Here is a 57053-nt window from a genome sequence, read left to right as displayed (position 1 = left end):
GTAGACGCCCTCCGGCATCGGGCACCAGACGTAGTGGGCGTCGAGCGCCGCCTTCACACGCGTACGGTCTGCGGCCGAACGGGATGAGTACAGGACCTCGAGTTCGGTGATGTCGCAGATCGCGACGAGGCCGGCGCCGATCCTGTCATCCCAGTCGGCCGTGTTCTGGCGGAGCAGGACGCGGGCGAGCGCGGAGGTGTCGATGAGGTAATCGGCGACGGTCACTCATGCGCTCCGGCGTCGGAGGCGGCGTCGGCTGTGCTCGCGGGCCGGTACCTGCTCTTGTCCAGGAGAAGGTCCATGTCCAGCGCTCCGTCGGTCACCAGCTCGCGGGCTTCGTCGAGCGCGCGCAGACGCCTGTAACGGGCCGTGACTTCCCGCAGCGCGGTGTTGATGGTCTCGCGCTTGGTGGTGGTGCCGAGTTCCTTGGCCGCTTCTTCCAAGGCCTCGTCATCGAGGTCGATCACGGTACGGCTCATGGGTACCTCCTGGGTATATCAACTGGAGTATACCAAGATACAAGATCTTTTATGTATGGCCCTTTGGTGGAAGGCGGCAGAGGGGCTGGCCTGTCAAAAGCGGCCGAGGAAACCAGGACGAGGCTCATTCCAAGGACCTCGTCTCGGCGATCTACCGGAACGTCGAGGTGGAGGTGGGATCGGCGTCCGACTTCCTTGCGGTTGCCGGCTGATCGATGCCTGCGGGGCGCATCCAGACCGTCTCCTCGGCGGGGAGAGGGTCCGCCCAGCCGTCGTCGGTCAGCGCTTGCTGCCCCTAGGGGCACGTGCTGGGGGAGTCGTCACAGGGGCAATGCTTCCCGTGTCGCCGGGAAGAAGAGCTCGTAACCGAGGAGGCTGATGTGCTGCGTGATCGGATGGGTCTGGCGGATGTGCTGGCTGCTGCGGAGGATGCCGCACCGGTGGACTCGCTCGACGTCGTGGCGCGCAATCTGCGCGACCGGTTCGATGCGCGATACGTGTCCTTCCTCTTCGTCGACGTCGTCGGACGGCGCCTGCTGCGGGTCCACGACACGGCGGCCAAGCAGCAGGAGGGCCGTGCCGAGCGCGTGCCCCTGGCCGGAAGCGGCGTCTACGACGAGGTCCTGCGCACCCAGAAGGTGGCCCAGACGCCGCAGGGGGAGGACCAGGGGCAGCGGGTGCTCGCCCCGGTCACCAACCGCGGTGACACCATCGGTGTCCTGGAACTCTTCCTGGACCATGTCACCGATGACGTGCTGGAGCAGGTTCAGGAAGTCGCGCACGCGCTGGCGTACATCATCGTCACCGACCGCCGCTTCACCGACCTCTACCACTGGGGCAACCGCACCACCGCGGTCAGCCTGGCCGCCGAGGTCCAACGCCAGCTCCTGCCCTCGGCCCCCTCCTGCGAAGCTCCCGAGTTCACTCTCGCGGGCGCGCTGATCCCCGCCTCCGACATCGCCGGCGACACGTACGACTACAGCCTCGACCAAGAGGTGCTGCACCTGTCCGTCACCGACGCCATGGGCCACGACGTGAACGCCTCACTCATGGCCACTCTCCTGGTCAACGCCTCCCGCGGCGCCCGCCGCGCCGGCGTCGACCTCGCCGAGCAGGCCCGCCAGACCCACCAGGCCCTTCTCGAACACGGCCGGCGCACCTTCGCCACCGGCCAACTGCTGCGCATCGCCCTGGACGGAACCGGCGCGCAGCTCGTCAACGCCGGTCACCCCTGGCCGTTGCTGCTGCGCAGGAACACGGTCGAGGAAGTGCAGCTGGCCGTGAACCTGCCCTTCGGCGTCGTCGGGCAGGGCCCCTACCGGGTCCAGAACCTCGACCTGCGTCCCGGTGACCGTCTGGTCCTGTACACCGACGGCATGCAGGAACGTGAAGCCTCGGCAGTGGACCTGCCCGGCCTTCTCCGTGCCACCGCCGCCGAGCATCCGCGGGAGGTCGTGCGCACGCTGGTCGGCGCGGTCGCCGACGCCTACCACGGCTTGCCCCCGAAGGACGACGCCACCGTCCTGTGCCTGGACTGGTACGGCCCGCGGGGTGCGGACCCGCTCGATCCCCCGGCCAGGGGGAACCGGTACGAAGGCAACGGCGCACAGACGGCGACAGTCAGGTGTGCAGAGCCTGCTCCACGCTGGGGTGGCAGGAGATCACCTGGCCGATGCCGGTGATGTTCAGCAGACGTGCGACGGTCCGTTGGGCTCCGGCGATGCGCAGCCAGCCCTGGGCGTCGCTCGCCCGCTGATGGGCGGCGAGAAGGGCGTTGATCCCGCTGGAGTCCATGAACGTCACGTCACTGAGGTCCACCACGACCCGTGCGGGCGCCAACGCACCGTCTTCAGGAAACAGGGCTTCGTGGAGGGCGCCGTTGGTCGCGTGGTCGATCTCGCCGCGCACCGTGACGACATGGACGCCGTCCACGGAGCGCTGCTCGACGGACAGCCGCTCCGGGCCCTCCGCTTGCTCGATGTCGGTCACCGTCTCCTCGGCTGTCTGACTCCGTCCCCGGTTCAGGGGCCTGTGCGAATGCTTCTGCCCCACCGGACCGGCTGGATGCACCGGCGGCCGCGCCGAACAAGTTGTGTTTGCCATGTATCTCTCCGACGTTCCCGGTGCGCACCGGCTCCCTCACTCAGACAACCCCGAAGAGCGCTGACCCCTCCTACCAGTCGAACCGCCGGGGTACTCGGAGAGGAGCGTTCGTTGGCCCGTCAGTGGTCCCGCAGGAAGTTCGTGGTCTACTCGCTCGCGGCGTCCACCCTGACCGTCGCCGCGCCGCTCGGCTGCGACGCGGCGCCGGCGGAAGGCGCCGAGCCCGGTGCGGCCGCGCCGCGCCGGCCCTCCGACGTCCTGGTGACCGGGGCCGACGAGGAGATGCTGGTCCTCGAAGTCACCGAGGCCAACAAGGTCGTCGTACGGCTGCCGCGGGTCGAGGTCGGTCAGGGCGTCACCACCGCGGTCGCCATGATGATCGCCGAGGAGCTGGACGCGCGGCTCGACGATGTCGACATCCCGCTCGCCGGCGCCCGCGCCAAGGGCAACCAGTTCACGGGCGGTTCCAGCTCGGTGAGTTCGCTGTACGGTCCGGCCCGTGAACTGGCCGCCCTGGCGCGCGCCAAGCTGGTGACCGCGGCGGCCAGGCGCTGGCGCCTTCCCGCGCGGTTCCTGTACACCCGGAACACGAGGGTGATCGCACCGGACGGCCGTTCGGCCACCTTCGGCTCACTGACCGCGAGCGCCGCCCGGATCACCCGGCCGGCCGTGTCCGCCAAACCCAAGCCCGCGTCCCGGCACCGGGTGATCGGGCGACCGACGACCCGGATCGACGCCCGCGACATCGTCACCGGCAAGGCCGAGTACGCCGGGGACCTGGCGGTGGCCGGAGCGAAGCCCACCGTCGTGGCCCGGTCGCCGACACTCGGCGGGAAGCTCGTCTCGGTCGACTCCCGGGCCGCCCGCGCGATGCCGGGCGTACACGCCGTCGTCCAGGTCGCCGGTGTCGTCGCCGTGGTGGCGGAGTCCTTCCACCACGCTTTCCAGGCGCGGGACGCCCTGCGGATCACCTGGGCGCCGGGTCCGCTCGCGTCGCTCTCCGATGCCGCGATCCGCTCGCGGCTGCGGGCCGCCGTCCCCCGGCTCGGCACTCCGCCGCAGGGATCGGCGCAGACGGAGGGCGAGTTCGAGTTCGCCTTCGTCAGTCACGCCCCCATGGAGGTGCTGACAGCGGTGGCGGACGTTCGTGCGGGCCACGCCGAGATCTGGTTCTCCTCCCAGACACCGATGGACGCACGGGAGAGCATCGCCTCGGCGGTCGGACTGCCCGCTTCGAAGGTGCAGGTTCACGTCGTACGAGGCGGCGGTTCCTTCGGCCGGCGACTGAACCACGACGCCGCGATCGAGGCGGCCCTCATCTCGAAGGCGGCCCGTCGGCCGGTCAAGCTGATGTGGAGCCGCGCCGACGACATCCGGCACGGGCGGATGCGCCCTGCCAGCCACCACCGGATCCGGGCCAGCCACAAGGGGGGCAGGGTGGTGGCGTTCACCCACGCGATGGCCTCGGTGAGCGAGTCGTACGAAGGACAGGGCCTGTCCGCTCAGGGGCGCGCCGGCAACGGGGTGAGGCCGGCTGCGGCAGCTGGTTCCGGCCCGCTGCCCAGCGACAGCGGCCTGTACAACTTCGGCCGCGTGTCCGGGAACACGGGATCCGTCGAACTGGCGATGCCCCTCGGCGCCTGGCGGTCCGTGGACTCGGGGACGATGCGGACCGCGGAGGAGATCGTCGTCGACGAAGTCGCGCGAAGCCTGGGAAAGGACCCGGTCGCCTTCCGGCGCGCCACTCTCCGGAACAAGGCCGTCAAGGCCGTGCTCGACAAGGTCGCGGACGCCGGTGACTGGGGGCGGACCCTGCCGGCGGGTCAGGCACAGGGTGTCGCCGTCCACGAGGAGTACGGCTCCTGCGTGGCCTGCCTGGTCGAGATCGACGCCACCGACCCGAAGGACCCTCGGGTGACCAAGGTCGTGATGGCGGCCGACGTCGGAACGGCCGTCAACCCGCGCGGCCTCGAGGCCCAGCTCATGGGCACCGCGATCGACGGCATCTCCACCGTCCTGCGGGCCGGTCTGCACATCGACCGGGGTGCCGTCCGCGAGAGCAGCTACGCCGACTTCCACTACGCCCGCCAGCGGCACGCCCCGTTGCGCTTCGAGGCGCACATCATGCCCTCCCGGCGGGAACCGGGCGGGGCGGGCGAACTCGGCGTCCCCGCGGCGGCCGGTGCCGTCGCCAACGCCTATGCCCGGGCGACCGGTTCAAGGCCCCGCCGCTTCCCGCTCAACTTCTGACCCGATCTCCGAGAAGGTGCCGATGCCGTCCTACTCCTTCGTCCTCAACGGGAAGCCGGTCACCGTCGAGGCCCCGTCCGACATGCCGGTGCTGTGGGTCCTGCGGGACATGCTGAACGTCACGGGACCCAAGTACGGCTGCGGAGTGGGCGTCTGCCGTGCCTGTACGAGTCATCTCGACGGCGAGGAGATCCAGCCGTGTGTCGTGCGGGTCGCGGACTGTGCGGACCGCGAACTCACCACGATCGAGGGCCTGGCCGACGGCGACAGGCTGCACCCCGTGCAGCAGGCATGGCTCGAACGTGATGTCGCGCAGTGCGGCTTCTGCCAGCCGGGCCAGATCATGGCGGCGGCGGCCCTGCTGAAGAGGACGCCCCACCCGACGGACGCCGACATCGACGCCATCGAGAACGTCTGCCGTTGCGGTACGTACTCCCGGATCCGCGAAGCGATCAAGAAGGCGGCGGCCGACGGCTGACCGCCGGCCAGGGAGGCCAGGGCGTCGGCATGCTCAGCGCAGGGGGCGGCGGTGGCGGCCCAGTTGCATGCCCAGGAACACCAGGGCCGCGACGAACACCACGACGCCGATGATCAGCAGGTAGAACAGCCCCTTGACGGCGACGCCGATGATGCCGAGCACGATCGCCGCGAGGACGAGGAGCAGGAAGAGTGTCATGACGTGAAGCACCTCCTCGGCGGGACGGGTCAGCGGCGGGCGAGCTGACGCTCACCGTTCGCACCGGGTTGGTAGGGCAGGCCGTAGTGCGCGAAGATCGCCGCCTCGTCCTCGGCGGGCAGTACGTCGTCCGTGCCGATCGACGGGCCCTTCTTCACCAGCGACCGGTCGTAGTTCACCTTGACGTAGCCCGGCCCCACGACCGCGCCGTCCAACGGGACGAAGACCAGCTGGCGGCGGGTGGGCAGCCCGACCTGGACCGTGCCCATGGCGGGCTCGTCGGTGCTGGTGCGCACATAGACGGACTCCAACGTGCCGATCTTGTGACCGCCCGCGTCGACGACGTCGTGAGTGCGCCACTCACGGATATCCGCACTCTGGATCATCCCTGGGTCCCTTCACGGCTCGGAGTACCGGGGGAAGGCACTACTTCGCGTTCCCGAATCGGCCCTGACGACACCTCTGCGCACGCGAGAGGGCTCCCGCGTCGTGGTCGGGAAAGTTCGGCCCGCGGGGCAGTCGAACCTCCTTCCGCACCCGTCTTTACAGGGGAACGAGGGAGGGCGCATTGAACGCCGACGAGGAACGCCAGTTCCGCGAGTTCGTGGCGGCGCGGTCGAGATCGCTGCTGCACACGGCCTACCTGCTGACCGGGGACTGGGAGCAGGGCCGGGACCTGCTCCAGACCGCGCTTGCCGCCACCGCCCGGCGCTGGTCGAGGCTGCGTGACCGCGAGCAACCGGAGATCTATGTCCGCCGGGCCCTCTACCACGCCCAGGTGGACCGCTTCCGGCTGCTGAGCTGGGGACGGGAGACGGTCACCGACACCCTGCCCGACCAGCCGTCCGCGCAGGCCGCCGACTGGGCCGACACCGTCGTGCAGCGGCAGGACATCATGGCCGCGCTGCGGCGGCTGCCCAAGCGCCAGCGCGCGGTGATCGTGCTGCGCTACTTCGAGGACCGGCCGGACGCGGAGATCGCGGCGATCCTCGGCGTCGCCCAGGGAACGGTCCGCAGCCAGACCCACAAGGCCCTCGCCTCCCTCCGCACGACCTTGGCCGAGGCGGGGCCGCCCACCGCCTCCTCCACCGCCTCCTCCACTGCCTCCGGAAGGGGCGCCGTCGCATGACCGACTCGACCGAACACCCGCTGCACGAGGCCCTGCACGCCCATGTCCGGGACAGCGGCGCAGACGCCGGTGCCCAGCTGGCGGGTCTGGCCGACGGAGCGCTGCGGATCGCCCGGCGGCGGCAGCGGCTGACCCGGGCCGGGGTCGGCGTCGTCGCCGCCGTCGCGGTCGCCACCACCTGGGCGGCCGTCGCGGACGGGGCGACCCCGCGCGCGCACGTGGTCCAGCCCGGGACGGGCGACGGCACCGGGAAAGCGGCGCTGATCTCCCTCCTGCCGGTCACGTCGTCCGACGAGGAGGCGTGCGCTCCCGGCAGCGGTGGCTACTCCGTGCCCGCGAGCGCGAGCCACCCGCAGTACTGCGTCCGGGCCGACCGGGCCGCGGGCATGACCGACGTGCGGGTCACCTCCGCCAAGGCCGCGATGAGCAACGGCACCTGGCACGTCGAGGTGAGCCTCGGCTCCACCGACCGGGAGCGGTTCGCCGCCCTCACCGGCTCCCTGGCATCGAAACCGCTGCCGCGCAACGAGGTGGCCGTCGTCATCGACGGCAAGCTCTGGGGCACCCCCTACGTGACCACCTCGATCACCGGCGGCCGTCTCCAGATCGCCGGGCCCTTCGACGGAGACCTCACCAGTGCCACCGCGCACGAACTGGCCCAGCGGCTGGATCCCGGATCCTGGTCGTAGCGGACCCGCCGGTTCACTCCGCCGTGTCGGCCGCCGCCCTGCGGGTCGGCGTGCCCAGGGCCCAGAACAGGACGCCGAGGAGCATGAAGCCGAGCAGGGGGAGTGCCTCGGTCAGGAGGTACTTCACCCGTTCGTCGTGATGCCAGCCGTCCGGCGCGTAGTCCTGGCCGAACCAGTGGTCGCCCAGGCCCGGGGCGACCAGCTGCACGCTCGCGAAGAGGACGAGCGCGGTGAGGACCACGCTGATGGCGAGGGGCGCGGGTGCCCTGTACGGGCGGGGCACGTCCGGGGCCTTGCGGCGCAGGACCGCGAGCGCCGGGAAGATGCCCAGATAGCTGACCAGGGTGGTCGAGACGGCGAGGCCCAGAACCGCGCCGAAGAGCTTCGCCGCGCTGCCGTCGGTGAGTTCGTGGGCCAGGACCAGCACGGCGGTGGAGACCAGGCCGCTGAGGACGTTGACGCGGACCGGGGTGCCGAAGCGGCTGGAGATGACGCCGAGGAAGCGGGGAGCCGCCCCGTCGTACCCGGAGACGGCGAGGGCCCGGTCGGAGCCCATCACCCAGGTCACGCCCGAGGACAGCACGGTGAGGATGAACAGGATCGCGGCCAGGTCCCCGAGCGCGCTCCCGGCGCCGCTGAGGGTGGCGGTGCCGTCGCCGGCCACATGGCCGCCGTAGACCGTGAAGACCTGGCGGATCGCGTCGAGGAAGCCGCCGAGGCCGGTGACGGCCTGCACGGGCAGGACGAGCAGGATGCCGAGGATCGGCAGGGCGTAGAGGAGTACGGCGAGGGCGGCGCTGCGGAAGACGGCGTACGGCACGTCCTTCTGGGCGTCGGTCATCTCGTCGCCCGCCGTGCTGGGCAGTTCGAAGCCGACGTAGTTGAACATCAGGACGGGCACGAGGCCCACGAAGCCCGCGTAGGTGGGGGAGAAGTCACCGAGGCCGAAACCGTGCAGGCCGTGCCGGGCGGCGTAGACCACGACGGTGACGGTGAACAGGCCGAGGAGGAGGAAGCGGCTCCACGCGCCGATGGTCGGGATCCACTTGCCGACGTCGAAGGAGAGGATCGCGGCGAGGACCCCGATCCAGACGAAGGCGAGGGTGAAGACGTAGAAGGCGGGGGTGCTCAGGTCCTTGCCGTCGTGGAAGAAGGTCGTGAAGGCGGTGACGGCGGAGACGGAGAGGGTGCCGCCGAGCCAGACCGGATTGGTGATCCAGTACAGGAAGTTGTTGACCGCGCCGGCCAGGCGGCCGAAGGCGCGGCTGGTCCATATGTAGGGGCCGCCCTCGTCGGGGAACGCGGCGCCGAGCTCGGCGGTCAGCAGGGCCGAGGGGACGAAGAACACGACGGCCAGCACGATGAGCCAGGTGAACGCCTCCGCGCCGGAGGAGGCCACCGTGCCGATGGTGTCCACGCCGACGATCGTGCACAGCAGGAAGAACAGGATGTCGAAGCGGCCAAAGTGCTTGCGCAGCTTCTGGCGCTCCGACCGGGCTGCCGGCGGCGCGTCGGCCGGCTCTGAGACGAGGGGGCCAGCGGTCACCGGGGGCTCCTGCGGATGAGCGGGGACAGGCGGAATTCGGCCAATGATCGGCGCCGCCGGACTGGCCCACAAGCGTTCATTGGGAACTTTTGACCGGGTGTTGCCGAAAGGGACAGACGGGAGAGGACAGACGGGAGAGGACAGACGGGAGCGGGACAGACGGGAGCGGGACGGCGGCCTCGCTCCGGAGCGCTACGCCCCGGAGAGCTCCGCGCGCAGGGTGTCGCGCAGTCGGCGCAGGTCGTCCGCGGGGCGGCCCAGGCCGTTGAGGCGCAGCCGGGCCGCCTCGGTGCGGTCGACGGGGTGGGTGGTGCAGGCCAGGTTCATCGAGGCGCGCAGCATCCACAGGTCGTAGGCGAGCAGCCGGGCCGCGCGTGCCTGTGCCGCCACCAGGTCCGGGTCCGTGGTCCACAGGTCCTGGAGCCGGGCGCGCAGCCGGTGCAGGGTGATGCTCTGGAGCCCGCAGTCCCGGGCCGCCCCGCGGGCCGGCGGGCCGGGTTCGCCGCACGCGGCCACCGCCTCGTCGGCCGGCCTCTGCGCGGCCACCGCCTCGTCCAGCACCGCGACGAGCGCCCGCAACTGGTGAGCCCGCGACGGGCAGGCGGGGGTGGGGGTGGGGCCGGGGCGCCGGCGGGGGCGCAGGAGGGGGCGCAGAAGCGGCCGCACGGCCGCGAGCCACCGCGACCCGCCAAGCCGTCGCAAGCCGCCGAGCCACCGCGACCCGCCGAGCCGTCGTGAGTCGCCGAGCCACCGCAAGCCGCCGAGCCACCGCGCGTCACCGAGCCGTCGTGAGCCGCCGAACTGCCGTGCGCCCCGGGGTGCGGGCGCGTCCGGGGCTGTGCCTGTGCGCATGGACCCTCCTGGCGTGCGTGTCGTCCGCGGCCTCCGGGCGCGGCGGGCCGCTGGGCCCCGCGACCGCCGCGGTTCCGGCGCCGACGGGTGCCGCGGGCGCAGGCCCGGCCGGATGCTCCGGGTCGGCCCCACGGGAGCGCGGAGGCCCCGGTTCCGGCTGCCGCGCTCCTCCAGTGTGCGCCTCGCGCGCCGGCGGGTGTTCCCTCGCGTCCTCTCGGACAAGGCTTGATCGGGCGTTCTCGGGGGTAGTTGTCCTCCCCCGGGAGTAGCGGGAGGCGGTGCGGTCGTCCGGGGGAGGCAGGGCAGGTGCCTTCGTGGGCACGATGTGCGGGCGGGACTCGGGGACGAGGCTGGTCCGTGTCGGGAACAGCAGCCAAGGCCCGAGGAGGGCGCCATGAACCGCCAGATCCGCGTTCGCGTCACCCGTCGGCCCTCGTCCTCCCGTGACACCCGGCAGCCCGAGATCGACCGCAGGACCCCCTCGGGACGACTGCTGCCGTACTGACGCCGGTCAGTTCAGACAGCGGTCGATCGCCGTCCGCAGCGCCCGGCGCAGCTCGGGCGACGGGGCCGGACCCTCGCTCCCGGCGCCGGCCGCGACCACCGCGGCGACCTCGCGCAGCTTGGTGTTGGACAGCTGGGAGGCCTCCCGCAGGACGTCCCACGCCTGGTCCGAGGAGCAGGCGTGGGCGGCCATCAGGACCCCGCGCGCCTGGTCGATGACCGGGCGGGTCAGGATCGCCTGCCGCAGCTGCTCGACCTCCGTGCGCAGCCGGTCCAGCTGCTGGGTGCGCTCCAGGACCAGCAGGGACGGCACGGCCTCCCGGCGCGTCCCGGGGCCGTGCAACGGGTCGTCGGGATCCAGACCGGCGGTCGCGAGGACCCGGCGCGGCTGCTCGCCCCAGCCGGTCGCCGACACCTGTACGCGACGGCCGCGGGCGTAGGTGTCGAGTACTTCCAGGAACTGCAGCCCCGTCGTGTCCATGAAGCCGACACCGGCCATGTCCAGGTGCACCCGACCGGTGCCCTCCGGCAGCCGGGCCAGGGTCCTGGCCAGGATCTCCGCACAGCCGTGGACCAGATCGCCGCGGGCGGCGAGCACGGCCCTGCCCCTCTCCACGTCGCTGTCGATGGTCAGGGTGTCGAGCCGCCCTGCGAGCGAAGAGTGTGTCGCTGAGCTCATGTCCGCCTCGCTGCTCCCCACAGTCGTCACGACGTTGAGTCACCGATCCCCGCCGGATCCGGCCCCGGCCCGGGGTGTGGTGGAGCGGCATCCGTCGGTGCTGGGATGCGCCTGCCCGGCCCTTCGGGGAGTACACCCGGACGGCCGGGGCGTGACGGGCGCACTCCGCGGGTAAACGCGGTCTCGTGCAGGTCTTGACAGGAGACGTTTCGGGAGGGGAGACGTATCGGAAGGGACAGGGTCGAGTCAGCAATGGGGAGTCGGTGTGAGGATCCGGTACCGGGCGCCACGGCGGCGCCGACCCGCGGTGTGCGGGGCCGCGGTGACCCCGCTGTGAACGCCGTGACGGAAGCCGCGGATCCGTTCGTGCATCCCGCGCTCTTCTACCGCGACGAACAGGAGTACCTGGCCGCGGTGGTGCCGTTCGTCAACGAGGCGCTCACCGCCGGGGAACCGGTGGCCGTGGCCGTGCCCACCGAGAACCTGCGGCTGCTGAAGGCGGAGGTCGGCGCCGAGAAGGCCGTACGGTTCCTCGACATGCGGGAGGCCGGGCGCAACCCCGGCCGGATCATCCCGGGAGTGCTGCGCGCCTTCGCCGACGCCCAGCCGGCCGGCACCCGGGTGCGGATCGTCGGCGAACCGGTCTGGGCCGGCCGCTCGGCCGCCGAGTACCCCGCGTGCGTCCAGCACGAGGCGCTGATCAACGCCGCCTTCCGGGGCCGCACGGTCACCATCCTGTGCCCCTACGACACCCGCCGCCTCGACCCGCAGGCCGTCGCCGACGCGTACGCCACCCACCCCGTGGTCGTCGACGCCGGCTCAGGGCGGCAGGAGACGAGCGGACATTACGACTTCGAGGGCGTGCACGCCCGCTACAACGCCCCGCTGCCCCCGGCCCCGGACGTGGCCGCGCACGCCTTCGTCGCCGACGTGCTCGGCGAGATCCGGCACTTCGCGTCCGACGCGGCCGAGCGGTTCGGGCTCGTACGGCCCCGGCTCGACGACCTGGCGCTGGCCGTCGCCGAACTGACCACCAACAGCGTGGTGCACGGCGGCGGTTCGGGCCTGCTGCGGGTGTGGGCCGAGGACGGGCACGTGGTGTGCGAGGTCCGCGACCAGGGGCGCCTCACCGACCTGCTGGCCGGCCGCCGGCCGCCCTCCCGGGACCGTCAGGGCGGCCGGGGCCTGCTCATGGTCAACCTCGTCGCCGACCTGGTGCGGACGCACACCGGGCCGGACGGCACGGCCGTCCGCTGCTGGTTCGCCCTCTGACCGGCCGCGTCCCGCACGCGTCCGACTGATGGCCGGCCGGCGGTGACGGCAGTCGGCCGTGATGGCCGAACTGCGCCGGTCCTCGCGGCCGTGGTCCCCCTTTGACCTGCGAGTTCGTTTCGCCGTACGCCCCTGTGGGCAAGGTTCGGGCAGCGTGGCCCGGTCAAGGCCTCGGGTGGGGGGAGCGCGGCGGTGCCCGACCATGTGCGCACGGCGGACGGACGACGGTTACGGGTGGAGGTCTCCGGGGATCCGCACGGACGCCCCGTGTTCCTCCTGCACGGCATGCCGGGCAGCCGCGTGGGGCCCAAACCCCGCTCGATGTTCCTCCACCAGCGCGGTGCCCGTCTCATCAGCTACGACCGTCCCGGATACGGCGGTTCGGACCGGATGCCGCGCCGCCGGGTGGCGGACGTGGCCCAGGACGTCGCCGATGTCGCCGACGCCCTGGAACTGGACCGGTTCGCGGTGGCCGGCCGGTCCGCCGGCGCCCCGCACGCCCTGGCCTGCGCCGCGCTGCTGCCCGACCGGGTCACCCGGGCGGCGGCGATGGTGGGCTGGGCACCGCGCGACGCCGAGGGCCTGGACTGGTACGCGGGGATGGCGCCGTCCAACGTCGCCGCCCTGAGCACGGCCGCCAGCGACCCCGAGCGGTTCGCCGCCGGGATCATCCCGCGCTCCGCCGCCATCCGCAGCAACCCGGCGCGGCTGCTGGAGGAACTGCGCGAGGACCTCACCGCCGACGACCGGCTCATCGTCTCGGACAACACCATCCGCTCGATGCTGCTGCGCAACTACCGTGAGGCACTGCGCACTTCGCCGTACGGCTGGATCGACGACGCCCTCGCCCTCACCGCCTCCTGGGGCTTCGACCCGGCGCGGATCAAGGTGCCGGTGCTGCTGTGGCACGGCAAGGACGACGTCTTCTCCCCGGCCTCGCACGCCTCCTGGCTCGCCGACCGCATCCCGCGCGCCACGGCCGTCCTGGAACCCACCTCGGCCCACTTCGCCGCCCTGCGCGCCCTGCCCGCCGTACTGGACTGGCTCCTCACCGACGCCCGGACGGGTTGACGGGCGGGTTGCCCCCGCGGGCGCGTGTCCGCGGCGGAGTGCTGCCGGGCGGCCGGGTCGACCGTGCGCGCTGGGATCACACGGAGAGGGGCTCCAGGTCCCGGTAGATCCGCCGTTCGCGGCCGGCCAGCAGGGTGATGCCGTTGTCCTCGCCGAGGAGCAGGCGCAGTTCCGCCATCGCCTCCTCCCGCAGGGCGCGGGCCTCGCCGTCCCGGCCCAGGGCCCGCAGGGTGAGCCCCAGGTTGGTGACGACGGCGAGCGTTTCGGGGTGGTGGCCGCCGAGGGCCTCGCGCAGGACCGGCAGCGCCGCCTCGTCGCGTTCCCGTGCCTCCTCGTAACGGCCCTGGTCGTAGAGGACGTTGGCGTAGTTCACGCTGCAGAACACCGCGTGCGGATGGTGCTCGCCCAGCACCTCCGCCATACGGGGCAGCACCTTCAGGAACACCGCCTCCGCCTCGTCCAGGTCCCGGCAGCCCCAGTGGAAGATCCCCAGGTTGTTCAGGGCGGCCTGGGTGTACGGGTGCGCCTCGCCCGGCACCTTCATGTACTCGGCGAGCACCTCCCTGGCCACCTCGCGGGCCCGGTCCCGTTCGTCGGCCGCGAACAGGTCGGCCGCCAGGTTCAGGTCGCAGGCCAGCGAGTCCGGCGTGGGGGCCGAGTACTGGTCCTTGTACTGCTTGCGGGTCGCCTCGGTCAGCCGGCGGGCGTCCTCCAGCTGGCCGTTGCGGCGCAGCGACACCGCCAGGGACTTGGCGCAGCGCAGGGTGCCGGGGAACTCCCTGGTCAGGATCCGTTTGTGAGCCGCGTAGGTGCGGGAGAGGATCGACACCGACTCCGCGTACCGCCCTACCTCCCGCAGGTCCCGGCCGAGGCGTTCGGCCGAGGCCAGCGTGTACGGGTGGTCGGGGCCGAGGACGGCCATGCGGCGGTCGAGCGTGTCCTGGTCGATGCCGCGGGCCTCGCCGTAGTTGCCCACCATCCGCAGGGCCAGGGCGAGGTTGTTGGCCGCGCTCAGGGTGCGCCGGTGCGACTCGTGGAAGATCTCGCTGAAGCCGGTGTGCGCCTCCTTGGCCAGCTCGACCGCCTTCGTGTACTCGCCGAGCGCCGCCAGGTCGCTGGAGAGCCCGGACATGGTGGCGTAGGTGTGCGGATGCTGCTCGCCCAGTTCCCGGCGCTGGCGCTCCAGCAGGTCCTCGCCGATCTCCCGGGCCTCCACGTAACGCCCCTGGGAACGCAGCACGTTGGCCAGGTGGAAGCGCAGGTAGAGGTAGTACACGTCGTCCTCCCCCAGCACCGGCTTCCAGTGCTGGAGCAGGTCCTCCGCGAGGCGCCGCGCGGCCAGGAAGTCACCGCGCTTCCACTGGTAGCGGACGCGGTCGATGAGCAGTCGGCGGGTGTCGGCCTCACGGCAGTTGCGGGCGTCGGAGGCGGCCAGGTGGGGCCAGATGACGGCGAAGCGGGGCCAGGTGCTCGGATCGTCTATGGGCTCGTCGCCGTCGGGCCGGGTGCCCGCCAGGACGGTGTGCACGACGTGCCGCGCCTCCTGCTGCTTCTCCTCGGGCATCTGGGAGCGGATCACCGCCTGCACCAGCCGGTGCACCTGGAGGCTGTTGGTCTTCTGGTCGACCTTGGCGAGCGCGAACCGGCCGATCTCGCGGATGATCCGGCCGAGCAGCAGACTCTCCTGGAGCGAGGGGTCGTACGGCTTGAGTGCCGCGATCATCTCCTTGCTGTACAGCAGTTGCTGGGAGATCGGCTCGGGCGCGAGGAAGGCGCACAGCTGGAGCAGCCGTACCGCCGCCGGTGAGCGTTTCTCCAGCTGCTCGATCGAGACGTTCCAGGTCGCCGCGACCGTACGCGGGTAGTCGGGCGGCTGGTTGAGGTCCAGGACCTCGGTGGTCTGCCGGGCCAGCTGGCGCAGATAGTCCTCGATCGGGGTGGCGGTCTCGGCCAGCCAGGCCGCCGCCTGTTCGACGGCCAGCGGCAGGTCGCCGACGGCCTCCGCCACCCGGTCGGCGTCCTCGGCCGACAGGCCGCCCTCGCGGCGCCGGGTCAGGTGCTCGATGCTCTCCTGGCGTTCGAACACGTCGATCTGCTGGGACGCCCCGTGCTGGGACCAGGCCTGGTTGCGGGAGGTGACGAGGATGTGGCCGCCGTCCCCGGTGGGGAAGTAGCGGGCCAGCTCCGCGGGGTCGCCCGCGTTGTCGAAGACCAGGATCCAGCGCTTGGTCGGTAACCCCCTGGACAGCCGCTGCACGGCCTCCTGGCTGGCCTTCGTCATGTCCTCCTCGGTGCCCGTCGCGCCTATCAGCGGGGCTAGTTCGGCGAGCGAGGCCACCACGTCGTCGATGTGCTCGGCGGACATCCACCAGACCAGGTCGTAGTCGGCCATGAACCGGTGCACGTACTCGATGGCGAGCTGCGTCTTGCCCACGCCGCCCAGGCCGAACAGTGCCTGCGGCTGCGGCGGCCCGGACAGCTCGCCGAGCTGGGTGCGGATGCGGTCCATGATCGGGGCCCGGCCGGTGAAGGTCGTGTTGCGCTGGGGCGCGTTCCAGATGCCGGGGGTGATGCCGGGGAAGCGGGGCGCCGACGGGCTGTTCTCCGCCTGCTGCAAGGGGAGTTCCAGTGCCCGCTGGAGCGCGGCCACGCACTCCGCCTCGTCGAGCCGGTGCAGGTCGGTGCACGGTTCCGGGAGCGGGACCTCCTCGACCCGCAGCGGCACCACCGAGCCGCGGGCGCCGTCCGGGGTCCGCTCGCCGAGGGCACGCCAGACGGAGTCGGCGTACCGGGACTCCTGGAAGGTCTTCGACAGCAGGACCACGGTGTGGGCGGTGGTCTCGGCCGGCTCGACCGGACCGGTGGAGATCTCGTGCAGCGTGACCTCGCAGCCCGCCCGCTTGAGCAGGTACTCGACCCAGTCGGCCCACATCCGCTTCTCCGCCGCGTACGCGACGACGACGTCGGCCACGCTGGTCAGCGGCCGGCGCCTGAGGTAGGCGTCCCGGCAGCGCAGCCGGACCGGCTCGGGGATCTGCGGCAGCGAGGTGACCTCGCGGTCGGAGATGACGGCGGTGAGCCGCTCGAAGGCGGACAGCAGCGAGTTGGCGATGCCGCTCTCGTCGCCGACGGTGGCGAGAGTCTCCTCGTAGGCGTAGTAGGGCCGGTACGGGATCTCGACGTTGCCCCAGTAGGCGCTGAGCTCCTCCTGGCTCAGCGGCCGGCCGTCCGCCCCCTTGGGCAGCCCCTCGAACCGCATCCGGGCCAGCGCGCGGCCCGCGTCGACCTTCTCCTTCTCGCCCTCGTCGATGCGCATCGGCACCGGCAGGACCCGTATCCGGCGCGGCCGGTAGCCCTCCTCCACACTGCGGGCGACGACCGCGGCGCCCTCCAGCGCCTGGTCGCTCAGGGTGAAGCAGTCCACCAGGACGTCGGGCATCTCCATGGTGCAGATGTCCGCGTTGTCCGACAGGCCGGTGCGGCTGTCGATCAGGACGTAGTCGTACGTCGCCTTCATGCTGGCCCGCAGGGCCCTGAGGAAGGTGCCGCCGCCCAGGCGTTCGTAGAAGTTGTCCCACTCGAACGAGGTGACCGCCGCCGAGTAGGCCCGGTCCTGGCGGCCCGCGGACAGGAAGTCAAGCGAGCCGCCCTCGGGGAAGTGCAGGTCGAAGCGTTCGGGGCGGATGGACACCGCGTGCTGCTCGACCTGGGCGTAGGACAGGTGCCAGTCGTCGGGGCGCTGGGTTCCGGTGGTCGCGGCCCAGGCGTAGTCCTGGATGATGTTGATGACGCCCGGGGTCGCGGACAGCGCCTTGGGGTCGAGGAACGGGTGGAAGAAGCGGTGCAGGCCCGGCGCCTCCAGGTCCCAGTCGACGGCCAGGACCCGTTTGCCGTTGGCGGCCAGGATCCAGGCGGTGTTGGCCAGTGCCATGGTGCGGCCCGTACCGCCCTTGTAGCTGTAGAAAGTGATGACACGTCCGTCGCGCGGGCCCGTCATGCTTCTCCTCCGTGGTCGGGTCCGCCTTCCGGGTACGGCGGCTGGATGGGGCCCAGCAGACGGGGCCTGGGCACGTGCGGACCCGGCGGCGGATGGGCCTCCGCGTGTTTCAGGTACTGCCGGGTGGTGTGCGCCACGACGGCGGGCAGCACGTCGGTGAACGCCTTGAGCGTGGGGACGCCGTTGACCGCGGTACGGCAGTCGGTGCGCCTGCCGCGTTCCAGCAGCAGGGGCAGGGTGCGCTCGAACTCCATGGTCAGGCGCTGGCCCTCGTCGCCGTGGCACTGGAGGTCGGCGCGGTTCCAGGGGACGACCGCGCTCACCCACGGCTGGGCCTGCGCGTCGAACGCCTTCAGCCTGCGCCGCCGTTCCTCGTCCGTCAGCGTCCACCGGTCCACGAGCAGGATGCGCGGGCGGCCCGTCTTGCCGCCCTCCTCGTCGGCGCCGGCGGAGTGCGGGCCCTCGGTGTCCTCGTCGTCGAAGGAGGAGACCGTGGGCCGGTAGTCCAGCGAGCGGATCAGTTCCTCCGCCAGCGCGGGCAGCGGGCGCGTCGACTCGGAGTGGTACGGGTTCCAGTCCAGCGGGTCCTCGCCGTACGGGCGCGGGTCCCGGTCCTCGGGCACGCTGTCGAGGGTGGGCGCGGCCACCGTCAGATGGATGTGCCGGGGTTCCTCGCCGCGCGGCCGGAACGCGCTCGGCGTGGACTCGTAGTCGCGCAGCCGGCCGGGCGGCAGCGGTGACTCCTCGGCCACCTGGACGATGCGCTGGGCGAGGGTGAGGACGGTCTCCTCGTACTCGTCGCGCAGTCGGCTGAGTTTGATGAGCCCGTAGAAGCCGTTGGTGGCGTAACGGTCGCCGAAGGTCGTGCGGTCCAGGTGGATGTGGCGTATGGAGTCCGGCAGTTGCTGGAAGTCGACGCGCGTCCACAGGGCCGGGACGATGGCGGACACCTCGCGTCCGCCGGCAGCCTTGGCGTGCAGGAGGCGTTCGTTGAACGCGTACAGTTCCCGGCCGCACATCTCGCTGGTGAAGTAGCGCGGTGACAGCAGCGGTACGAAGACGCGGCAGCGGGCGAGGTTCTCGCTGAGCTTGCGCGGCCAGCCGTCGCCGGAGCCCATCTCCCGGTCAATGAAGCCGACTTCGGCACCGGCGGGCAGGTCGGTCAGCGCCATGATGTGGTTGCACAGGTCCCGGTAGAGCTGGTGCACCCAGTGGTCGGGGTCGCCGCCGCCCGATCCCCACGGCGGGGTGTGGGCGTAGCTGAGGAAGAAATAGGGCTGCCCCTCGGCCGAGGCCTGCCCCCACTCCCCGTCAGGTGTGTCCAACACGCCCCCCTGCGCGTCGATGACCCCGTAGCCGGAGCCACCTGGAACCGGAAGAACAATGTGCCTGACCAGGAGGCCCGGCGGATCGCTTATTTCACGTCATTCCGGAGACGAGATCTGGACAGTTGATCGCGTACGTCGTCGACGGCGGCCCGCATTCCGAACAGCGTGACCGGTCTTCCGGACCATTCCCGCCGCACGAGGAGTTCATCCGGAAGCCGTGCGCCGGCCTCCGCGAAGTCACCGTCGTCCAAGGTCAGGTCCTGGTAGGTGACCCAGTTCCCCTTGTCGCCCAGCACGCAGCGGTACTCCCGCAGGGGTGGTCGCGGGGTCATGCGGTACTCGGCGAGGTGGAAGGCGCTGCACACCTCGAACCCCACCCGGAGCAACAGCACTTGGGCATCGGCGTCGTACAGCTTGGCGAGGGGCGAGCGCTCGCCGAGGTGGCATTGCGGGTCGTGCCCGGCGAGCAACTCGCCCGCCCGGGGGCCGATCGCGGCCAGCGAGGTCTGCGGGTGGGCGCTGCGCACGGCTCCCGGAGTGCTCCGCACACATTCGGCCAGCGCGCCCATCGAGGGGCAGGGAGTGGCGTCCGGCTCGAAGGGGAGCATCGACGCACGGAACTCCTCGGCCTCCTCGGCGCTCAGGTGCGCGACGAGGGCCCGGTGGGCGCGGGAGCTGTCCGAGTTCTCGGGCGTGAAGGCGGGCACGACGAGCGTGCCACGGGGACCGAGCGCGTCGAGCAGCGCGTCGCGGACCTGGGTGGGGGAGAGGCGGGTGCCGCTCAGGGAGGCGTGGACCATGAGGGGGGCTTCGGGGCGCAGGGGTAACCCGGCCAGGAGAGCGCCCAGTTGCTCGTCGCCCGGGGGGTCGGGCGGGAAGGGGTCGCGGCGCCCGGGGTGTGGGCCGGATGGCCGGGTGTCGGGGTGCATGGTGGGTGGTGGGGAGGGGCGTGTGTCGGGGTGGCCGGTGTGCGGTGCCGAGGGGCGGGTGTCGGGGCGCAGGGGTAACTCGGCCGGTTCGGCGGTAAGTTGCTCGCCGCCCGGCGGGTCGGGCGGGAAGGGGCCGCGGCGCCCGGGGTGTGGGTCAGGTGGCCGGGTGTCGGGGTGCATGGTGGGTGGTGGGGAGGGGCGTGTGTCGGGGTGGCCGGTGTGCGGTGCCGAGGGGCGGGTGTCGGGGCGCAGGGGTAACTCGGCCGGTTCGGCGGTCAGTTGCTCGCCGCCCGGCGGGTCGGGCGGGAAGGGGTCGCGGCGCCCGGGGTGTGGGCCGGATGGCCGGGTGTCGGGGTGCCTGGTGGGTGGTGGGGAGGGGCGGTTGTCGGGGCGCAGGGGTAACTCGGGCTGTTCGGCGGTCAGTTGCTGGCCGCTCGGCCGGGCGGTCGGGAGGGAGCCGAGGCGCCTGGGGTGTGGGCCGGACAGCTGGGTGTCTGGGCGGCCTGGGGGCAGTGCGGAGGGGCGCGCGTCGGGGCGGCAGGTGTCCGGTGCCGAGGGAGGGGCGTCGGCGCGGCCGGTGGCCGGGTGGTCGGTGTCTGACCAGGTCGGGGGCCCGGGGTGGCCGTCGGGGAGTCGGTGGCGCGGCGGGTCGGTCGAGGTGGTCGTGGCCGCCGGCTTCGTCACGGCCGCTCCGCGATCGTCGCCCACTCCGCACGCAGCTCCCCGGCCAGTACCTCGCCGCTCTCGGTGAGGTCGCGGCCGGGGAGTTCGGACAGTGAGGTCAGGGCGTGGCCGGCCCGGGCCAGGGCCTGGAGGCCCTGCGGAGTCTCACGGCCCCAGTACGCCACGTCGCCCAGTCCCTCGACGGCCTCCGTGAGCAGCCGGCCGGCCTGGTTGCCCGGCACATGCAGATCGGTCGTCGCGCGCAGGGCGGCCAGCCGGGCCCGGCGCCCCAGACGGGGCAACTCCCTGACGAAGGCGGCGGGTTCGAAGTCGACGGCCACGCCCAGCCCGCCCAGGCCGTCGCCGGCGAGCCGCACCCCGGCCCCGGCGACGAGCGGGGTGACGGCGTCGACCCGCAGGGCGTTGCGGTCGTCGTCCGTCCCCGCCCCCTGCTCCGCCCGCAGCTCGTAGGCGGTCCGCAGCCGCTCGCGGAACGCGCTGAGCCCGGCAGGGTCCAGCGGGTCGGTGACGGGGGCCGGATAGACGGCACGGCGGGGGTCCGCGTCGTCGATGAGAAGCGGCTCGGCTGCCGCCACCTTCAGCACTGTCAACGGCCGCCAGGTGGCGCTGGGTTGGTCGCCCGCGGACAGGCACGTCCCGTCGGCGGTGCGGACGTCGAGACCCCGCGCGCTCACGACCGCCTCCACCCGCCCCGGCGCGGGCAGGGTCAGGGTGCCGAGGGTCGGCAGGTGCAGCTCCCGGTCCGGTTGCTCCCAGGCCAGCCGCAGCGGGGCGTGCGCGTGGACGGCCGCCGCCACGGCGACCCGGGCGAAGCGGGCGGAGGTGATGTGGGCCGCCTCGGCATGACGCAGGGCGGCCCGCAGGTAGGGGTGGGACAGCACCCGGTTGAGGTGCTCCGCGGTGCTCCGGTCCGCGTCCAGCCGGAGCAGGGCCGGCCAGGTCGCGTCCCAGTCGGGGTGCCCGGCCAGCCGCTTGTTGGCGTAGGCGAGGAGCGCCCGGTCCAGCTCCTGGCGGGCGAACCGCAGGGCTTCCGGGTCGAGGACCGCCGGTGAGAGGGCGCGGTCGGTGATCCGTTCGGCGATCCCGTCGACGAGGGCGCGCAGATCGGCGCAGAACACCGAGGGGTTGTCGAACTCGCGTTCGCTGCTGTAGCGGTGGGCGTAGAGGCCGCCACCGCAGGACTCGACCACCGGGCACGCCCGACAGGTCTCCGAGAGCCCGAGCAGGCCGCGCTGCCGCGCCTGGACGCCGGGATGCCGGGCCACCTGCTCGAAGGTGTGCTCGTCGACGTGGTATCCCGTGGCGGGTGCACCGTCGTAGGCCGTCTTGAGCGAGTCCACCTGCTCGAAGGAGCCGTCCGTCTCCACGACCGCCAGGTCGGAGGGGGCCAGCCCCATCGCCTCGGTCAGGCTGGGGCCGCCCCGCAGGGTGCTGAGCACCGAGTCGAAGGTCCGCACCCGCACCTTGCGGCCCTGTTCCGTCCAGCGGTCGAACACGGCGAGCAGCCAGTCGGCGTACGGCGTCGCCGAACCGGAGGAGCCGCGCGGCGGCGGGGTGTCCCAGGTGGAGTGGGGCAGCAGGTAGTCGATCCGGGGCGGTTCGAGGGCCGACAGGCTGTCGTGCACGGCGACGGGGTCGTTCGCCACGTCCACCGTGCAGAGCAGTCCGCCGAACAGGTGCCGGTACTCCTCGGTGCGCAGCAGGTCGATCGCGCGCAGGACGCGGTGATAGCTGCTCCGGTACCTGCGGTCGAGGCGGTGCCGGTCGTTGGCGGCCTGGTCGCCGTCGAGCGAGACGCTCACGAGGACGCCGTACTCCCGGAAGACGTCCAGGTGACGGCGGCTCAGCTGCACGCCGTTGGTGTGGATCTTCAGCTCCAGCTCGGCGATCCCGGCCAGCGCGGAGCTGAACTCGGCGCAGATGGCGCGCAGTCGGGCGGGACCGGCCAGCAGGGGCTCCCCACCGTGCAGGATGACGGTGACGGAGGCCAGGTCGTGCTCGCGCGCGTACGTGGCGAACCGGGCCGCGGTCCGGCGGACCGTGTCCTGGCCGATCACGACCGGGCGGGTCTTCCAGCTCTTGTCCGCGTGCTCGTACACATAGCAGTGGTCGCACGCCAGATCACAGCGACTGTGGATCTTCAGGACGAGTTGCTGGAGTGGGTGGTCCCCCGAGGAAACGGTCACTTAGCACACGCTACCGCGCGCCGTCACCCCCGCACGGCCTGTATCGGCCAATTGGGATACCGCACACCTGTGTTGTGGTATCGGACCGTACTCCGGCGGATCGACCGCGCACGCCGTGGTGAACGGCGGGCGCGGTCGCGGCCGGATGTGCGCCCTACAGCGCCGAGTCGAAGGTCGTGGGACGCCGTCCCGGACCACCCGTGACCCGGTCAGCGGCCTTCGTCGTGGCAGTGGAGTCGATCGCACCCAGCGGGGTGTGCTGCCCCTGGGGGGCGGAACCGGCGGCCGTCGCGCGTTCCGTGACCGTCTGAGCCTTCATCTGTCTGATGTCTCCTTCCGTGGGGACCGGCGTGTCCCCGGCCCAAGGAGACCAGAGGCCCGGTGTCGGAATTCGAACCATGAGACAGAGACAACCCGGTTTTAGGCGGACGATACCTCAGCCGGAGGGCTCCGGAGCATGGCTGGGGGAGGCGTACGCGCCCATACTCGGATGTCCGGGGGAGCCTGATGTCGGGGGTGGGCCATGAGGGTCGGTATTCCGGGGCCGGGAGTCACTTGGAACGACGACGACCTCCCTCCGCTCTTCCGTGTTAACGATCAACTGGCGATCACCCATCAGAGTGAATCGTTCCGTGCCGTCCGGGCCCAGTTGGTCGTCCTGCTGGCCGCCACGACCTCCGCCATGCTGGCCGAACGCCTGGACAGTCATGTCCCGGCGGTCCTGGCCGCGCTGCTGTACGCCCTGACCATCGGCATCGGTCTGCGCACCACGCGCCGCAGGGCCCGCGCACGCTGGCAGGCCCATCGGGCCGTCGCCGAGATGCTGAAGTCCCTGGCGTGGCAGTACATGGTGCACGGGGGCATCTTCCACTCCCAAGTCGCCAACGCCGACGCGCTGTTCGCCGAGCGCGTCGAGGAACGGCTCAGGGAGATGCGCAAGGTGGGCTGGGAGGACTCCAGGAACGGCACCCACACCCGCGGCGAGGGTCAGATCACCGCGGTGATGCGGCAGGTGCGGGCGAAGCCCTTCCCGGTGCGGCGGGACGTCTATCTGCGGGAGCGATTACTGGAGCAGCACGCCTGGTACCGGCGGCGCGCCGCGCAGGCCCACCGCGCCTCCGTGCAGTGGTCGTCGGTGACCGCCGTACTGACCCTGCTGGCGCTGCTCGCCGCCGTGCTCAGGGCGGCCGGGATGCTCGGCGGCTGGGACCTGACCGGAGTGCTCAGCGCGTCCGCGGCGGCCGGCGTGGCCTGGCAGGAGGTGCGCAGGCACCGGCCGCTGACCTACGCGCACTCGCTCGTCGAGCAGGACCTGGAGACCCTGCGGGTCGAGATGAGCACGACCGTGACCGAGGACCGGTGGGCCCTCGCGGTGGCGGAGGCGGAGCGGCTGGTGTCGCCGCAGCACTCGGACTGGCTGGGCCGGTTCGGTGGCTGACAGACCGTCAGGAGCCGTGCGTCAGGGTTCGCGGCGCACGTCCGGGTCCCACAGGACGGTCACCGGGACCCCCGTCCTGCGTGCGTGAGCCACCACGTCACCGGTGCCCCCGAGGCCCCGGGCCGGCCGGCCGTCCCACACGGCGATCAGCCGGTCGCAGTGGTCGACGATCCAGCGGCCCGCCGCCAGGTACGCCTCCTCGTGCGTCGCCTCCCGCGGCAGCTGGACACGGCGCGCACAGGCGCGCAGCAGCCTGCGGTACCCGGCGCGCGCGGCGTCGTCGTCGAGGTGGGCCTCGTAGTCCATGCCCGGGATCACCGCCGTCACCGGGACACCGTTGTCCAGGGCGATGTCCGCGAACAGCTGGTCGGCGCCGGCAGCGAGACAGGTGAGGGCCTCCAGGGTGCCGGCGCCGAGATGTCTGCGCATCTCCGCCCGCACGCCCGGCAGGAGCGGGCCCGGGATGCGGCGGTGCCCGGTCACCCCGATCCGGGTGACGGAGGTGAGAGCCGGTGCGGTCACGGCGGAAGAGGTTCCGGCCTGTCGGGTCGTCGCGGTTCCGCTCGTCACGAGAGAGCCTCCCACAGCCGTCGGAACCTCCACCGTAGCGCCCTCGGCGGGGAGCACACAGGGGCGCACCCGCTCACTCCGGGCTCGCCGGCGGGGAGTTGGGACGCGGGGGTGACCGTATCGACGTCCAGGTCGGCCATCAGGGCCCCGGCGTCCGTCATCGGTGTTCGCCCGGACCGTCGAGAAAAGTACCAGTCGGTTGGTTTCTCTGTTGATCAGGAAGGCAGACTGCTCCCGAGAGCTCGTGACTCAGGCAGGGGTGGGACGCATGGTCAGGCAGGAGCGCGCGGAGGTCACCCGGTCGGCCATCCTCGACGGGGCGGCCCGCGTCTTCGCCGCCGAGGGGTACCACGGGACGTCGCTCGGGGACATCGTGAAGGAGGCCGGGGTGACCAAGGGGGCGCTGTACTTCCACTTCGGTTCCAAGGAGGAGCTCGCCCAGGCCCTCGTCGACGAGCAGTTCGCCGCCCTGGAACCGGTCACGGACACCACGAGGCCCGGCGTGCAGACCGTCATCGACATCGTGCACTCCATGGCCCGGCGGCTGGTGGCCGACGTCCGGGTGCGGGCCGGCATCCGGCTGGTCATCGACCGGAGCTCCAGGGCCGGCCTCGCCGGCGCGCCGTACGCCCGGTGGATCGAGCTCATCCGGGAGTGCCTCGTCCAGGCCCAGCAGCGCGGGGACGTCAAGGCGGACCTCGACCCCGGACGGGTGGCCCGGCTGATCGTCGGCTCCTGGACCGGAGTGCAGCTCAGCAGCCAGGTCCTCAGCGGCCGCGCCGACCTGACCGAGGAGACCACCCTGATGTGGGAGATGCTGCTGCCGAGCATCGTGCCGCCGCGGCGGCTGGAGCGGTTCCACCCCGAGGGCACGGCCCGGGTGCCCGAGATGGTCTGACGGGGCCTCACCGTCACCGGCCCCGTCGCCGGCAAGGCCGTCTCCGGCGGGGGGAGTCGCGTCTCAGGTGGCCAGGGGGTCGAGCGACAGCGGCTCGATGCGGCCCTCCAGCATGTACCCGAGCCCCTGTACGGCGCAGACGTCGGGCCGCTCGGCGATGTGCACCGGCATCCCGGTGGCGTGCCGCAGCATCTGGTCGAGCCCCGGCAGCAGCGCGGAGCCGCCGACCATCATGATGCCGCGGTCGGCGAGGTCGGCCACCAGGTCGGGCGGGCAGTTGCGCAGCACCCGGCCGATGCCGTCGAGCACGGCGGTCAGCGGCGTCTCGATCGCGTCCCGTACGGCGGCGGTGTCGACCTGCACGGAACGGGCCAGCCCGGTGGCGACGTCCCGGCCGTGGATCTCGGTGGAGGCGGGGCCCTGCGGGGTGAGGCCGTTGCCGGAGAGGGCCAGCTGCAAGGGTCGTACGGACTGGCTGGGCAGCATCAGCTCGTGCTCGTGGCGCAGGTGCTGGACGATCGCGTGGTCCACGGCCTCGCCGCCGACCGGGATGCGCTCGGCGGTCACGATCGACCCGAGGGAGAGCACGGCGACCTGGGTGGCGGCGGCCCCGCACACCATGATCATGGTGGCCTCGGGCCGCTCGACGGGAAGTCCGCAGCCCACGGCGGCGGCGATGAGGGTGTCCACGAGCTCCACACGCCGTGCCCCGAGCCCGACGAGGGTCTCGATCGCCGCGCGCTGGGCCAGCGGGTCGGCGTCGTGCGGGGTGCAGGCGGCGGCCCGCAGCCGGGGCTTGCGGCGCAGGTTGCGGCGGATCCTGTCGCCCAGCAGATGGCGCAGCATGCGCTGGGCCATCTCGATGTCGACGACGGTGCCGCCGGAGACGGGCCGGACGACACGGATGTAGTCGGGGGTGCGGCCCGTCATCTTCTCGGCGAACTCACCGACCGCGATCAGCGCGCCGGTGCGGGTGTTCACGGCGGCGGCCGACGGCTGGTCGACGACGAGCCCGGCCCCCTTCACGTACACCCGCGTCCGCGCCGCGCCCAGGTCGACGGCGAAGTGGCAGCGGCGCAGCTGCTCCAGACTGGCGGTCATGGCAGGTCCTCCCGAGAGCACAGACCGTGGGGCCGCGCCGGGTGGCGGGGCTTAGTGGCATCGTGCGCGGGCGAGGGAGGGGGCGCCTTTATTAGAGGGCCGGGCGGGGCGCGGCTGAATGGGGGGTTTTGTCGCTTATGACCTAAATAAGTTCCCCGTAAGGTGGCGTGAGGCGGGGTCACAGGTGCCGTGGGCGGCCGCTTTCCCCGAACGGTGCGACCACCCCGAGCTCCACCAGGTCCTGCGGCCGGATCCGCAGCTGGTCCGCCGTCGACTCGACCTCCTCCGGACCGCGCTTCAGGATCGCCGCCGCCAGTTCCGGTGCGATCACCGAGAAGTAGCTGTCCGGTGTCGCGTACGTGGCTCCGGGCGCCGCCAGGGCCAGGGCGCCGCCGGAGCCGCCCTCGCCGATGAGCAGGGTGGTGATCGGGGTGCGGACGGAGGCGACCGCGGCGAACAGGTCGGCGATGGCCGCGCCCGCGCCCTGGCGTTCGGCCTCCGCGTCGTTGGCCGCGCCCGGGGTGTCCACCAGCGTGAGCACCGGGATGCCGAGACGGTCCGCGAGGCGGATGAGGCGGGCGGCGGTGCGATAGCCCGCGGGGCGGGTCGCCGTGCCGGTCTGGGCGGCATAGGCGATGGTGCGGCCCGCGTGCTCGCCGAAGCCGCACAGCATGCCCGGGTCGGTGCCGCCGCAGCGGTCGCCGGACACCGCCTCGCGGCGGGTGAAGTAGGCGTCCAGGTACGCCTTCGCCCTGGGCCGTTCGGGGGAACGGGCACGGCGGACCGCGTCCCATCCGGTGGCGGGCAGCCCGGTCGCACCGAGCGGGGCCGGGACGGGAGCGGGTGCGGGTTCGGTGGACCGGCCGTCGCCGGATCCGGTCGACGGGCGGGCCAGCAGGCGCAGCCACCTCCCCAGCGTCTCCCGCAGCTCCTGCGGCCGTACGACCGCGTCCGCCGCGCCCGCCGCCACCTGCGCCTGTGCCGAGTACGCCGACGGATCCGCGTCCGGCGGGCGGACCCGGGAACCCGCGAAGCCGACCTGGGCCCCCGGCAGGGCGAGGATCACGTCGGCGCCCGCGCCCAGGGTGGCCCAGCCGCCGCCCGTGGTGGGGTCGCGCAGGACCGCGATCTGGGGCAGGCCCGCCGCCCGCGTCAGGGCCGACTCGCGTGCCACGCGCTGGAGTTGGGACAGGGCGAGCATGCCCTCCTGCATACGACTGCCACCCGTGGCCACCAACGGCACGACGGGGAGGCGGTGTTCGCGGGCGTACCGGTACGCCGCCTCCAGCCGGTCGCCGGTGCGTTCGCCCAGCGAGCCGCCGAGGAAGCCGAACTCGAAGGCGATCAGGACGGCTCGGGTGCCCTCCACGTGTGCGGTGCCGCAGATGACCGACTCCTGCTCGCCGGTGCGCTCGGCGGCGCGGGCGCGCGAGGCGTCGTAGCCCTCCCAGGCGAGCGGCCCGTCGGGCTTCGGCCGCCGTTCGGGGTACGGGATCTCGGAGAAGTCGTCGGCGAGCAGCGCGAGCACCTCGCGTGCGGACGGACGCTCAGCCATGCAGCGCCCGCTTCATGATCTTCCCCATGTCGTTGCGGGGGAGGGAGTCGATGTGGTGGACGACCCGGGGGCGCTTGTGGGGTGCCAGTCGGCGGGCCACGTGGTCCGCCAACTCGTCGAGGGAGGGCGGTGACTGGGCGTCCGCCGGAACGATCCACGCCACGATCCGCTCGCCCAGGTCGGGGTCCGGCTCCCCGGTCACCGCCGCCTCCCGCACCCCGGGGTGCTCCAGCAGCGCGTTCTCGATCTCGCCCGCCCCGATTTTGTAACCCCCGCTCTTGATCAGGTCGGTGGCCTTCCGGCCGACGATCCGGACGTATCCGTCCGCGTCCCGCACCGCCATGTCCCCCGTACGGAACCAGCCGTCCGCCGTGAACGCGGCCGCCGTCGCGTCGGGACGGTTGAGGTACTCGGTGAACAGGTTGGGCCCGCGCACCTGGATCTCGCCCACCGTCTCGCCGTCGTACGACGTGATCGGCGACCCGTCCTCCTCCACCAGCCGCAGCTCGACACCCGGCAGCGGTACGCCCACCGTGCCCGCACGCGGCTCGCCGTCCGCGCGCACGCTGGTGTTCATCAGCGTCTCCGTCATGCCGTAGCGCTCGACGACCCGGCGGCCGGTCGCGGCCGTGATGCGCTCGTGGTCGTGCACGGGGAGGGCCGCCGAGCCGGAGACCAGGAGGCGGGCACCGGCCAGCGCCTTCACCAACTCGGGTTCTTCGGCGAGGGTTTCGGCGATGCGGTGGTACATCGTCGGGACACCGAAGAGCATGGTCGCGCCGCCGTTCAGCTCACGGGCCACACCGGCCGTGCTGAAACGGCCGAGGTGGCGGACCGAACCGCCGCGGCGCAGCGGGCCGAGGATGCCCAGGACCAGGCCGTGCACATGGAACAGGGGCAGGCCGTGCACGAGGACGTCCCGCGCGGTCCACTGCCAGGCGTCGGCGAGGGCGTCCAGGGTGGCGGTGACCGCCCTGCGGGGGATCACCGCGCCCTTCGGCGGCCCCGTGGTGCCGGAGGTGTAGACGACCAGGGCCGGGTCCGCGTCTCGCGCCGGGCTCTCGAGGGCGGGGACGGGGGCGCCGGTGCCGTGCACGTCGATGTCCAGGCGTTCCAAGCCGGCGAGCGCGGAGGGGAGTTCGGCACCCGGTGCGGAGAGCAGCAGACCGGGGGCGCTGTCGTTGAGGATGTGCCCGAGCTCCTTCTCGCCGGACTTCGGGTTCAGCGGCACCGCCGCGACACCGGCCTCCAGCGCCGCCACCACGGCCACCGCGGTCTCCAGCTCCGGTGTCGCCCAGACGGCCACGCGGTCGTACCGCGCCAGACGGGTGGCCAGGCCGCCGGCCGCGGCGGCGAGTTGCGCGTAGGTGAGCGAGCGGTCGCCGAACCGCAGGGCGGGACGGTCCGCCGCGATGCCCCTGAGGGCCGGGAAGAGAGAGGTCACGCTTCACAACTCCTGACGTGTTGTCGCCTGTCGGTCCTACCCGAACCCCGGCACGACCATCACCAGCCACACCACCGCGGGCACCACCGCGACCACGATGCCTCCGTAGACCATCAGCTGCCGGAAGAAACGCTCGCGGTCCACGTCCGGCGCCGCGGCCAGCACCAGCGCCCCGTTCGTCGAGAAGGGGCTCACGTCCACGACCGTCGCCGACACCGCAAGCGCCGCCACCATCCCCACCGCGCCGATCTCGCCCTGCGCGAGGAACGGCACGGCCAGCGGGATCAGCGCGCCCATGATCCCCACGGAGGAGGCGAACGCGGAGACGATCGCGCCGATGTAGCACAGCAGTACGGCGGCCAGCAGCGGGACGCCGATGCCGCCGACGCCCTCACCGGCCCACTTGATCGTGCCCATCTCGTCCAGCACACCCACGTAGGTGAGGACTCCGCAGATCAGCAGCACCGTGGTCCAGGCGATCTGTCCGACCGCCGTGCGGCTGTCCTGCGGCCAGGCGGCACTCAGGATCACCGCGAGGGTGATCGACGTGAGCCCGGCGTCGAGGTCGAAGACGAGGACGGCCACGACCAGGGCGACCAGGGCGGTCAGGGTCGCGACGCGGGCGGGGGTGAGGCGGGTGGTGTCGGGGGCGCCGGGGCGGGTGACCACGGCGGTGGCGGTACCGGAGGCGGCCGGGGCGTAGGCGGCTGGAGCGGTGGTGCCCGAGGGGCCGGGGGTGGTGCCGGTGTCCGGTACTTCGCGCCCGTCGGGGGTGTCCCCGGCGGCGCCGGTCTCGGCCGGCGGCACCGCCCCCCGCGCCCACAGCTTCAGCCCGCCGAACAGCACGAACATCACGCCCGCGATGACGAGGTTGACGATGAGGGAGGCCAGGAAGAGGAACACCTCGTTGCCCGGGAGGTGTTCGCGCTCGACGATGCCGTTGACGATCGTCCCGTAGATGCTGATCGGGGAGAAGCCGCCGCCCTGCGCGCCGTGCACCACCATCGCGCCCATCAGCAAGGGGCTGATCCCGTACCGCGCGGCGAAGCTCAGCGCGATCGGCGCGACGATCGCGACCGCGGCCGGGCTGACCGCGCCGATCGCCGTCAGCGCCCCCGTGAGCGCGAACATCACCCACGGGATCAGCGCCACCCTCCCGCGCACCAGCCGGATGGACGCGTGGACCAGCCAGTCCGTGGTGCCGTTGGCCCGCGCGATCGCGAACAGGTAGGTCACGCCGACGAGGACGACGAACAGATCGCCGGGGAAGCCGGCGAAGATGCCGTCCGCGTCGAGGCCGGCGACCAGCTCGCCCACCGCGAAGGCGGCGGCGAAGGCGAGGGCGCCCATGTTGACGGAACGGGTGGTGGCGATGACGAACACCACGACGAGGACGAGGATCGAGATGAGTTCGGGGGACATACGGGCTCCCGTCGTTGGGCCCCGGAGCGGTTGGGTGGGCTGAGCGGCTCACTGGGTGATTGGCTGAATGGTCAATTGGCTGAGCCACTCGGCCAGTGGGTGGTGGCTGGTTAGCGTGGTGCGAGGCGCGCGGAACGTCAAGGGCGCGCGCAGAATTGGCTCAGCCACTTGGCCAATTGACCGCCTATGGGGGTGTTACGGGGTGTTACTCTCCCGACGAACGAGAGGGGGACCCGTGACCGACGCCCTGCGCCCCATGAGCAAACCGCGCCTGTACGAACAGGTGCTGGACCGGCTGCGCCAGTACGTCACCGAGGCCGGGCTGCGGGCCGGCGACCGGCTCCCGCCCGAACGCGATCTGGCCACCCGCCTCGGGGTCAGCCGGGCCTCCGTGAAGCAGGCCATCGTCGTCCTGGAGGTCCAGGGCCTGGTCGAGGCACGGCACGGCGGCGGCACGTATCTCGTCCGCGACAGCCTCGACGTCGAACCCGTCGAGAAGATGGTCGAGCGGCGCCGGCGTCTGCCCGACGTCCTCGAGGCCCGCGAGGCCCTGGAGACCAAGCTCGCCGAACTCGCCGCCGAGCGCCGCACCGACGAGGACCTGGTCGCGATGCGGACCGCGCTCGCGACGATGGCCGGCGAGATCGAGGACGGCGGTCACGGTGTCGAGGGCGACCGGTTGTTCCACGCGGCGGTCACCGCGGCCGCGCACAGCAGCCTGCTCGCGGAGTTCATGCGCTCCATCGCCGACCAGATCGCCGAGAGCCGCACCGAGTCCCTGCGCCAGCCGCACCGCCCCGAGCGCTCCCTCGCCCAGCACCGGGCGATCCTCGACGCGATCGACCTGCGGCGCCCGGGCCAGGCGGCCACGGCGATGCGCCGCCATGTCCGCACGGTGGCGAAGGTACGGCTGCTGGACTGGGAGCCGGAGGACGGCGGGTAACGGGCCCGGGGCGGGGCCGGGAGCCGCTCGCGTCAGCGTCCGGCCGCTGCCAGCAGCGCCTCCACCACCGGCCCCAGGGACCGCGGGTGCAGGAACAGGAAGAGGTTCGGTTCGACCAGTTCCAGTTCCATGACCCGCGGCTGCCCGTCCTCCCCGTCGACGAGGTCCACGCGCGCGTACAGCAGTTCGGGCGCGTCCGGCACGGCGGCCAGGGCGCGTTCGGCGACGGCTACTTCGGCCGGGGTGGGGGTCCAGGGTTCCAGACCCGGGTGGGCGACCTTCTCCGCGTCGAAGGACGTACCGGGAGCGAGGACGGCCCGCTTTCGGCCGGCGTGCAGCAGCCGCCCCCCGAAGAACTGCAGCGCCCGCTCACCGCCCGCGTCGATGCCCCGCATGTACGGCTGCACCATCGCGGTCAGGCCCTCCGCGTGCATGCGCTCCAGGTGCCGTACGGCATCCTCGTGCTGCTCCGGCGTGTACCGCGCGGCGTAGCGCGCGCCCGCCCCGGACGTGGGCTTGACGACGTACTCGTGGCCGACGGGCAGGTCGGCCGGGTCGCCGGGCGCGAGATAGCGGGTCGGCACCACCGGCACCCCCGCCTCCGCGAGCTCCCCGAGGTAGCGCTTGTCGGTGTTCCAGCGCACGACCTCCGCCGGATTGGCGAGCCGCGTCGCCTTGCCGCACCGCTCCGCCCACGCCACGAACTCGGCCGCCCGCCAGCTGTAGTCCCAGGTGGACCGGATGACGGCCAGGTCGTAGCCGGCCCAGTCGACGTCGGCGTCGTCCCAGCACACGGCCCGCGCGTCGGCGCCGGCCTCGCGCAGCGCCGCCACCAGCACGGGCAGGTCGGCGTCCTTGTGGGGCTCGGGGCCGGGGTCGTAGGTGACGAGGGCGATTCGGGGCACGGCGGGTTCCTTTCCCTTACGGGTCGACCGGCAGGCTAACCGTGACGGACGCAACCGCCGCAACCGCTTTACCTTCCCCCTCGGTGAAGCCCCACCATCGGGGCGAGGAACGGAGGAGGCCGTATGGAGTGGCTGACGATCGGGGCCTTCGCGCGGGCGTGCCGGCTGACGCCGAAGGCGCTGCGGCTCTACGACGAGCTGGAGCTGCTGCGTCCGGCCCGCGTCGACGCGGTCACGGGCTACCGCTACTACACCCCGGACCAGCTGGAACAGGCCCGGCTGGTGGCCTGGCTGCGGCGGCTCGGCATGCCCTTGGCCCGTATCCGCGCGGTGTGCGGGCTCGCGCCCGAGGCCGCGGCCGTCGAGATCCGGGCGTACTGGGCGCAGGTCGAGGCGGAGACGGCCGTACGGCGGGACCTCGCCGCGTTCCTGGTGCAGGAGCTGACGGCCGCACCGAGGAAGGACACCACCGTGCTCGAACTGCGTTACTGCGCCCACTCGGACCCCGGCCGGGTCCGCCCCGCCAACCAGGACACGGCCCACGCGGGTGCCCGGCTCCTCGCGGTCGCCGACGGCTACGGCCCGGCGGGCGCCCCCGCCAGCAGCGCGGCCGTGGCGGCGCTGCGGTTCCTGGACAGCGCCGAGCTGCCGGCCGGCAACGTCCTCGACCTGCTGGCGGACGCCGTGCACGGGGCGAGCGAGGCGGTGCGGGACGTGGCCGCCGGCACGGACGAGAACGGCACCACGCTGACCGCCCTGCTGTGGACCGGCTCCCGGCTCGCCCTGGTCCACATCGGCGACTCGCGCGCCTATGTGCTGCGCGGTGGGGACCTCTTCCGCATCACCCACGACCACACGGTGGTCCAGTCCCTGGTCGACGAGGGCCGGCTGACCCCGGAGGAGGCGGTCACGCACCCCCGGCGGGCCCTGCTCCTCAAGGCCCTCACCACCGGCACCCCGGACCTCGGACTGCACGACGCCGAACCCGGCGACCGCTATCTCCTGTGCTCCGACGGCCTGTCCGCCGTCGTCCCCGACCCGGCCATCCGCACCCTGCTCACCGCCGCCCCCACCCCCGACACGGCCGTACACGCCCTGGTCGACGCGGCGAACACCGCGGGCGGCCCGGACAACGTCAGCTGCGTGGTGGCGGACGTGGTGGAGGGGACGGCCTGACGCCGGTGGGGAAGCGGTGCCCGGTGATCGGGAGCACCTGAGGCGCTCCCGGCAGCCCGCGGGACGAGGTCAGCGTACGGTCAGGCGTTGCAGCAGCCCCCACGTGAACTCGGCCACCACCTCGCGCCGTGCGCCCGTCTCGTCCGGGGCCGTGAAAGCCAGGCCCCAGCGGGTCGGGGCCGTGCCCTCCAGGGGGCGGGCCGGGGGGAAGGCGCGGGCCGCCTCGTCGACCGTGCATGACCAGGGGGTGAGGTCGGCGAGGGTGCGGAGGGCGGGGCTCCCGGCTCCCGGCGCGCGGATCAGCCACTCGTTCCAGACCGCGCCGGTCGGGGAGAGGAGGACCTCGAAGCGGAGGTCGGGCCAGAGCGGGACCGGCCAGAGCCAGGCCTCGCACTCCAGGTCGCCCACCGCGCGGGTCAGGACGGTCTCCGGGGCACCGAGGACCGAGCGGTACCGGGACGCGGCGGCGCGGGCCCGGGGGGAGCGGACCATCGCCTGCCAGCGCCTGTTGGCCTCCCGCATCTCCGCGATCGACACCCCCAGCGTGTGCCGGGCGTCCTCCACCAGGCCGGGGTTGTGGTCGGCCATGCGGCGCAGCAGGACCAGCTGGAAGTCGTGGACGGTGAAGGGGCTAGCCGGGGGCTTTCCGGAGGGCATGACCCCCATCGTCCCCCACGGCACTGACACCGGGCCTGCGGCCGTCGGGGAGGAAGAGCACCGAGTTGACGTAGCGGGGGCGGCGGAGGAAGGGCAGGACCCGGCGCAGCAGGCCCTGGCCGACGACGTACGAGGCCGTCTCCTGGTGGGCCTCCAGAGGGAAGCCGGACAGCGGGACCCAGGTGGCCCGGGGCAGCACCCAGCCGTCGTAGCCGAGGAGGGCGAGGTAGGTCACCACCGGTGCGATCGGCTGGATCCGGGACTCCAGTTCGACGAAGAGCGCGGGCCGGTCGCGCGTGAGGATTCCGGTGGCCCCGCGCAGGACCGCCAGCTCGCTCCCGTCCACGTCGATCTTGATGAAACCGACGTCCTTCAGGTTCAGTTCGTCCAGCGTGACGCAGCGGACGTCCACCGCCCGGCCGTGGATGTCGCGCCGGACCAGGGAGGACACCCCGCGGTCGCCCTCGTCTCCGGGCGGCAGCCACAGCCGGGCGGTGCCCGGCCGGTCGGCGGCGGCCGCCTGGACGACCTGGACGTTCGCCGGGGCCGCCGCGGTCAGCAGCCGGGCCAGATGGGGGACCGGTTCGACGGTCACCACCCGCCGTGCCCGCCCGGCGAGCCGGCGGGTCCACGGCCCGTACCAGCCACCCACGTCCACCGCCGTCCGGCAGCCCTCCGGGCACAGTTCGGGCAGCCGCGCCAGCTCCGGCTCGAAGCGCGGGTACACGGCCCGGGCGGCCGCCGCGACGAGACGGGTGGGCAGATGGGGGGCCACTCTCGCCGCCCAGGTGCGTGCGGGCACGGTCATGGGGTCATCCCGGGGGTCTGGGGGGAACCCCCGGTACAGCGGCGCAGGAGGTCCTCGTGCTCGTCGTCGGTCACCTGCTCGCCGGAGGCCGGCAGCAGCTGCGGGATGCCGTCGACGATCGGGTAACGGCGGTGCAGCCGGGGGTTGTAGAGGGCCTCGTCCGGCGGTACGAGGTGCAGGGGGCCCTTGTCGAGCGGGCAGGCCAGGATCTGCAGCAGCGGGTCGTCGGGGTTCATGGGGGCGTCAACTCCTTGGCACCGATGGCGGGTTGGGGCGCCGGATCGTGCTTGGGCATGCTCAGCAGCACGCCGACGGCGAGCACCGTGCCCGCGAGCCGCAGCGCGAGCCGCAGCGGGTCGTGGGGCAGGGACTCGCCGAACGAGAGCGTGCCCAGCACCGCGGTGTACAGACAGGTCACCGTCGTGCACACCGGCACGATCAGCGAGGCCCGGCAGCGTTGCAGCGCCGCCTGCGACATCACCAGGCCGAACGCCCCGGTGAACAACAGGAGATACGGATACGGGGAGCCCAGCAGCTCAACCACCGCGCCACCGAGCCCACTTGAGGTCGCGTAGCTCGACACCCCCTTGATCGCGAGCGAGCTGACCCCGTACAGCAGGCCCACCGCCACGCCGTACTCGACGCCGGTCGTCGGCATGCGGTGCCGGTGCCTGGTGCGCCGCTCGGCGGACCCGTACAGCCACACGCCCGCCGCCAGCGACGGCACGCACACCAGCAGGATCAGCTGGTACGGGGCGTCCCGGCTGACCCGGTCCGAGCCCTCCTTCAGGGACAGCACGACCATGAGGAGCGCGGCGAGGATGGCGCCCAGCGCGTACCGCTCCCGGCCGGTGGTCTCCTCGCCCAGCAGCCGCGCCGACAGCAGGACGAGCAGCACCAGACCGGAGACGAAGATGCCCTGCGCCGCCGCGATGGGCAGTGTCCGGTAGACCGCGAGCTGCGCCCCGAACCCGGCCGCCAGCGAGAGCGAACCGCCGATCCAGAGCGGGCTTCTGATCACCAGCCCCAGCAGCCGCAGAGGCTGACGGATCGTCACCTGGGGGAGCGCGGTGAGTGCCCTCTTCTCCAGGACGAATCCGACGCTGTACAGGGTGTTCGCCAACAGGGCCGCCGCCACTCCCCACCACATGGTCCCCGCCCCTCAGGTCTTGCGCGCGTGCAGCAGCAGGATCGACGCGAGCGAGGGTCTGGCGCAGGCCAGCCGGTCCAGTGCGCGCAGCGGACGCGGCACCCCGTGGAAGGGCGCCCCCGCCAGCCGTACGACCTCGAAGCCGGCCGCCGTGACGAACCCGCGCAGCGCACGGGCCGTGTACAGCCGCAGATGCCCCACGACCTCATGGCCCGGCCGTCCGTGGATCGCCCGCAGGCTCACCTCCGAGAACACCGGCTGGACACCGGCCAGCAGCAGTCCGCGGTTGTACCAGGCGGCCAGGTTCGGTGTGGACAGCATGAGATGGCCCCCCGGCCGCAGGATGCGGCGGATCTCGTCGAGTGCGGCGTCGGGGTCGACGAGGTGCTCGACGACCTCGCTGAACAGCACGGCGTCGACGGAGGAATCCTTGAACGGCAGTCCTTCGCCGGTCAGTTCCCCGCGAACGGCGTACGGCAGCCGGGCGCGGGCGCGCCGCAGGGCGTCCTGGGACCAGTCGACGCCGACGATCCGGTGGCCGGTGAGGAGCGGGGCGGCGGTGGCGGCCGCGGTGCCGTCGCCGCAGCCGATGTCCAGGACGGTGCACGGGGCCGTTCCGCCGGCTCCGAGGGCGGCGGCCAGCATGCGGGCCTGGCGCAGGGAGCGGGGCGTACCGGAGGCGACCGGGACGGCCGGGTCCTCGTAGAAGTCCCTGAGGCCGCCGCGGCGCGGGGGCGCGGTGGTGTTCACGGGGCCACCTCCGTGGTGTGCAGGTAGTGCTCGAACAGGTCCCGCAGATGGGCGCCGTCGCCGTGGCCGAGCAGGGCCCGGGACCAGCGCAGGGCGAGGTGCAGCCGGCCCGCGGTGGAGGCGGTCGTGACGGTGAGGCCGCGGGGCATCCTCGCGGGCGCCGAGAACCACACGGCGTGCGCGCGGCCGGCCTCCTCGCCGAAGTCCAGGGGGTACGGGATGCGGCCGATGTTGCTGAGGAGGGTGGTGGAGGTCCAGGGGGGCCGCCGCCCTGCGCAGGCCGCGGGTGAGGGCGGCCCGCCACGCCACCGGGGTGACCGGGGCCGTGAGGAGGCCGGCCCCGTGGCCGAGCTGGGGGCGGGGGAGGGATTTCAGGGCCCGGGTCCGCTCGGCCGTGCGGCGCAGGAACTCGGGCATGCCGGCCGGGTCGTGCGGCAACTCCGAGGGGGAGAAGGGGACTTCGACCAGCCGTGTGCCGTTGCCTATGGGCATGGTCGCGTCCCTGGGACGGTCGTCCACGGGCATCGTGATGCGCAGGGGGCGGGGGGACTGGCCGTGTTCCCGGTTCCAGTGGGCGACCGTCAGGGCGGTGGCGGCCATGAGCTGGTCGTTGACCGTGTAGGGGGAGCCCTTGGGGCGGTGGGGGAGGGGGAGTTCGGTGACGAGGAGGCCGTTGCCGGGGGTGTGCTCGGGTGTGCCCTTCGCTACGCGGGCCGGGCGGGCCCAGTTGGAGGGTGTCTCCGGGCTCTGCGGGGGGTCCGGTGCGCGGGTGGGAGCTGGGGTGGGGGAGTTGTCCTTGCCGCCGTAGATCTCGGCCGCCGTGGCGAGTATGCGGAGGCAGGCGGGGCCGTCCAGGGCTGTGTGGTTGATGGTGAGGAAGAGGACGGTCGCGTTTCGGGTGCGGGGGAGTGGGGGCTGGTCGCGCCCCGCGGCGGAGCCGCTGATCGATACAGCCCCGCGCCCCCAATCAGGTGGGTGCAGGCCGACCATGTCCGATGCCTCGCTGCCTTCCGCCGGGCCCGCTCCCTCCACCACCTCCAGACGGATCGGTGGGGACAGCGAGAGTGGGGGTGCCTCCTCCAGGGCCCTCGTCCTTGCGTCCCGCAACGCGTTCCTCCCCGGCGTCGGAAAGGTCACCACCTCCACATCCGGTTCCGCCGTCAGCTCCCACTCGTAGCGGCGGCGCAACCAACCCCCCTGGGCCTCCCGCATCAGGATCCGGGGGTGGCGGTGCAGGGCCTCCAGGAACGCCTTCCGCAGCCGGGACCGGTCCAGCCGGCCCGGCAGGTGCACCTCGATGTGGACCGTCTCCGGTTCCTCCTCCTGGAGGCAGTGGCGGGAGACCTCGTCCACGACCGGGAACGGGATCCGTGCGGCAGGCGTCATGCCGGTTCGCCCCTTCCCTTTTCCACCTGGACCGGCGGGAGTTGCTGCGTAGGTGCCTCGGAACCGGGAGGTGCCTGCGGTTCCCGGACGCTCACCAGTGCTGCGAACAGTCCGATCAGGGCCAGCAGTTGGGCCGCGTGCCCGAAGCCTCCCTCGCCGGCGCCCACCGGTTCGCCCGCGCCCACCGCCGCGGCGATGCCCGCCCCGGCCAGGGCCGCGAAGGCGATCGGCACCAGCCAGGCATGGCGTCGGGACGCGAGCAGCGCCAGCGCCGGGACCAGCAGTGCGAACCATCCGGCGATCACCACACCGACCAGCGTGAGTGCCACCACCCCGAGCCACACCCCCGGCGCCGGAGGCACCGGCTGGGGTTCGTCCGGGTTGGGGGTGCGCCTGCGCCACAGCACCAGGCCCACCAGCACCGCCAGTGCGACCGCGCTGCCGACCAGCGCGCCGTCGTACGTCGTCGCCGGCTCGTACGACAGCTTCACGGCGCCGCCCGCCCCCGCCGGGATCCGCCAGCCCTGCTGCCAGCCGTCGAGCCGCAGCGGGGTGAGGGACTCGCCGTTCAGCGTGGCCTTCCAGCCGTCGTTGTAGTTCTCGTACGTCGTCAGGTACGAGGCGGCGCCGGACCCGACGGTCACCTCGCGCCGGTCGCCCAGCCAGTCCCGTATCCGCAACTCCCGGTTGAGGGAGGTGGGTTCGGCGATCGTGCCGCGGGTCAGGGTGATGTCGGTCAGCGCGAGCGGCCCGGCGTCCCCGCCCTCGACGGTGTGCTCACCGGCGGCGAGGGACAGGTCGGCGTCCGAGCGGCCCGACCGGCACAGCGTCACGGTGAGCGCACGCCGTTCGGTCAGGTCGCGGATCCGGCCCGACACACCCGTCTCGTACAGCTTCCCGTCGACCGCCAGGACAGGGCCCTTGCCGCACGGCAGGGAGAACGTCCGGCCGGCCTTCGGCTGCGGGGTCCGGTACTGGTCGAGGGCCGGGAGGTACGCCTCCGTGAGTCCCACCGGGAGCTGGAGGTCCTCGTCGGCGACCGGGTTGTGCAAAACCAGCGGGGCCGTCTTGGTGATCGTGATGTCGAGACGGTCGGTGGTGATCGCGGGGAAGCGCACCGCGCCGTTCTCGTCGACCCCGGCGACCGTCGCCCCGTCGGGCGAGGTGATGTCGACCTCGGTGGGACGGGTGGAGAGGCCGCCCGCCGCTGCCAGCACGATCTCGGAGACGGGCTGCTTGCCGTTCCAGCTGAGGTGGACGGTGGGGCGGTCGCCCGCGATCCAGGCGGTCGTGAGGTCGCCGTCGGTGAGGTTGCGGGCCGACAGGCCGGTGCCGAGGCCGGCCGTCGAGTCGGCGGTCGCGGTGATGCGGTTGCGCTGGTCCGGAGCCACCTCGTACAGCAGTCTGTCGAGTGCTTCCCCGGTCACCGGCACCGCGCTCGCCTTCACCGAGTACGTCCCCGAGGACTCGGTGGTGAAGCGGCGGTGCAGGCCGGCCTCGGTGCCGGTCGGGGAGATCCCGGCCGGGTCGGGCACCCGGTGCAGGGAGACGACCTCGGCGGCGGAGTCCGTGCGCTCGGCGTCGGTCGGCAGCCGCAGCAGCCGGGTCACCTGCACGTGCGGCAGGTCGATCTCGGAGAACCCGGCCCCGGCGAGACCGGCTCGCCGCGCGACCGAGTCGACGATGGTGAGCTTCATCCAACCCGTCGCCCCGGGCGGCGCCTTGACGCTCTGCGTCGATCCGTCGGCCCGCAGGAAGCTGGTCCGCGAGCCCCGCTCCGTCTCCACCCGCACCTTGGTCGCCGCCGACCGCACGCTCTCCTGCGGCAACGGCGTGACCTTGAAGGAGGAGGGCATGTCGTACGCGGGATCGGACAGGCCGATGCGCAGCCACTGCCCGTCCGGCGAGCCCGCGACACCCTCCGCCCAGGCGGTGTCCGGGTTGCCGTCGAAGGCATTGACCGGGTCGAACTGCGGCAGGTGGAACAGCCAGTTGCCGTACGAGGACGCCGTCACCGAGCGGGCGCCGCGCAGTTCGGCGACCGTCTGGTGCGTCCGGCCCGTCGTCGGCAGGATCTGGTGCGGTTTCTCACCGGCGTCCTGGGCGGCCCCGGAGGCGTTGCGCTCGTCGCTCGTGTACGTGTACGACGTGTTCGCGTTGACGAGCCCGAAGCGGGTGTCCGCCCGCCGCAGTCCGTCGCCGGCGATCTGGAGCGGCGGGGTGCCGAGACCGGGGTGGTTGTCACCGGTCAGCACCGTGGCCCGGCCCCGCAGTTCGGCCGCGAGCGGCAGCAGTGACTCGGGGCCGCCGGACACCTGGGCGGTGTCGGCGACCGGCAGCAGACCGGCCTGTCCGGGCCGCGGCACGTCCTCGCTCGCCGGACGGTAGATCTCCACCGCCCGCTGCCTCGGGTACAGCCCCTCGATCTGGAGCGGGGTGTCGTGCGCGATCCGCCCGCCCGTCATGAGCGGCCCGAGGCCCGTCACCCGCTCGTAGCCGGACTGTTCGAGGGCCCGCTTGACCACCGAGGACGACACCGCGCCGATCTGGTCCGGGTCGAGGTCGTTGCGGACGACGACGTAGTAGACGCCGGCCCGGCTCAGGTAGTCGGCCAGGCCCGGTATCTCGCCGCCGGTCAGCAGCGCCTGCTCGACCGCGTCCGTGGCCCGCCGGTTGCCGGGGGTGCCGAAGGGGACGTAGTCCCGTTGCGCCCAGCGGGACTCGGCGAGGACGTCGAGCGGCTGGTCGATGGGGGAGCCCCAGGTGTAGATGCCGTGCGCGGTCGCGGGGACGACGAGCGCGCGCGAGTCGGGGGAGTACTTCTCCAGCCAGTCGGCCGTGGTGTGCCAGTACTTCGGCAGCTCCTGGAAGGACCCGGGGTTGAGGATCGAGCCGTTGAGGTACGGCCACAGCAGCCCGGGGAGGATGAGGACGGCCGCGACGAGCGGGGCGTACCGGCGGCCTCTGATCTCTCGCGCCCCGCGGGCCTCGGCGGCCACGCCCACCACATGGGCCAGGCCCAGCACCAGCGCGAGGGCCAGCCCCGGTTGGAACTTGTAGATGTTGCGGAACGGGGCGAGACCGCCGTCCAGCCAGTCCTGCACCACCCCGTGGAAGGGGGCGCCGAACGCGCCGCCGTACCCCGCGAGCAGCACCAGCACGGACGTCAGCGCGGTCAGCACCAGCCACCTGCGCTCCGGCAGGTCCCGCCGCGCCAGGCCCGCGAGTCCGAGCCCGGCCGCGCACGCCGAGCACAGGACCACGATCACCGAGGAGGCCACGCTCCAGCCGGCCGGCAGCCACGCCTCCCCCAGATGCAGATAGGCGACCCAGTTCCCGGCCCCGCGCAGGGCTTCGGTCGCCGACATCGTCTCCGTGGTGGTGCGTGCGCTCTCGACGTAGGGCAGGAAGTTCTCGCCGTAGAAGCCGAGCAGCAGCAGCGGGATCACCCACCAGGCCGTCGCCAGGATGACGCCCGGCACCCACCAGGCGATCAGCTTGCGCTGCCGTGGTCCGGGGGGCCGGGACAGGAGGTACAGCCCGACCGGGAGCAGACAGGCCAGGGTGGAGGCCGCGTTGACCCCGCCCATGAACGGGACGACCAGTGCCGAGCGCAGGGCGGCGATCCGGGCGCTGTACCGCTCGTTCGTCAGGGGCAGCAGCACCCAGGGCAGGAAGGCACCGGGCAGCGCGGCCGCGGAGGTCGAGCCGACGACGATGGTGAAGGTCGGCCACAGCGCGTACGCGACGGCGGCGAGCAGCCGGGACGCCCCCGTGCCCACACGCAACCGCTCGGCCAGCCGCAGCGCCCCCCAGAAGGCCACCGACACGACCACCGACAACCACAGCCGCTCCACCAGCCACACCGGCAACTGGAGGGCGTGGCCCAGCCAGTAGAACGGCAGCATCGGCCACAGATAGCCGACGTACTGGTCCTGGATGCCGCCGAAGGAGCCCTGGTCGTGCCAGAGCTGTCCGAGGTCGGCGAGGAACCGCCCCGGGTCCGTGGTGACGCCCAACTTGGTGTCGAAGGTCTGCCGGCCCGGGTGCACCGCCAGGAACAGCACGAAGACCACGGCCCAGAACCCCAGCAGCCAGCTCCGCGACCGCGGGCCCTCCGGGGGGCCCGACATGATCGCGGTGGTGGGGACGGCTGCCGGTGGAGGGGCCTGGACCGTGGACGTCGTCATGGTGGACACCGCCGGAGGATGAGGAGGAGGTTCCAGGTGGCGACCTCGCGGATGCCGGGAGCCCGTACGACGGTCTCCGCGAGGACGGGCCAGTAGCGGGAGCGCGCCGAGACGACCGTGACGTCGTCCCGGGCGCGCACCTGCCGCAGGGTCGGGCCGATGTGCACGGCGAACAGGTTCTCGCCGAGGGTGTGCTTGGCGGCCTTTCCGGTACGGCGCCGATAGCGGGCGCGGGCCCGCTCGGCACCCAGGTAGTGCCAGGGCGCCCACTCGTGACCGCCCCACGGGGACAGCCAGTTGGTGAACGACACGTAGATCAGCCCGCCGGGCCGGGTCACCCGGACGAGCTCGCTGAGGAAGGTCTCCGGATCGGCGACGTGCTCCAGGACGTTGGAGGAGAAGGTGACGTCGGCCGCCGCGTCCCGCAGGGGCAGCAGATAGCCGTCGGCGATCACGGTGGAGCCGGGCGGTTTCTCCCCCAGTTCGCGCGGGTCGGGCTCGAAGAGGAATGCGTCGGCACCCCGTCTGCGGAACTCCTCGGTGAAGTACCCGCTGCCGCCGCCGACGTCCACGACCGTACGTCCGGCGACGGGACCGTCGTAGGCCTCGACCTGGTCCACGGCGTCGCGGGCGAGCAGCGCGTAGCAGGCCCCGGGGTCGTCCTGCTCGTGCAGGAAGGCCCGGAACAGATGCAGGGAACGTCTGAACGAGGGGTCCTTGAATGTCTGGGGGCGCGGGGCGGTGTCGGCCATGCGGCTACCGCCGCGCAGGCGCGACCAGCCACGACGCACCCGCAGCCGCGTCACGGCCCCCAGCCCCTCACCGCCTCGGCGGCAACAGCCCGGAACTGTCTGACAGTCCGGTGCCAGCGATAACGCGCCGCCCGGTCCCGCGCCGCCTTGCCCATCACTTCCCGGCGATGTCCCGACAGGGCAAGCGTGCACCAGGCGGCGGCGAACGAGGACTCGCCCCGCGCCAGCACGCCGGTCTCCCCGTCCACGACGGAGTCCCGCAGCCCGGGTACGTCGAAGGCGACGGTCGGCGTCTGGCGGGTCGCGGCCTCGGTGACGACCAGGCCCCACCCCTCCACGGCCGAGGGGTGCAGCAGCAGCCACGCCTCGCACAGCAGCCGGTGCTTCTCGGCCTCGGAGACATGGCCGGTGAACTCCACACCGGGGCCGGCGAGTTGTTCCAGCCGGGCGCGCTCGGGTCCGTCGCCGACGATCACCAGCCGGCCTCCGGTCACCGGCCGCACCCGCTCCCACAGTCTCAGCAGCAGGTCGATCCGCTTGTACTCGACGAGCCGGCCCACGGCCACGAAGAGCGGTTCCGGGGAGCGGCGCACCAGGGGTTCGGGCTCCTCGACCCCGTTGTGCACGACCCGGATACGGTCCCGTTCCACCCCGATCGCCCGCAGGGCCTGGGCCGTGGACGGGGACACGGCGACCAGCAGACTCCGGTGCCGGGCCGCCGCACCGGCCAGCGCCCAGTGTTCGAGTCTTCGGCCGATCCGGGCGGCCGGGGCCAGCGGCCCGCCGAACCGCATCTTCCACAGGTCGGTGTGCACGTGGTTGACCAGGCACAGGGTGGGGCCGCGGTGCCACAGGGGCGCGAGGTACGGCATGCCGTTGCAGACCTCGACCAGCAGGTCGGTCTCGCCGACCTGGCGGGCGAAGGCCGTGCGGGCGCGCAGGTAGTGGCCGAACTCGCCGCCCGCCGACACCACGCGGTAGTCCCGGTAGGAGGCCGGGCCGCCGCACAGCAGGGTCACCTGGTGGCCGAGCCGGGTCAGTCCGTCGGCGAGCCGGTCGACGAGGAGCTCGGAGCCGCCGGCGGCCGGGTTGTCGAGGTCACGATGGGCGAGAAAAACGATTCGGCGAGGGGGTGGGGGGAGCGCCGACGTGTGGTGCGGGCTGTGCGGTGAGGGTTGCCGCTGCGACGCCTGGGGGGACGTCCGCAGCGGGTGGGGCACGTGCTGGGGCATGGGTGCTCCAACTCGTCTCAGGGTGCGGAACTCAGCGGTTTTTTTCAGCTGGTTGTGGGGGGACTGAGCGCTTCCTAGGAGTGTGGTGTGGACGGGTTGTGCTCGGGTGGGGTGGCACAGTTTTCGCCCACCCGAACGCCGTGGCTACTCACGTACGTGACAATTTCCGGGCTTATTAGAGCTGACGTCCAGTCACATCGTGAGGACAGGCTGGGGCGTACCGCTCATATCGGTTGACTCGGGGCGCCTGCGTCCCCGTACCACCAAAACGCCCCCCACGGCAGCCAGAACGAATCCAGCCACAGCCGCCCCGATCGGCAACGTCTCGCCCACCGCGCGCAGCTGTCCGCTGTCCCGCTTCGCCAGCCGCACCGCCTCCTTCTGGGTCGCGGTGGTGAACGCGATCTTCCGGCTGTCCAGCAGGACCACGGCGTCCTTCTTCGCGCCGGGTGCCCGCAGGGTGCGCTTCGGGCCGACCTGCGCGTAGACCACCCGGCCGGTGCGCTGGTCGACGACCAGCTCGATGCCGTGGTTGGAGTACCACTCCTCGGCCAGCACCTGCGGCCGGCCGGGTTCGTCCACGATCGTGCCCGGCACGAGCCGTGTCCCGACCTTCGCCGGGGCGACCGTGCCGGTGAACCGGTAACCCGTGTACCCCTGAACCTTCTTCGTACCCTGGTAACGCAAAGTCACCGTCGAACCCAGCGAGTTGTCCCACCACTGGTAGGAGCGTCGCTGCACGTCGAAGGGGAACTTCAGGTAGGCCTCGCCCTCGATGTACGGCTTCTCGCCGCAGCAGTGCACCGGCTTGGTGGTCCTCCGGTCCATGACCCAGCGGTGCGGGACGAACTCCAGGGCGTCGTGCGGGTCGGAGGCTGGCAGCGACTTGTCGGTGTCGACGGTGGTGGTCACGTCCCACACCGCGGCCCGGCCGCTGCGCTCGCTGTCCTCGACGTCGCCGCGCACCCGCTGGGTGACGGTGATCCGCTGCCCGGGAACCGTCTCCAGCTCCTCGGTGTCGAAGACGCTGCCCGTCCCGCGGTAGACGGCGGTCTGGTCGATGTCGATCGGGTTCACGGCCGCTCGCGGTTCCACGTACCACGCGAGCAGGGGCGCCAGTACCAGCAAAAACGTGCCGAGTCCCAGCAGAATCAGGGAGATTGGAGAGGCTGTACGGCGCATCCGGACACTCCTGTGGCGTGAGATGACGGAGTTCGGGCCGCTCTATGGGCCGGAGACCGTAGGCGTCCTGGCACGGGGTGTCAATGTCTTGACGGATTGTCAATCGCCTGTCGACACTGGGTCGACAGGCAGGGTGGGTACCGGGCTTGGATGCTGGGTGGGACGCCGGATCGAGCCGCTCGAGAGAGGCTGCCCCTGCGATGTCCAGACTGCTCGCCGCCGCACTGACCGTCGTGGCCGCCGCACTGCTCGCCCTCGGTGCCGCCCTCGGCATCGTCGCGCTCCTTGAGGCGACGCCCGAGCAGCCCAACACACCCCTGATCACCTACGAGCAGACGGACCAGGGGAGTTGACCGGTGGCCGCCCGTCCGGCAGCCGTGAACAACCGGTCGGCCTGGCATGACGTCCCGCGTCTGAAGGTCCGCCGGTTCGCTGCCATCGCGATGTCCGAGGCCCCCTCGCTCGCGGAGGAGATCCTGCGCGAGATCCGCCGCGAGTACCCCCACCTGCCCGTGGTCCTGGACGAGTCCGGCGAGCCGATGGCCCTGGTCGGCATCCGCCGGGCGATCGAGGTCTTCGTCCAGCACCTGGAGACGGCGGAGGGCCGCCCCACGGTCCCGCCCGGCGTCTTCCAGGAGTTCGGCAGGGGCGAGGGGCTGAACGGCCGCAGCCTGGACTCGCTCCAGGCGATCTACCGCATGGGCGTACGCCTGGCCTGGCGCCGTTTCGCCGACATCGGCCAGCGCGTCGAGATCCCGCCGCCCGCGATGTACGAGCTGGTGGACGCGGGCTACGAGTACCTGGACGGCCTGGTCGACCAGTCGGTCCGGGGTTATGCGGAGGCCGCGGCCCGCCAGGCCGGAGAGCGCCTGCGCCTCCAGCGCCGTCTGATGGAGTTACTCCTCGCCGAACGCCACCGGGGTGATCCGGCGGACGCGCTGACGGAACGCGCGGCCCGCATCGGCTGGCCCCTGCCGAAGAAGGTGGCGGTCGGCGTCCTGCTCCGCCCGGCCCGCGAGGCGGTGCCCCCCGCGGTGGGCCAGAGCGTCCTGCTGGACATGGACTACGAACAGCCCCGCATGGTCGTCCCGGAACCGGACGCGGCGGGCCGCCCCGAACTCCTGCACCGGGCCCTGACCGGCTGGGCCGGCGCGATCGGCCCCCCGGTCCCGTTGGCCGACGCGGCGAAGTCCCTGCGCTGGGCCGAGGCCGCCGTACGCCTGATGGAGCGCGACCTGCTCCCCGCCGGGGACGTGCTCTACTGCACCGAGCACACCGAGGCCCTGGTCCTGCTCCAGCCCGAGGAGCTGATCGACGACCTGGCCCTGCGTTGCCTGGCCCCCCTGCGCCACTGCGGCCCCACCCACGGCCGCCGCCTCGCCGAGACCCTGCTCGCCTGGCTGGAGACCCGCGGCGGGGCCCCGGAGGTCGCGGCCCGCCTCGGCGTCCACCCCCAGACCGTCCGCTACCGCCTCCGCCAGATCCGCGAGCTGTGGGGCGACGAGATCGACGACCCGGACCGCCGCTTCGAACTGGAGCTGGTGCTGCGGGCGCGGCGGTTGCGGGGGGAGCTGGCGTGAGCGACCCGGTGTGACGTGCCGCACACGAAGTGGGTCTTCGTCCTCCTTGCCCATTGCCCGGAGAAACCGCCTGTCGCTAGCCTGTGTTCGTCATGCCGATCGTCTGTTGAAATTTCGAACGCAGACTTCTTAGACGCAAAGGGAGGGGGCCGGTTGTGGGACGCCTCGTACCTGCCGTGACCCGGGCTCTCGACATTCTCGAGCTCTTCCTCGACGGAGACGGGACGCTCTCCGCCCCCGACATCGTGCGCAAGCTCCAGCTGCCGCGCACCACCGTGCACGAGCTGGTGACCACTCTCGCCGCCCGGTCGTACATCGTCCAGGTCCCGGGACAGCCGGGACGCTACCGGCTCGGGGTGCGGCCCTACCAGCTCGGCAGCCGGTACGCCGAGCAGCTGGACCTCGCCGCCGAGGGCCAGCAGGTCGCCCGGTCCGTCGCCGAGACCTGTGACGAGACCGTGCACGTGGCGATCCTGGAGGGCACCGACGTCATCTACATCGCCAAGGTCGACTCGACGCACGCGGTGCGGATGGTGTCGGCCGCCGGCCGGCGGCTGCCCGCGCACTGCACCTCCGTCGGCAAGATGCTCCTCGCCTCCCTTCCCGAGCCGCAGCTCGCCTCCCGGATCCCGGAGGACGGCAAGCTCGTGGCCATGACGCCCAACAGCATCACCGACCCGGCCGCCCTGCGCGAGGCCCTGGACGAGATCCGCCGGCGCGGGGTCGCCGTCGAGAACCGCGAGTCCAACCCGGACGTCTCCTGCGTGGCCGCCCCGGTCCGCGACCGCACCGGGCAGGTCGTCGCCGCGCTCTCCATCTCCGTGCCGATGATCCGCTGGAGCGACGACCGCCGCGGCGAGCTGGAGCAGCTGGCCGCCAAGGGCGCCGCCGAGCTGTCCGAGCGCCTCGGCCACCGGAGCGTGGGATGACCCCGTACGCGCACTACGACGTCGCCGTGCGCGCCGGGGCCACCCTCGGCGAGGGGCCCACCTGGGACGGTGAGCGGCTGCTGTGGATCGACATCCTCGGCGCCCGGCTGCACAGTTTCGACCCCGTCTCCGGCCGCCGCACGGTCCGCGTCCTCGACCAGCACATCGGCGCCGTCAAGCCGCGCGCGGGCGGCGGACTCGTCCTGAACCTGCGGGACGGTGTGGCCCTGCTGGCCCCCGACGACTCCTTCCGCTGGCTCCACCACGAGCCCGTCCCCGGCCGCCGCGCCAACGACGCCGCCGTGGCCCCCGACGGCTCCCTGTGGGCCGGCACCATGCGCTACGACGAGGCCCCGGGCGGCGGCACCCTGTCCCGTGTCACCGGTGACGGCACGCACCGCACGGTCCTCGACGACGTGGCCGTCAGCAACGGCACCGGCTGGAGCCCGGACGGCCGGCTCATGTACTACGTCGACTCGCCGACGCGGCGGATCGACGTCTTCGACCACGAGAACGGGCAGATCTCCGGCCGCCGGACCTTCGTCGCCGTCGAGGACGGCGCCGGGTTCCCCGACGGGCTCACGGTCGACGCCGACGGGTGCGTGTGGGTCGCGCTGTGGGACGGGAGCGCGGTACGGCGGTACACGCCCGACGGCGCGCTCGACCGCGTGCTCACCCTCCCGACCCCGCGCGTCACCGCGTGCGCGTTCGGCGGCCCGGACCTGACCGACCTCTACATCACCACGGCCCGGGTGGGACTGAGCTCCCCCCACCCGGTCGCGGGCTCCCTGCTGGTGGTGCCGGGGGCCGGGAAGGGCGTACCGCAACAGCCGTTCGCGGGCTGACTACTCGAGTCCCGCCTTCTTCAACTCCTCGGCGGTGAGCGGCGGTTCGGTCAACGGCGGCTTGAGCGGCCCGGCCAGCGCCGCCAACAGGACGGACGGTCTCAGCAGCACCTCCGCCCGCCGCTCGAGTGAGGTCACGTCCGTCACCCGGCGGGCGATGCGTCCGTTCCCGGTGGCCGTGTGCAGCAGCCGGGACACGTACGCGGCCACGAGCCGGTCCCGACGGGTCGGCCCCTCCCGCGTCGCCCCCGGGTAGAAGACGTCCTGTCCGCCGGCGAGATCCCAGGCTGCCCCGACGGGCCGGGCGACCGCTTTCTGGACCCGGCGGGACAGCCCCGGCGAGCCGAAGCCATGACGCTCCGTCAACTCTCGTAGCAGCAGGGCGCTCTGTGCTCCCACGGCCAGTCCGTGCCCGTAGAGCGGGTTGTACGCCGCGACCGCGTCGCCGAGGACCGTGAAGTGCTCCGGCCAGGCCGGCATCCGCTCGTAGAAGTGACGGCGGTTGACGGTCGTACGGGTGACGGCGACGTCGGACAGCGGTTCAGCTCCGGCGATCAGGTCGCCGATGAGCGGGTGCCGCAGTTTCTCGCGGGCGAACGGAAGGAAGGCGTCCGCGGCGGCGCCCGGTTCGCCGCCGCGGGTGCCGTTGAGGGTCACTATCCAGCGGCCGTCCTCGATGGGCAGCAGAAAGCCCGCCCGGCCGGGGCCGCCGTCCCGCGGGTCGGACTGCACGTTGACCACCGGGAAGCCCTCGCGGGCCGGCTCGGGCGCGAGATAGAGCCGGCTGGCGTACACGAGGCCGGAGTCGATCTCGCGCTGCTCCGGCGCCGGCAACCCCAGACCGGCGAGCCAGCGGGGCGCTCCCGAGCCCCGGCCGGTGGCGTCCACCACCAGACCGGCTGCCATGGTCCGCTCCCGGCCGTCCCGTTCCCGCACCCGGACCCCGGTGACCGCCCGCGCGTCGCCCGTCAGCCCCAGTACCTCCGTGCCCGCGAGCAGCTCGATCCGGTCGTCGGCCAGCACCCGGGCCCGGACCGTGGCGTCCAGCAGGTCGCGGCTCGCCAGGAGCACGTGGTGCGACTCGGGCCAGCGCCGGAACCAGCCGTGCGGCGAGAGGACGACCATGTCCGTGGTGACCGGGGCCCGACGTGCCCCGGCCGCCAGGAGCGCCCGGGTGATGCCCGGCAGCAGCTGCTCCATCGCCCGGGCCCCGCCCGACCAGAGCATGTGGGCGTGCCGGGCCTGCGGAAGCCCCTTGCGGGGCGCGGGCGCCACGGGCAGGTCGTCGCGCTCCACGACGACGACCCGGTCGGCGTGGCCGGCCAGGGCCCGGGCCGCGAGCATGCCGGTGTGCGATCCCCCGAGGACGACAGCGACTGCGGCGGGGGAGGGAGGTTCAGTCATGCGTGGAAACGCTCTCTGCCGGGACGGCCGCGCGGACACGGACCGCCGAGATCTCGTCGGGGCGGCCCAGGGCCTCGGACACGGCCTGGATCTCCTGGAGCAGGTAGGTGGTGTCGGCCTCGCACCGCCCCTCGCCGTCCGGAGCACGCCCGCGGGTCTCGACGGCGCCCACGATCGCCACCGCGGCCGCCAGCTCCTGTGCCCGGCCGGGATCGTGGCCGAGGGCCAGGGCGGCGCCGTAGGCCCGGCGGCGCAGGTCCTCGTCGAGGAAGCGGGACAGGTACAGCAGCGCGTCGCGGATGTAGGTCTCGCGACGGATCAGGCGCATCTCGGCGGTCGCCCGCAGCGCGAGCGGTTCGCGGCCGCCGGCGACGGTCCGCAGCAGCCGGGCGAGGGGTTTCAGGTTCCGGTAGCGACGGCGCACCAGCCAGCGTTCCTGCAGGTACTGCCCGACGTGCGGGACGATGAAGCCGATCGCGACGAAGGTGGCGGCGATGCAGGCGGCCGAGGGCGCGATATTGGTGTTCAGCCAGTCCAGGTCCCGGCCTGTCCAGCGGGCCGCCACGGCGGTGAGCTTGGCCGCGCCGAAGAGCAGGTTCGTCGCATAGCCGATGCCCAGGAACCTCAGGCCCCAGCGCAGCCAACCGTCGAGGCCGTCGGTCCGGATCCAGTTCCACACGAGCCGAGTCGTGATCGAGCAGGCCACAGCGTGCGCCAGGAGGTAGAGCAGGATCTCCTCGCGCATGAACGGCGTGTTCGCGTAGTAGGTGTCCAGGTCCCGGACCCGCTCCACGGGCACGTCGGCGAGCGCGAACAGCACCCACAGTGCGACGACCACGCCCGCGTAGACCGAGACCACCCAGCGGGTCGCGCGCCGCGTCTGCTCCCGGCGGTCGGTGTGGCCGTTGCGCCAGTGCACGACCAGCAGCAGCCAGGACGCGGACAGCGCGGTGAGCAGGGAGTACACCCAGGGTGCCGCGATGTTGGGAACGCCGGTGACGCGGTTGGTCCAGGCGATGGTGCCGGGGGCCGCGAAGACGAAGACCGCGCAGGCGAACAGCAGCAGGCCGCCCACGGCCCGCAGCAACGGGTCCCGCCACAGCTTGAGGATGCTGGGCAGCTTGATCACCAGGGCCGCGGTCAGGACCACGGCAGGCAGCCAGAAGGAGATGTACAGCCCGGTGAAGAACCCACCGGCGCCTTCGGCCAGGGGGAGGCGCGTCACAGTGTCCTGCCTCCGGACCGGCGGTAGCCGAGGGACCGCTGGACGGGGTCGGGAGTGACGCCGCCCCCTCCGGTCGTGTAGGGCCGGAACGCGGCCGCCAGCCGGTGCCCGAAGTCGTCGGCCTCGGCCTCGTCCGCCTCCCGGGAGCCGTTGCGGGCGGCGACGGTCAGGGCGACGGAGTCCCAGCCGGGCCGTCCGGCGAGCGCGTCCGCCGCGGCCGCGTGATGGTGGGCGTGGCCCGCGTGCAGGTGCCACAACTCGTGCCCCAGGATGACCAGTTGCTGCATCTCCTCGGCCCGCTCCTCGACGATCACGAGGTCGAAGTCCCCGAACTCCACCCACAGTCCGGTCACCGCGATCTCGTCGGGGAACCGCTCGAACCGCAGGTCGACGGGCCGGCCGCCGCGGCGCGCGCTCATCTCCTGGCACAGGATCCGGCACAGTTCGGGCACGTCGGCCGGAGGGCGGGGGGCGGCCCGGACCGCCTGGGTGAGACCGGAGACCAGATCGCGCATGGCCGGGGTCGCACGGGTGCGTCGCAGCGCCGAGGCGATCCGGGCCGCACTCCTGCGCGCACCCGCGATGTCCATCCCACCCCCTGAGCTCTCCCGCCGCCGTAGGACGGGCCGTTCGAGACTACGCGCCCTGAACTGTCCCCGTCACGCGATCCGGCGTCCGGTCCTCGTCCCCTGTTCGACCGGTGGACCGGGGCAACGATTTTCCTGCGCGACCCATTGACTGGAAAGCGCTTCCTGCCTACGGTCCCGTTCGAAGTTACGAGCGCAATTCGAGATCTCGAACAGATGGGGCAGGGAATGGGACGACCTGACCTGAGCCGCAGGCGACTTCTCGCCACCGCCGGCGGACTGACCGTCGCCGCCGGCTTCGGCTTCGCGGCCCTCGGCACCGGGGCCGACGCGCTCGCCTCCGGCGCGGACACCCGGGTGCGCTACTGGAACCTCTTCAGCGGCGGCGACGGCGCCAACATGATCACGATGCTGGACGCCTTCCGCAAGGACCGTCCGGACATCGACGTGAAGGACTCCACGCTCCAGTGGGGCAACCCCTTCTACACCAAACTCGCCATGGCGGCCGCGGGCAACCGCGCCCCCGACCTCGGCGTCATGCACATGGGCCGGGTCACCGGCTTCTCACCGGGCCGCCTCCTCGACCCGTGGGACGTCGACCTGCTCGCCCGGTACGGCGTACGGGAGCAGGACTACAACCCCGCCCTGTGGAAGCGCGGCGTCATCGACGGCAAGCTCTACGCCCTCCCCCTCGACATCCACGTCCAGCTCTGCTTCTACCGCAAGGACGTGCTCAAGAAGGCGGGCCTGCTCGGCGACGACGGCCGGATGGTCCCGGTCACCTCCACCGACGAGTGGTTCGACGTCCTCAAGCAGGCCAAGTCCGCCCAGAAGAAGGGCCTCCAGACGATCGGCCTGTGGACCAACGACCAGAACTTCCAGTGGTGGTTCTTCGTCGCCTTCTACACCCAGCTCGGCGGCCGGTGGTTCGACGCCGACAACACCGAGGTCCTCTTCGACCCCGACAAGGCCACCCGGGTACTGGAGTTCCTCCGCCGCCACGTCACCGACGGGTACGTCATCCCCGGCGCCCCCACCGGCGAGCAGTTCATCAACGGCGCCCCCTTCACCTGGGAGGGCAACTGGTCCGTGCCGGTCTTCTCCGGCGCCGGGCTGGACTACGGCGCGACCCCGCTGCCGCCCGTCTTCGGCAAGCAGGCCACCCACGCCGAGTCGCACGCCTTCGTCCTGCCCCACCAGGCGGGCCGCGGCGGCGCCGCCGACGAGGGCGCCCACGAACTCGCCGCGTACGTCGTCACCCACGCCCTCCAGTGGGCGGCCGGCGGTCACATCCCCGCCTGGACGCCGACCCTCTCCACCGAGGCGTACGAGAAGCTCACCCCGCAGAACGAGTACGTCAGTGCCATGAACCACCAGGCCACCGAACCGAAGGTGTGGTTCGCGGGCTCCACCGGCGTGCTCGCCCAGGACCTCGGCCCGGTCGTCGTCTCCTCCACGATGGGCTCCGCCAAGCCGGCGTCGGTCGCGCGGACCATGAAGGAACACCTCACCAAGCTCCTCGCCTCGAAGAACCCGATGGACGGCAGGACCGCCGCGCAGGGAGGTGCGGTCGCATGACGACCAGCGCTCACATGACGACCGGAGCCGTCGCCGCACCGGCCCGCGCCAGGACCGCGACCGCCGTCGCCACGGTCCGCCGCAAGCAGGGCTTCCAGCACGGGGGTTGGTTCGTCGCCCCGTTCCTGGCGCTCTTCGCGCTGTTCGTGGTCTGGCCGCTGCTGCGCGGTGTCTGGCTCAGCTTCACCGACGCCAACATCTCCGGCGAGGGCGCGAGCTTCGTCGGCCTCGACAACTACCGCGAGGCCCTGCGCGACCAGGCGCTGTGGGACGCGCTCGGCCACAGCGCGTACTTCACGCTGCTGGTCGTCCCCTGCATCACGGTCCTCGCCTTCCTGCTGGCGATGCTCGCCCACAACATCGAGCGCGGGAAGTGGCTGTGGCGGCTGTGCTTCTTCGTGCCGTTCCTGCTGCCCTCGACGGTGGCCGCCAACATGTTCCAGTGGCTGTTCACCCAGGGCATCGGCCTGGTCAACGAGACCTTCGGGCTCGACACGCCCTGGCTGACCGACAAGTCGTACGCGATGCTCGCCATCGTCATCGAGACGCTGTGGTGGACCGTCGGCTTCAGCTTCCTGCTCTACCTCGCCGCCCTCCAGGGCATCCCGGACCACCTCTACGAGGCGGCGAAGCTGGACGGCGCGAACGCCTGGCACCGCATGGTCCACATCACGCTGCCGATGCTGCGCCACATCACCGGGCTGGTGATCGCGCTCCAGATCCTCGCCTCGCTGCAACTCTTCGACCAGGCCGTCGTGATGATGGACTTCGGGCCCGGACCGGAGCTCAGCACCCGCTCCTTCGTGCAGTACACCCTCGAACAGGGCTTCACCAGCTACCGCGTGGGCTACGCCTCCGCGATGTCCATCATCTTCTTCGTGATCATCGCAGTCGTCGCCCTGACCCGGATGCGGCTGCTGCGCAACCGTGAGGAGAGCGGCCGATGACCACCGCCGTACAGGTCCGCAAGAGTCCCCGCAAGCCCTGGACGCCCGGCCAGATCGTCCTCACGCTGCTCGGTGTCGCCGTCTCCGCCGTCTTCGTCGCACCGATCGCGGCCGCGCTGTTCACCTCGCTCAAGTCCGAGGCGGAGGCGGCCGAGATCCCGCCGCACTGGCTGCCGGAGGTCTGGACGGTCCAGGCGTGGAAGGCGCTGTGGGAGACCGGCAACATCACCAACTGGTTCATCAACTCGCTGGTGGTGTCGGTCTGCGTCACCTCCGTCGTGCTGACGGTCAGCGCGCTCGCCGGATACGGCTTCTCCCGCACCGAGTTCCGCGGCAAGAGCGTGCTCATGGGCATCGTGATGTCGGGCCTGATGATCTCCCCGGCCGTCCTCGGCGTCCCCCTCTTCACCACGGTCCAGCAGTTGGGGATGGTCGACACGTACTGGGGCATGATCCTTCCCCAGTGCGCTCCGGCCGCGATGGTCTACATCCTCTACAAGTTCTTCCAGGGCGTGCCGCGCGAGTTGGAGGAGGCCGCGTTCATCGACGGCGCGGGCCGCTGGCGGGTCTTCTTCACGATCGTGGTCCCCCTCGCCCGGCCCTCCCTGGCGGCGGTCGGCATCTTCACCTTCATCGCCTCCTGGAACAACTTCCTGTGGCCCTACATGGTGACCAACAACCCCGACCTGATGACCATGCCGAACGGCATCGCGACCGTCATGAACTCCTACGGCATCCAGTGGGCCCAGCTCATGGCCGGCGGCCTGATGGCTGGCCTCCCGCTGATCGTCGTCTTCGTCTTCTTCCAACGCCAGATCGTCGCGGGCGTGGCCCACACGGGCCTGGCGGGCCAGTGACCCGACAGCACGGAAACGGACGACCGCGTCACGGCGCGGGCCTGGCCGACGGCCGTGACGAGGCGGCAGCCGCCGACCGGGTCCTGCGTCGCACCCGAAGGAAGGCATCAGCAGGGCACGGTCCCACCGCGGCGTCGGCCCGATCACGCCCCGGCACCTGCGTCTCGATGGGTCTGCCGGGGGCCTGCGCTTCGGTGGTCGGTGTGTGGAGAAGGGCGGTGGCAGCCGGGTGCGGTCCCGGTGGGTCGCGGCCCGGGGCGGGGCTCGCCGTCGAGCGTGACCTGGGCGGCCTGTCGTTCCTCGGTGGTCGGTGTGCGGGCGAGGCGGCATCGGCTGGGCGCGGTCCCACCGCGGCGTCGGTCCGGTCGGGGTCCGGGTGGGGCTCGGCGCCGGGTGTGGTCTGTCCGCGCCTGGGCAAGGGCACCGGCTCACCCTGGCCGCACACGTCCTCTCGGTGGCAGGGACCCTCCGTTGCCCGGGGCACGACCCCTACCGCATGCCACCACCGCGTCACGGCCTCGCCGTCCCCATCGCCTCGGTCCCGACGGGCCGTCACCGACACAGGGAGCCGCAGTTGAAGTGCCTCAGAGTCGCCGCCGTTCTGGCCGCCGCCCTCGTCGCGCTCGTGCCGGGGCCGGTGCAGGCGGACACCGGCTATCCCGATCCGGTTCCGATCAGCGGGCAGCAGATCATCCATGATCCGACGGTCGTCCGGCTGAAGACGGGCGGGTACGCGGCCTACTCGACCGGCGGGGTCATCGGGGCCCGGCTCTCCAAGGACCTCCGGCACTGGACCGACGCGGGCAACGCCTTCGCCGAGCCGCCGGCGTGGTGGTACGAGTACAACGACACCGGAGATCCCTGGGCGCCCGACATCTCGTACCGGGCGGGCCGGTACTGGCTCTACTACGCCGTGTCGTCCTGGGGCACCAACCACTCCGCGATCGGCGTGGCCACCTCCCCGTCCGGCCTCCCCGGCACCTGGACCGATCACGGCAAGGTCTTCACCTCCGAGACCACCGACGCCTGGAACGCCATCGACCCGGCGATCATCAGGGCGGACGGCAGGCTGTGGATGTCGTTCGGCTCGTACTGGACCGGCATCCGCATGGTCGAGCTCAGCCCGGCCACCGGAAAGGCCCTCCCCGGCGCCGACGTCCACCACCTG

Annotated in this window: 50 protein-coding genes and 1 pseudogene (2 of these 51 running past the window's edge); 19 read left to right on the top strand and 32 right to left on the bottom strand. The window is 72.4% G+C overall.

Annotated features, from left to right (window positions below):
• Together M2163_RS18695 and M2163_RS18690 are read right to left on the bottom strand one after the other, a co-directional pair.
• Positions 1–225: the 5' portion of a PIN domain nuclease gene (locus tag M2163_RS18695; RefSeq protein ID WP_280894510.1), read on the bottom strand. Its footprint begins 189 nt before the window's first position; only the first 225 of its 414 coding nucleotides appear in the window; the start codon lies at positions 223–225; the stop codon falls past the left edge of the window.
• On the bottom strand, positions 222–479 hold the full coding sequence (locus M2163_RS18690) for a type II toxin-antitoxin system VapB family antitoxin (protein WP_280894509.1): 258 nt from the start codon (positions 477–479) through the stop codon (positions 222–224). The genes M2163_RS18695 and M2163_RS18690 overlap by 4 nt, the downstream gene beginning before the upstream one ends.
• Positions 480–859: 380 nt before the next feature.
• Between M2163_RS18690 and M2163_RS18685 the strand changes: the two genes are divergently transcribed.
• Complete coding sequence (locus M2163_RS18685; protein WP_280894508.1) at positions 860–2161, top strand: PP2C family protein-serine/threonine phosphatase; 1302 nt, start codon at positions 860–862, stop codon at positions 2159–2161.
• Here the strand turns inward: M2163_RS18685 and M2163_RS18680 are convergent.
• A complete protein-coding gene (locus M2163_RS18680) occupies positions 2100–2468 on the bottom strand; it encodes an STAS domain-containing protein (RefSeq protein WP_280894507.1) in 369 nt (122 codons plus the stop codon). The genes M2163_RS18685 and M2163_RS18680 overlap by 62 nt on opposite strands.
• Positions 2469–2723: 255 nt before the next feature.
• Between M2163_RS18680 and M2163_RS18675 the strand changes: the two genes are divergently transcribed.
• The gene (locus M2163_RS18675; RefSeq protein WP_280897281.1) at positions 2724–4832 is read left to right on the top strand and encodes a molybdopterin cofactor-binding domain-containing protein; all 2109 of its coding nucleotides are present in this window, start codon (positions 2724–2726) and stop codon (positions 4830–4832) included.
• A 22-nt stretch (positions 4833–4854) separates the two neighbouring features.
• Positions 4855–5310 carry a (2Fe-2S)-binding protein gene (locus tag M2163_RS18670; protein ID WP_280851658.1) on the top strand — a complete coding sequence of 152 codons (456 nt, stop codon included), beginning with the start codon at positions 4855–4857 and terminating at the stop codon, positions 5308–5310.
• 33 nt (positions 5311–5343) lie between these two features.
• Here M2163_RS18670 and M2163_RS18665 read toward each other — a convergent pair whose 3' ends face one another.
• Together M2163_RS18665 and M2163_RS18660 are read right to left on the bottom strand one after the other, a co-directional pair.
• Positions 5344–5508: a hypothetical protein gene (locus M2163_RS18665; RefSeq protein WP_185806548.1), complete on the bottom strand. Its 165-nt coding sequence runs from the start codon at positions 5506–5508 to the stop codon at positions 5344–5346.
• Between the two features lie 29 nt (positions 5509–5537).
• A complete protein-coding gene (locus tag M2163_RS18660) occupies positions 5538–5894 on the bottom strand; it encodes a PRC-barrel domain-containing protein (RefSeq protein WP_280894506.1) in 357 nt (118 codons plus the stop codon).
• 182 nt (positions 5895–6076) lie between these two features.
• Between M2163_RS18660 and M2163_RS18655 the strand changes: the two genes are divergently transcribed.
• Positions 6077–6637: a SigE family RNA polymerase sigma factor gene (locus tag M2163_RS18655; RefSeq protein WP_280894505.1), complete on the top strand. Its 561-nt coding sequence runs from the start codon at positions 6077–6079 to the stop codon at positions 6635–6637.
• A complete protein-coding gene (locus M2163_RS18650; protein WP_280894504.1) occupies positions 6634–7326 on the top strand; it encodes a hypothetical protein in 693 nt (230 codons plus the stop codon). The genes M2163_RS18655 and M2163_RS18650 overlap by 4 nt, the downstream gene beginning before the upstream one ends.
• A gap of 13 nt (positions 7327–7339) precedes the next feature.
• Here M2163_RS18650 and M2163_RS18645 read toward each other — a convergent pair whose 3' ends face one another.
• The 3 genes from M2163_RS18645 to M2163_RS18635 form a co-directional block, all read right to left on the bottom strand.
• Complete coding sequence (locus tag M2163_RS18645) at positions 7340–8872, bottom strand: APC family permease (RefSeq protein WP_280851662.1); 1533 nt, start codon at positions 8870–8872, stop codon at positions 7340–7342.
• A gap of 192 nt (positions 8873–9064) precedes the next feature.
• The gene (locus M2163_RS18640; protein ID WP_280894503.1) at positions 9065–9724 is read right to left on the bottom strand and encodes a hypothetical protein; all 660 of its coding nucleotides are present in this window, start codon (positions 9722–9724) and stop codon (positions 9065–9067) included.
• Between the two features lie 511 nt (positions 9725–10235).
• The gene (locus M2163_RS18635; protein ID WP_280894502.1) at positions 10236–10907 is read right to left on the bottom strand and encodes an ANTAR domain-containing protein; all 672 of its coding nucleotides are present in this window, start codon (positions 10905–10907) and stop codon (positions 10236–10238) included.
• 342 nt (positions 10908–11249) lie between these two features.
• Between M2163_RS18635 and M2163_RS18630 the strand changes: the two genes are divergently transcribed.
• Entirely contained in the window at positions 11250–12179 is a 930-nt protein-coding gene (locus M2163_RS18630; RefSeq protein WP_280897280.1) for an anti-sigma factor RsbA family regulatory protein, read from the top strand.
• 192 nt (positions 12180–12371) lie between these two features.
• On the top strand, positions 12372–13250 hold the full coding sequence (locus tag M2163_RS18625; RefSeq protein WP_280851664.1) for an alpha/beta hydrolase: 879 nt from the start codon (positions 12372–12374) through the stop codon (positions 13248–13250).
• A gap of 76 nt (positions 13251–13326) precedes the next feature.
• Here M2163_RS18625 and fxsT read toward each other — a convergent pair whose 3' ends face one another.
• From fxsT to M2163_RS18600, 5 genes are all read right to left on the bottom strand, one after another.
• Entirely contained in the window at positions 13327–17247 is a 3921-nt protein-coding gene (gene fxsT, locus M2163_RS18620) for an FxSxx-COOH system tetratricopeptide repeat protein (protein WP_280894501.1), read from the bottom strand.
• Positions 17244–18575 carry a TIR-like protein FxsC gene (locus tag M2163_RS18615; protein ID WP_280851666.1) on the bottom strand — a complete coding sequence of 444 codons (1332 nt, stop codon included), beginning with the start codon at positions 18573–18575 and terminating at the stop codon, positions 17244–17246. The genes fxsT and M2163_RS18615 overlap by 4 nt, the downstream gene beginning before the upstream one ends.
• Positions 18576–18661: 86 nt before the next feature.
• On the bottom strand, positions 18662–20188 hold the full coding sequence (locus M2163_RS18610) for an AAC(3) family N-acetyltransferase (protein ID WP_280894500.1): 1527 nt from the start codon (positions 20186–20188) through the stop codon (positions 18662–18664).
• Entirely contained in the window at positions 20185–22374 is a 2190-nt protein-coding gene (gene fxsB / locus M2163_RS18605; RefSeq protein ID WP_280851667.1) for a radical SAM/SPASM protein FxsB, inactivated metallohydrolase extension form, read from the bottom strand. The genes M2163_RS18610 and fxsB overlap by 4 nt, the downstream gene beginning before the upstream one ends.
• A 154-nt stretch (positions 22375–22528) precedes the next feature.
• Positions 22529–22693, bottom strand: a complete 165-nt coding sequence (locus M2163_RS18600; protein WP_156100574.1) for a hypothetical protein — start codon at positions 22691–22693, stop codon at positions 22529–22531.
• Between the two features lie 204 nt (positions 22694–22897).
• Here M2163_RS18600 and M2163_RS18595 point away from each other — a divergent pair, with 204 nt between their 5' ends.
• A complete protein-coding gene (locus M2163_RS18595; RefSeq protein ID WP_280851668.1) occupies positions 22898–23812 on the top strand; it encodes a DUF4231 domain-containing protein in 915 nt (304 codons plus the stop codon).
• 21 nt (positions 23813–23833) lie between these two features.
• Here M2163_RS18595 and M2163_RS18590 read toward each other — a convergent pair whose 3' ends face one another.
• Positions 23834–24334, bottom strand: coding sequence for a hypothetical protein (locus M2163_RS18590; protein WP_280851669.1), 501 nt, complete (start codon positions 24332–24334; stop codon positions 23834–23836).
• A gap of 316 nt (positions 24335–24650) precedes the next feature.
• Here M2163_RS18590 and M2163_RS18585 point away from each other — a divergent pair, with 316 nt between their 5' ends.
• Positions 24651–25280, top strand: a complete 630-nt coding sequence (locus M2163_RS18585; protein WP_280851670.1) for a ScbR family autoregulator-binding transcription factor — start codon at positions 24651–24653, stop codon at positions 25278–25280.
• A gap of 63 nt (positions 25281–25343) precedes the next feature.
• On the opposite strand, the gene M2163_RS18580 is transcribed toward M2163_RS18585, so the two are convergent.
• From M2163_RS18580 to M2163_RS18565, 4 genes are all read right to left on the bottom strand, one after another.
• The gene (locus tag M2163_RS18580; RefSeq protein WP_280851671.1) at positions 25344–26381 is read right to left on the bottom strand and encodes a rod shape-determining protein; all 1038 of its coding nucleotides are present in this window, start codon (positions 26379–26381) and stop codon (positions 25344–25346) included.
• Between the two features lie 178 nt (positions 26382–26559).
• Positions 26560–27936: a carboxyl transferase domain-containing protein gene (locus tag M2163_RS18575; RefSeq protein ID WP_280851672.1), complete on the bottom strand. Its 1377-nt coding sequence runs from the start codon at positions 27934–27936 to the stop codon at positions 26560–26562.
• The gene (locus M2163_RS18570) at positions 27929–29380 is read right to left on the bottom strand and encodes an acyl-CoA synthetase (RefSeq protein WP_280851673.1); all 1452 of its coding nucleotides are present in this window, start codon (positions 29378–29380) and stop codon (positions 27929–27931) included. Before M2163_RS18570 ends, M2163_RS18575 begins: the two co-directional genes overlap by 8 nt.
• Before the next feature lie 36 nt (positions 29381–29416).
• Positions 29417–30802: an SLC13 family permease gene (locus M2163_RS18565; protein WP_280851674.1), complete on the bottom strand. Its 1386-nt coding sequence runs from the start codon at positions 30800–30802 to the stop codon at positions 29417–29419.
• Positions 30803–31037: 235 nt separating this feature from the next.
• Here M2163_RS18565 and M2163_RS18560 point away from each other — a divergent pair, with 235 nt between their 5' ends.
• Complete coding sequence (locus tag M2163_RS18560) at positions 31038–31745, top strand: FadR/GntR family transcriptional regulator (protein WP_280894499.1); 708 nt, start codon at positions 31038–31040, stop codon at positions 31743–31745.
• Between the two features lie 32 nt (positions 31746–31777).
• On the opposite strand, the gene M2163_RS18555 is transcribed toward M2163_RS18560, so the two are convergent.
• Positions 31778–32650 carry a hypothetical protein gene (locus tag M2163_RS18555; RefSeq protein ID WP_280894498.1) on the bottom strand — a complete coding sequence of 291 codons (873 nt, stop codon included), beginning with the start codon at positions 32648–32650 and terminating at the stop codon, positions 31778–31780.
• Between the two features lie 123 nt (positions 32651–32773).
• Here M2163_RS18555 and M2163_RS18550 point away from each other — a divergent pair, with 123 nt between their 5' ends.
• Positions 32774–33826, top strand: coding sequence for a MerR family transcriptional regulator (locus M2163_RS18550; protein ID WP_280894497.1), 1053 nt, complete (start codon positions 32774–32776; stop codon positions 33824–33826).
• 69 nt (positions 33827–33895) lie between these two features.
• Here M2163_RS18550 and M2163_RS18545 read toward each other — a convergent pair whose 3' ends face one another.
• The 10 genes and pseudogenes from M2163_RS18545 to M2163_RS18500 all read right to left on the bottom strand — a co-directional run bounded on the left by M2163_RS18545 (position 33896) and on the right by M2163_RS18500 (position 45933).
• Positions 33896–34492: a hypothetical protein gene (locus tag M2163_RS18545; protein WP_280894496.1), complete on the bottom strand. Its 597-nt coding sequence runs from the start codon at positions 34490–34492 to the stop codon at positions 33896–33898.
• Positions 34458–35291, bottom strand: coding sequence for an FkbM family methyltransferase (locus tag M2163_RS18540; protein ID WP_280851679.1), 834 nt, complete (start codon positions 35289–35291; stop codon positions 34458–34460). The genes M2163_RS18545 and M2163_RS18540 overlap by 35 nt, the downstream gene beginning before the upstream one ends.
• On the bottom strand, positions 35288–35527 hold the full coding sequence (locus tag M2163_RS18535; RefSeq protein WP_125195444.1) for a Trm112 family protein: 240 nt from the start codon (positions 35525–35527) through the stop codon (positions 35288–35290). Before M2163_RS18535 ends, M2163_RS18540 begins: the two co-directional genes overlap by 4 nt.
• Positions 35524–36429, bottom strand: coding sequence for a hypothetical protein (locus tag M2163_RS18530; RefSeq protein ID WP_280897279.1), 906 nt, complete (start codon positions 36427–36429; stop codon positions 35524–35526). Before M2163_RS18530 ends, M2163_RS18535 begins: the two co-directional genes overlap by 4 nt.
• 24 nt (positions 36430–36453) lie before the next feature.
• A complete protein-coding gene (locus tag M2163_RS18525; RefSeq protein ID WP_280851680.1) occupies positions 36454–37191 on the bottom strand; it encodes a class I SAM-dependent methyltransferase in 738 nt (245 codons plus the stop codon).
• A pseudogene (locus tag M2163_RS18520) lies at positions 37188–38577 on the bottom strand (condensation protein). Before M2163_RS18520 ends, M2163_RS18525 begins: the two are co-directional and overlap by 4 nt.
• Positions 38574–42767 (bottom strand): DUF3367 domain-containing protein, encoded by a 4194-nt coding sequence (locus tag M2163_RS18515; RefSeq protein ID WP_280897277.1) that lies wholly within the window; start codon positions 42765–42767, stop codon positions 38574–38576. The pseudogene M2163_RS18520 and the gene M2163_RS18515 overlap by 4 nt, the downstream one beginning before the upstream one ends.
• Positions 42764–43519 carry a class I SAM-dependent methyltransferase gene (locus M2163_RS18510; protein WP_280894495.1) on the bottom strand — a complete coding sequence of 252 codons (756 nt, stop codon included), beginning with the start codon at positions 43517–43519 and terminating at the stop codon, positions 42764–42766. The genes M2163_RS18515 and M2163_RS18510 overlap by 4 nt, the downstream gene beginning before the upstream one ends.
• Before the next feature lie 50 nt (positions 43520–43569).
• Positions 43570–44751: a glycosyltransferase family 4 protein gene (locus M2163_RS18505; RefSeq protein ID WP_280851683.1), complete on the bottom strand. Its 1182-nt coding sequence runs from the start codon at positions 44749–44751 to the stop codon at positions 43570–43572.
• Between the two features lie 192 nt (positions 44752–44943).
• A complete protein-coding gene (locus M2163_RS18500) occupies positions 44944–45933 on the bottom strand; it encodes a DUF3068 domain-containing protein (protein ID WP_280851684.1) in 990 nt (329 codons plus the stop codon).
• A gap of 200 nt (positions 45934–46133) precedes the next feature.
• Between M2163_RS18500 and M2163_RS18495 the strand changes: the two genes are divergently transcribed.
• The 4 genes from M2163_RS18495 (at position 46134) to M2163_RS18480 (ending at position 49287) form a co-directional block, all read left to right on the top strand.
• Positions 46134–46286 (top strand): hypothetical protein, encoded by a 153-nt coding sequence (locus M2163_RS18495; protein WP_185092818.1) that lies wholly within the window; start codon positions 46134–46136, stop codon positions 46284–46286.
• Between the two features lie 3 nt (positions 46287–46289).
• A complete protein-coding gene (locus M2163_RS18490; protein ID WP_280851685.1) occupies positions 46290–47513 on the top strand; it encodes a helix-turn-helix domain-containing protein in 1224 nt (407 codons plus the stop codon).
• Positions 47514–47668: 155 nt separating this feature from the next.
• Positions 47669–48442: an IclR family transcriptional regulator gene (locus M2163_RS18485; RefSeq protein ID WP_280851686.1), complete on the top strand. Its 774-nt coding sequence runs from the start codon at positions 47669–47671 to the stop codon at positions 48440–48442.
• Positions 48439–49287: an SMP-30/gluconolactonase/LRE family protein gene (locus tag M2163_RS18480; RefSeq protein ID WP_280894494.1), complete on the top strand. Its 849-nt coding sequence runs from the start codon at positions 48439–48441 to the stop codon at positions 49285–49287. The genes M2163_RS18485 and M2163_RS18480 overlap by 4 nt, the downstream gene beginning before the upstream one ends.
• Here the strand turns inward: M2163_RS18480 and M2163_RS18475 are convergent, their stop codons facing one another.
• The 3 genes from M2163_RS18475 to M2163_RS18465 are packed head-to-tail and all read right to left on the bottom strand — an operon-like array spanning position 49288 to position 52506.
• Positions 49288–50691, bottom strand: a complete 1404-nt coding sequence (locus M2163_RS18475) for an FAD-dependent oxidoreductase (protein ID WP_280851688.1) — start codon at positions 50689–50691, stop codon at positions 49288–49290.
• Complete coding sequence (locus M2163_RS18470; protein WP_280894493.1) at positions 50684–51916, bottom strand: MAB_1171c family putative transporter; 1233 nt, start codon at positions 51914–51916, stop codon at positions 50684–50686. The genes M2163_RS18475 and M2163_RS18470 overlap by 8 nt, the downstream gene beginning before the upstream one ends.
• A complete protein-coding gene (locus M2163_RS18465) occupies positions 51913–52506 on the bottom strand; it encodes a toxin-antitoxin system, toxin component family protein (protein ID WP_280851690.1) in 594 nt (197 codons plus the stop codon). Before M2163_RS18465 ends, M2163_RS18470 begins: the two co-directional genes overlap by 4 nt.
• A gap of 225 nt (positions 52507–52731) precedes the next feature.
• Between M2163_RS18465 and M2163_RS18460 the strand changes: the two genes are divergently transcribed.
• The 4 genes from M2163_RS18460 to M2163_RS18445 form a co-directional block, all read left to right on the top strand.
• Entirely contained in the window at positions 52732–54081 is a 1350-nt protein-coding gene (locus M2163_RS18460; RefSeq protein ID WP_280851691.1) for an extracellular solute-binding protein, read from the top strand.
• Positions 54078–55028: a sugar ABC transporter permease gene (locus tag M2163_RS18455; RefSeq protein WP_280894492.1), complete on the top strand. Its 951-nt coding sequence runs from the start codon at positions 54078–54080 to the stop codon at positions 55026–55028. The genes M2163_RS18460 and M2163_RS18455 overlap by 4 nt, the downstream gene beginning before the upstream one ends.
• The gene (locus M2163_RS18450; RefSeq protein ID WP_280894491.1) at positions 55025–55885 is read left to right on the top strand and encodes a carbohydrate ABC transporter permease; all 861 of its coding nucleotides are present in this window, start codon (positions 55025–55027) and stop codon (positions 55883–55885) included. The genes M2163_RS18455 and M2163_RS18450 overlap by 4 nt, the downstream gene beginning before the upstream one ends.
• Before the next feature lie 574 nt (positions 55886–56459).
• Positions 56460–57053: the 5' portion of an arabinan endo-1,5-alpha-L-arabinosidase gene (locus tag M2163_RS18445; protein ID WP_280894490.1), read on the top strand. The gene runs 372 nt beyond the window's last position; 594 of the gene's 966 nt are visible here — the first part of the coding sequence; its start codon is at positions 56460–56462; the stop codon falls past the right edge of the window.

The organism is Streptomyces sp. SAI-135 (genome assembly GCF_029893805.1).
Classification (GTDB): Bacteria; Actinomycetota; Actinomycetes; order Streptomycetales; family Streptomycetaceae; genus Streptomyces.
The sequence above is the reverse complement of the archived record's forward strand: the minus strand, read 5'-3'. Positions and strand labels throughout refer to the sequence as shown.

Coding starts and splice junctions, on each gene's coding strand:
- M2163_RS18690 (WP_280894509.1), bottom strand. CDS start 479: ATGAGCCGTACCGTGATCGACCTCGATGACGAGGCCTTGGAAGAAGCG.
- M2163_RS18670 (WP_280851658.1), top strand. CDS start 4,855: ATGCCGTCCTACTCCTTCGTCCTCAACGGGAAGCCGGTCACCGTCGAG.
- M2163_RS18665 (WP_185806548.1), bottom strand. CDS start 5,508: ATGACACTCTTCCTGCTCCTCGTCCTCGCGGCGATCGTGCTCGGCATC.
- M2163_RS18660 (WP_280894506.1), bottom strand. CDS start 5,894: ATGATCCAGAGTGCGGATATCCGTGAGTGGCGCACTCACGACGTCGTC.
- M2163_RS18650 (WP_280894504.1), top strand. CDS start 6,634: ATGACCGACTCGACCGAACACCCGCTGCACGAGGCCCTGCACGCCCAT.
- M2163_RS18640 (WP_280894503.1), bottom strand. CDS start 9,724: ATGCGCACAGGCACAGCCCCGGACGCGCCCGCACCCCGGGGCGCACGG.
- M2163_RS18635 (WP_280894502.1), bottom strand. CDS start 10,907: ATGAGCTCAGCGACACACTCTTCGCTCGCAGGGCGGCTCGACACCCTG.
- fxsT (WP_280894501.1), bottom strand. CDS start 17,247: ATGACGGGCCCGCGCGACGGACGTGTCATCACTTTCTACAGCTACAAG.
- M2163_RS18600 (WP_156100574.1), bottom strand. CDS start 22,693: ATGAAGGCTCAGACGGTCACGGAACGCGCGACGGCCGCCGGTTCCGCC.
- M2163_RS18595 (WP_280851668.1), top strand. CDS start 22,898: ATGAGGGTCGGTATTCCGGGGCCGGGAGTCACTTGGAACGACGACGAC.
- M2163_RS18585 (WP_280851670.1), top strand. CDS start 24,651: ATGGTCAGGCAGGAGCGCGCGGAGGTCACCCGGTCGGCCATCCTCGAC.
- M2163_RS18580 (WP_280851671.1), bottom strand. CDS start 26,381: ATGACCGCCAGTCTGGAGCAGCTGCGCCGCTGCCACTTCGCCGTCGAC.
- M2163_RS18575 (WP_280851672.1), bottom strand. CDS start 27,936: ATGGCTGAGCGTCCGTCCGCACGCGAGGTGCTCGCGCTGCTCGCCGAC.
- M2163_RS18565 (WP_280851674.1), bottom strand. CDS start 30,802: ATGTCCCCCGAACTCATCTCGATCCTCGTCCTCGTCGTGGTGTTCGTC.
- M2163_RS18550 (WP_280894497.1), top strand. CDS start 32,774: ATGGAGTGGCTGACGATCGGGGCCTTCGCGCGGGCGTGCCGGCTGACG.
- M2163_RS18545 (WP_280894496.1), bottom strand. CDS start 34,492: ATGGGGGTCATGCCCTCCGGAAAGCCCCCGGCTAGCCCCTTCACCGTC.
- M2163_RS18540 (WP_280851679.1), bottom strand. CDS start 35,291: ATGACCGTGCCCGCACGCACCTGGGCGGCGAGAGTGGCCCCCCATCTG.
- M2163_RS18535 (WP_125195444.1), bottom strand. CDS start 35,527: ATGAACCCCGACGACCCGCTGCTGCAGATCCTGGCCTGCCCGCTCGAC.
- M2163_RS18515 (WP_280897277.1), bottom strand. CDS start 42,767: ATGACGACGTCCACGGTCCAGGCCCCTCCACCGGCAGCCGTCCCCACC.
- M2163_RS18510 (WP_280894495.1), bottom strand. CDS start 43,519: ATGGCCGACACCGCCCCGCGCCCCCAGACATTCAAGGACCCCTCGTTC.
- M2163_RS18505 (WP_280851683.1), bottom strand. CDS start 44,751: ATGCCCCAGCACGTGCCCCACCCGCTGCGGACGTCCCCCCAGGCGTCG.
- M2163_RS18500 (WP_280851684.1), bottom strand. CDS start 45,933: ATGCGCCGTACAGCCTCTCCAATCTCCCTGATTCTGCTGGGACTCGGC.
- M2163_RS18495 (WP_185092818.1), top strand. CDS start 46,134: ATGTCCAGACTGCTCGCCGCCGCACTGACCGTCGTGGCCGCCGCACTG.
- M2163_RS18480 (WP_280894494.1), top strand. CDS start 48,439: ATGACCCCGTACGCGCACTACGACGTCGCCGTGCGCGCCGGGGCCACC.
- M2163_RS18475 (WP_280851688.1), bottom strand. CDS start 50,691: ATGACTGAACCTCCCTCCCCCGCCGCAGTCGCTGTCGTCCTCGGGGGA.
- M2163_RS18465 (WP_280851690.1), bottom strand. CDS start 52,506: ATGGACATCGCGGGTGCGCGCAGGAGTGCGGCCCGGATCGCCTCGGCG.
- M2163_RS18460 (WP_280851691.1), top strand. CDS start 52,732: ATGGGACGACCTGACCTGAGCCGCAGGCGACTTCTCGCCACCGCCGGC.
- M2163_RS18455 (WP_280894492.1), top strand. CDS start 54,078: ATGACGACCAGCGCTCACATGACGACCGGAGCCGTCGCCGCACCGGCC.
- M2163_RS18450 (WP_280894491.1), top strand. CDS start 55,025: ATGACCACCGCCGTACAGGTCCGCAAGAGTCCCCGCAAGCCCTGGACG.